The sequence below is a fragment of the Arthrobacter sp. B2I5 genome (assembly GCF_030816735.1).
In the GTDB taxonomy this organism is placed as follows: Bacteria; Actinomycetota; Actinomycetes; order Actinomycetales; family Micrococcaceae; genus Arthrobacter.
Genome location: NZ_JAUSYF010000001.1, coordinates 620,635 through 676,683, shown reverse-complemented (window position 1 = coordinate 676,683; position 56,049 = coordinate 620,635). Strand labels below are relative to the sequence as shown.

Annotated in this window: 53 protein-coding genes and 2 pseudogenes (2 of these 55 cut by a window edge); 31 read left to right on the top strand and 24 right to left on the bottom strand. The window is 67.0% G+C overall.

Annotation, left to right across the window (positions count from 1 at the left end; genetic code table 11):
* On the bottom strand, nt 1-273 hold the 5' end (the start) of the coding sequence (locus QFZ60_RS03175) for a carbon-nitrogen hydrolase family protein (protein WP_307088066.1). 567 nt of this gene lie to the left of the window's left edge; only the first 273 of its 840 coding nucleotides appear in the window; its start codon is at nt 271-273; its stop codon lies off the left edge, out of view.
* A gap of 198 nt (nt 274-471) precedes the next feature.
* Here QFZ60_RS03175 and QFZ60_RS03170 point away from each other — a divergent pair.
* A pseudogene (locus QFZ60_RS03170) lies at nt 472-1,330 on the top strand (cytochrome c oxidase subunit II).
* A 14-nt stretch (nt 1,331-1,344) separates the two neighbouring features.
* Nucleotides 1,345-3,099, top strand: a complete 1,755-nt coding sequence (ctaD, locus tag QFZ60_RS03165) for a cytochrome c oxidase subunit I (protein WP_235008721.1) — start codon at nt 1,345-1,347, stop codon at nt 3,097-3,099.
* A 97-nt stretch (nt 3,100-3,196) separates the two neighbouring features.
* Here the strand turns inward: ctaD and QFZ60_RS03160 are convergent, their stop codons facing one another.
* Together QFZ60_RS03160 and QFZ60_RS03155 are read right to left on the bottom strand one after the other, a co-directional pair.
* Nucleotides 3,197-4,081 carry a manganese catalase family protein gene (locus QFZ60_RS03160; RefSeq protein ID WP_307088062.1) on the bottom strand — a complete coding sequence of 295 codons (885 nt, stop codon included), beginning with the start codon at nt 4,079-4,081 and terminating at the stop codon, nt 3,197-3,199.
* A gap of 118 nt (nt 4,082-4,199) precedes the next feature.
* Nucleotides 4,200-4,718 (bottom strand): DUF2243 domain-containing protein, encoded by a 519-nt coding sequence (locus tag QFZ60_RS03155; protein ID WP_307088059.1) that lies wholly within the window; start codon nt 4,716-4,718, stop codon nt 4,200-4,202.
* Between the two features lie 195 nt (nt 4,719-4,913).
* Between QFZ60_RS03155 and QFZ60_RS03150 the strand changes: the two genes are divergently transcribed.
* The 7 genes from QFZ60_RS03150 to QFZ60_RS03120 all read left to right on the top strand — a co-directional run bounded on the left by QFZ60_RS03150 (nt 4,914) and on the right by QFZ60_RS03120 (nt 11,378).
* Entirely contained in the window at nt 4,914-6,062 is a 1,149-nt protein-coding gene (locus tag QFZ60_RS03150; protein WP_307088058.1) for a zinc-dependent alcohol dehydrogenase, read from the top strand.
* Nucleotides 6,063-6,075: 13 nt separating this feature from the next.
* Nucleotides 6,076-6,654, top strand: coding sequence for a hypothetical protein (locus tag QFZ60_RS03145; protein ID WP_307088056.1), 579 nt, complete (start codon nt 6,076-6,078; stop codon nt 6,652-6,654).
* Nucleotides 6,655-6,835: 181 nt separating this feature from the next.
* Nucleotides 6,836-7,894, top strand: coding sequence for an iron ABC transporter substrate-binding protein (locus tag QFZ60_RS03140; RefSeq protein ID WP_307088055.1), 1,059 nt, complete (start codon nt 6,836-6,838; stop codon nt 7,892-7,894).
* A gap of 4 nt (nt 7,895-7,898) precedes the next feature.
* Nucleotides 7,899-9,488 carry an iron ABC transporter permease gene (locus tag QFZ60_RS03135; RefSeq protein WP_307088053.1) on the top strand — a complete coding sequence of 530 codons (1,590 nt, stop codon included), beginning with the start codon at nt 7,899-7,901 and terminating at the stop codon, nt 9,486-9,488.
* Nucleotides 9,485-10,642 (top strand): ABC transporter ATP-binding protein, encoded by a 1,158-nt coding sequence (locus QFZ60_RS03130; RefSeq protein ID WP_307088050.1) that lies wholly within the window; start codon nt 9,485-9,487, stop codon nt 10,640-10,642. The genes QFZ60_RS03135 and QFZ60_RS03130 overlap by 4 nt, the downstream gene beginning before the upstream one ends.
* A 117-nt stretch (nt 10,643-10,759) precedes the next feature.
* A complete protein-coding gene (locus tag QFZ60_RS03125; protein ID WP_307088048.1) occupies nt 10,760-10,990 on the top strand; it encodes a hypothetical protein in 231 nt (76 codons plus the stop codon).
* 127 nt (nt 10,991-11,117) lie between these two features.
* Nucleotides 11,118-11,378 carry a GlsB/YeaQ/YmgE family stress response membrane protein gene (locus QFZ60_RS03120; RefSeq protein WP_056328938.1) on the top strand — a complete coding sequence of 87 codons (261 nt, stop codon included), beginning with the start codon at nt 11,118-11,120 and terminating at the stop codon, nt 11,376-11,378.
* A 6-nt stretch (nt 11,379-11,384) separates the two neighbouring features.
* Here the strand turns inward: QFZ60_RS03120 and nhaA are convergent, their stop codons facing one another.
* Nucleotides 11,385-12,752 carry a Na+/H+ antiporter NhaA gene (gene nhaA / locus QFZ60_RS03115; protein ID WP_307088046.1) on the bottom strand — a complete coding sequence of 456 codons (1,368 nt, stop codon included), beginning with the start codon at nt 12,750-12,752 and terminating at the stop codon, nt 11,385-11,387.
* A 93-nt stretch (nt 12,753-12,845) separates the two neighbouring features.
* The gene (locus QFZ60_RS03110) at nt 12,846-13,526 is read right to left on the bottom strand and encodes a PAS and ANTAR domain-containing protein (RefSeq protein WP_307088045.1); all 681 of its coding nucleotides are present in this window, start codon (nt 13,524-13,526) and stop codon (nt 12,846-12,848) included.
* A 268-nt stretch (nt 13,527-13,794) separates the two neighbouring features.
* On the opposite strand from QFZ60_RS03110, the gene QFZ60_RS03105 reads away from it, so the two are divergent.
* The 9 genes from QFZ60_RS03105 (at nt 13,795) to QFZ60_RS03065 (ending at nt 22,695) form a co-directional block, all read left to right on the top strand.
* Nucleotides 13,795-14,151: a heavy-metal-associated domain-containing protein gene (locus tag QFZ60_RS03105; protein ID WP_307088041.1), complete on the top strand. Its 357-nt coding sequence runs from the start codon at nt 13,795-13,797 to the stop codon at nt 14,149-14,151.
* An 80-nt stretch (nt 14,152-14,231) separates the two neighbouring features.
* A complete protein-coding gene (locus QFZ60_RS03100) occupies nt 14,232-16,397 on the top strand; it encodes a copper-translocating P-type ATPase (RefSeq protein ID WP_307088039.1) in 2,166 nt (721 codons plus the stop codon).
* Between the two features lie 32 nt (nt 16,398-16,429).
* On the top strand, nt 16,430-16,879 hold the full coding sequence (locus tag QFZ60_RS03095; protein ID WP_307088036.1) for a hypothetical protein: 450 nt from the start codon (nt 16,430-16,432) through the stop codon (nt 16,877-16,879).
* A gap of 54 nt (nt 16,880-16,933) precedes the next feature.
* Entirely contained in the window at nt 16,934-17,584 is a 651-nt protein-coding gene (locus QFZ60_RS03090; protein ID WP_307088034.1) for a DUF305 domain-containing protein, read from the top strand.
* A gap of 141 nt (nt 17,585-17,725) precedes the next feature.
* The gene (locus QFZ60_RS03085) at nt 17,726-18,421 is read left to right on the top strand and encodes a low molecular weight phosphatase family protein (protein ID WP_307088032.1); all 696 of its coding nucleotides are present in this window, start codon (nt 17,726-17,728) and stop codon (nt 18,419-18,421) included.
* 117 nt (nt 18,422-18,538) lie between these two features.
* On the top strand, nt 18,539-19,690 hold the full coding sequence (locus QFZ60_RS03080; protein ID WP_307088030.1) for an LCP family protein: 1,152 nt from the start codon (nt 18,539-18,541) through the stop codon (nt 19,688-19,690).
* A 34-nt stretch (nt 19,691-19,724) separates the two neighbouring features.
* A complete protein-coding gene (locus QFZ60_RS03075) occupies nt 19,725-20,858 on the top strand; it encodes an LCP family protein (RefSeq protein ID WP_307088028.1) in 1,134 nt (377 codons plus the stop codon).
* A 144-nt stretch (nt 20,859-21,002) separates the two neighbouring features.
* On the top strand, nt 21,003-21,794 hold the full coding sequence (locus tag QFZ60_RS03070; RefSeq protein WP_307088026.1) for a histidine phosphatase family protein: 792 nt from the start codon (nt 21,003-21,005) through the stop codon (nt 21,792-21,794).
* Nucleotides 21,763-22,695, top strand: a complete 933-nt coding sequence (locus tag QFZ60_RS03065; RefSeq protein ID WP_307088024.1) for an NAD(P)H-hydrate dehydratase — start codon at nt 21,763-21,765, stop codon at nt 22,693-22,695. Before QFZ60_RS03070 ends, QFZ60_RS03065 begins: the two co-directional genes overlap by 32 nt.
* A gap of 193 nt (nt 22,696-22,888) precedes the next feature.
* On the opposite strand, the gene QFZ60_RS03060 is transcribed toward QFZ60_RS03065, so the two are convergent.
* The 4 genes from QFZ60_RS03060 to QFZ60_RS03045 all read right to left on the bottom strand — a co-directional run bounded on the left by QFZ60_RS03060 (nt 22,889) and on the right by QFZ60_RS03045 (nt 26,112).
* Nucleotides 22,889-23,311 carry an Hsp20/alpha crystallin family protein gene (locus QFZ60_RS03060; protein WP_307088023.1) on the bottom strand — a complete coding sequence of 141 codons (423 nt, stop codon included), beginning with the start codon at nt 23,309-23,311 and terminating at the stop codon, nt 22,889-22,891.
* 237 nt (nt 23,312-23,548) lie between these two features.
* Nucleotides 23,549-23,746: a hypothetical protein gene (locus tag QFZ60_RS03055; RefSeq protein ID WP_134164085.1), complete on the bottom strand. Its 198-nt coding sequence runs from the start codon at nt 23,744-23,746 to the stop codon at nt 23,549-23,551.
* A 146-nt stretch (nt 23,747-23,892) separates the two neighbouring features.
* A complete protein-coding gene (locus QFZ60_RS03050; protein WP_307088019.1) occupies nt 23,893-25,536 on the bottom strand; it encodes an FAD-dependent monooxygenase in 1,644 nt (547 codons plus the stop codon).
* A gap of 12 nt (nt 25,537-25,548) precedes the next feature.
* Nucleotides 25,549-26,112, bottom strand: a complete 564-nt coding sequence (locus QFZ60_RS03045; RefSeq protein ID WP_307088017.1) for a hypothetical protein — start codon at nt 26,110-26,112, stop codon at nt 25,549-25,551.
* A gap of 147 nt (nt 26,113-26,259) precedes the next feature.
* On the opposite strand from QFZ60_RS03045, the gene QFZ60_RS03040 reads away from it, so the two are divergent.
* From QFZ60_RS03040 to QFZ60_RS03030, 3 genes are all read left to right on the top strand, one after another.
* Entirely contained in the window at nt 26,260-28,491 is a 2,232-nt protein-coding gene (locus QFZ60_RS03040) for a S9 family peptidase (protein WP_307088015.1), read from the top strand.
* Between the two features lie 146 nt (nt 28,492-28,637).
* A complete protein-coding gene (locus QFZ60_RS03035) occupies nt 28,638-28,844 on the top strand; it encodes a DUF2945 domain-containing protein (RefSeq protein WP_056328894.1) in 207 nt (68 codons plus the stop codon).
* A gap of 4 nt (nt 28,845-28,848) precedes the next feature.
* Complete coding sequence (locus QFZ60_RS03030; RefSeq protein WP_307088014.1) at nt 28,849-30,045, top strand: NAD(P)/FAD-dependent oxidoreductase; 1,197 nt, start codon at nt 28,849-28,851, stop codon at nt 30,043-30,045.
* Between the two features lie 2 nt (nt 30,046-30,047).
* Here the strand turns inward: QFZ60_RS03030 and QFZ60_RS03025 are convergent, their stop codons facing one another.
* The gene (locus QFZ60_RS03025; protein ID WP_307088012.1) at nt 30,048-30,608 is read right to left on the bottom strand and encodes a GNAT family N-acetyltransferase; all 561 of its coding nucleotides are present in this window, start codon (nt 30,606-30,608) and stop codon (nt 30,048-30,050) included.
* A gap of 67 nt (nt 30,609-30,675) precedes the next feature.
* Nucleotides 30,676-31,842 carry an acetate kinase gene (locus QFZ60_RS03020; protein ID WP_307088010.1) on the bottom strand — a complete coding sequence of 389 codons (1,167 nt, stop codon included), beginning with the start codon at nt 31,840-31,842 and terminating at the stop codon, nt 30,676-30,678.
* Between the two features lie 138 nt (nt 31,843-31,980).
* Here QFZ60_RS03020 and QFZ60_RS03015 point away from each other — a divergent pair, with 138 nt between their 5' ends.
* On the top strand, nt 31,981-32,271 hold the full coding sequence (locus QFZ60_RS03015; protein ID WP_307088008.1) for a hypothetical protein: 291 nt from the start codon (nt 31,981-31,983) through the stop codon (nt 32,269-32,271).
* Between the two features lie 70 nt (nt 32,272-32,341).
* Here QFZ60_RS03015 and QFZ60_RS03010 read toward each other — a convergent pair.
* The 4 genes and pseudogenes from QFZ60_RS03010 to QFZ60_RS02995 form a co-directional block, all read right to left on the bottom strand.
* Nucleotides 32,342-33,533 (bottom strand): annotated as a pseudogene (locus QFZ60_RS03010) (fumarylacetoacetate hydrolase family protein).
* Between the two features lie 5 nt (nt 33,534-33,538).
* Complete coding sequence (locus tag QFZ60_RS03005) at nt 33,539-35,068, bottom strand: aldehyde dehydrogenase (NADP(+)) (protein ID WP_307088006.1); 1,530 nt, start codon at nt 35,066-35,068, stop codon at nt 33,539-33,541.
* Nucleotides 35,065-36,414: an L-fuconate dehydratase gene (locus QFZ60_RS03000; protein WP_307088004.1), complete on the bottom strand. Its 1,350-nt coding sequence runs from the start codon at nt 36,412-36,414 to the stop codon at nt 35,065-35,067. Before QFZ60_RS03000 ends, QFZ60_RS03005 begins: the two co-directional genes overlap by 4 nt.
* Nucleotides 36,415-36,587: 173 nt before the next feature.
* A complete protein-coding gene (locus tag QFZ60_RS02995; RefSeq protein ID WP_307088002.1) occupies nt 36,588-37,313 on the bottom strand; it encodes a GntR family transcriptional regulator in 726 nt (241 codons plus the stop codon).
* Between the two features lie 289 nt (nt 37,314-37,602).
* On the opposite strand from QFZ60_RS02995, the gene QFZ60_RS02990 reads away from it, so the two are divergent.
* Nucleotides 37,603-38,934: an MFS transporter gene (locus QFZ60_RS02990; protein WP_307087999.1), complete on the top strand. Its 1,332-nt coding sequence runs from the start codon at nt 37,603-37,605 to the stop codon at nt 38,932-38,934.
* Nucleotides 38,935-39,009: 75 nt separating this feature from the next.
* Here the strand turns inward: QFZ60_RS02990 and pta are convergent, their stop codons facing one another.
* A complete protein-coding gene (gene pta / locus QFZ60_RS02985; protein ID WP_307087997.1) occupies nt 39,010-41,145 on the bottom strand; it encodes a phosphate acetyltransferase in 2,136 nt (711 codons plus the stop codon).
* Between the two features lie 196 nt (nt 41,146-41,341).
* Between pta and QFZ60_RS02980 the strand changes: the two genes are divergently transcribed.
* Both QFZ60_RS02980 and paaK read left to right on the top strand, forming a co-directional pair.
* Nucleotides 41,342-41,812 (top strand): hotdog fold thioesterase, encoded by a 471-nt coding sequence (locus QFZ60_RS02980; RefSeq protein ID WP_056328864.1) that lies wholly within the window; start codon nt 41,342-41,344, stop codon nt 41,810-41,812.
* Nucleotides 41,813-41,819: 7 nt separating this feature from the next.
* The gene (paaK, locus tag QFZ60_RS02975) at nt 41,820-43,169 is read left to right on the top strand and encodes a phenylacetate--CoA ligase PaaK (RefSeq protein ID WP_307087996.1); all 1,350 of its coding nucleotides are present in this window, start codon (nt 41,820-41,822) and stop codon (nt 43,167-43,169) included.
* A 60-nt stretch (nt 43,170-43,229) separates the two neighbouring features.
* On the opposite strand, the gene QFZ60_RS02970 is transcribed toward paaK, so the two are convergent.
* On the bottom strand, nt 43,230-43,979 hold the full coding sequence (locus tag QFZ60_RS02970) for a hypothetical protein (RefSeq protein ID WP_307087995.1): 750 nt from the start codon (nt 43,977-43,979) through the stop codon (nt 43,230-43,232).
* 159 nt (nt 43,980-44,138) lie between these two features.
* Between QFZ60_RS02970 and QFZ60_RS02965 the strand changes: the two genes are divergently transcribed.
* The 3 genes from QFZ60_RS02965 (at nt 44,139) to QFZ60_RS02955 (ending at nt 46,306) form a co-directional block, all read left to right on the top strand.
* Nucleotides 44,139-44,744: a TetR/AcrR family transcriptional regulator gene (locus QFZ60_RS02965; RefSeq protein WP_307087993.1), complete on the top strand. Its 606-nt coding sequence runs from the start codon at nt 44,139-44,141 to the stop codon at nt 44,742-44,744.
* Between the two features lie 103 nt (nt 44,745-44,847).
* Complete coding sequence (locus QFZ60_RS02960) at nt 44,848-45,987, top strand: S1C family serine protease (protein WP_307087991.1); 1,140 nt, start codon at nt 44,848-44,850, stop codon at nt 45,985-45,987.
* A gap of 13 nt (nt 45,988-46,000) precedes the next feature.
* The gene (locus QFZ60_RS02955) at nt 46,001-46,306 is read left to right on the top strand and encodes a hypothetical protein (RefSeq protein WP_056328852.1); all 306 of its coding nucleotides are present in this window, start codon (nt 46,001-46,003) and stop codon (nt 46,304-46,306) included.
* Nucleotides 46,307-46,393: 87 nt separating this feature from the next.
* Here QFZ60_RS02955 and QFZ60_RS02950 read toward each other — a convergent pair whose 3' ends face one another.
* A complete protein-coding gene (locus tag QFZ60_RS02950; protein ID WP_142117577.1) occupies nt 46,394-46,801 on the bottom strand; it encodes a VOC family protein in 408 nt (135 codons plus the stop codon).
* A 145-nt stretch (nt 46,802-46,946) separates the two neighbouring features.
* The gene (gene paaZ, locus QFZ60_RS02945) at nt 46,947-49,058 is read right to left on the bottom strand and encodes a phenylacetic acid degradation bifunctional protein PaaZ (RefSeq protein WP_307087988.1); all 2,112 of its coding nucleotides are present in this window, start codon (nt 49,056-49,058) and stop codon (nt 46,947-46,949) included.
* 143 nt (nt 49,059-49,201) lie between these two features.
* On the opposite strand from paaZ, the gene QFZ60_RS02940 reads away from it, so the two are divergent.
* The gene (locus QFZ60_RS02940; protein ID WP_307087986.1) at nt 49,202-49,645 is read left to right on the top strand and encodes a PaaI family thioesterase; all 444 of its coding nucleotides are present in this window, start codon (nt 49,202-49,204) and stop codon (nt 49,643-49,645) included.
* 3 nt (nt 49,646-49,648) lie between these two features.
* On the opposite strand, the gene QFZ60_RS02935 is transcribed toward QFZ60_RS02940, so the two are convergent.
* Nucleotides 49,649-52,240, bottom strand: coding sequence for a S1 family peptidase (locus tag QFZ60_RS02935; RefSeq protein ID WP_307087984.1), 2,592 nt, complete (start codon nt 52,238-52,240; stop codon nt 49,649-49,651).
* Nucleotides 52,237-52,944, bottom strand: coding sequence for a tyrosine-protein phosphatase (locus tag QFZ60_RS02930; protein ID WP_307087981.1), 708 nt, complete (start codon nt 52,942-52,944; stop codon nt 52,237-52,239). Before QFZ60_RS02930 ends, QFZ60_RS02935 begins: the two co-directional genes overlap by 4 nt.
* A 169-nt stretch (nt 52,945-53,113) precedes the next feature.
* On the opposite strand from QFZ60_RS02930, the gene QFZ60_RS02925 reads away from it, so the two are divergent.
* On the top strand, nt 53,114-54,019 hold the full coding sequence (locus tag QFZ60_RS02925; protein ID WP_307087979.1) for an SGNH/GDSL hydrolase family protein: 906 nt from the start codon (nt 53,114-53,116) through the stop codon (nt 54,017-54,019).
* A gap of 32 nt (nt 54,020-54,051) precedes the next feature.
* On the opposite strand, the gene QFZ60_RS02920 is transcribed toward QFZ60_RS02925, so the two are convergent.
* Nucleotides 54,052-54,660 (bottom strand): GNAT family N-acetyltransferase, encoded by a 609-nt coding sequence (locus tag QFZ60_RS02920; protein ID WP_307087977.1) that lies wholly within the window; start codon nt 54,658-54,660, stop codon nt 54,052-54,054.
* Between the two features lie 73 nt (nt 54,661-54,733).
* Between QFZ60_RS02920 and QFZ60_RS02915 the strand changes: the two genes are divergently transcribed.
* The gene (locus QFZ60_RS02915; protein ID WP_307087975.1) at nt 54,734-54,964 is read left to right on the top strand and encodes a DUF6480 family protein; all 231 of its coding nucleotides are present in this window, start codon (nt 54,734-54,736) and stop codon (nt 54,962-54,964) included.
* A 9-nt stretch (nt 54,965-54,973) separates the two neighbouring features.
* On the opposite strand, the gene QFZ60_RS02910 is transcribed toward QFZ60_RS02915, so the two are convergent.
* Both QFZ60_RS02910 and QFZ60_RS02905 read right to left on the bottom strand, forming a co-directional pair.
* Complete coding sequence (locus QFZ60_RS02910) at nt 54,974-55,846, bottom strand: 3-hydroxyacyl-CoA dehydrogenase family protein (protein ID WP_307087974.1); 873 nt, start codon at nt 55,844-55,846, stop codon at nt 54,974-54,976.
* Nucleotides 55,843-56,049, bottom strand: partial view of an enoyl-CoA hydratase/isomerase family protein gene (locus tag QFZ60_RS02905; protein WP_307087972.1) — the 3' end only. 609 nt of this gene lie beyond the right edge of the window; only the last 207 of its 816 coding nucleotides appear in the window; its start codon lies off the right edge, out of view; it ends in the stop codon at nt 55,843-55,845. Before QFZ60_RS02905 ends, QFZ60_RS02910 begins: the two co-directional genes overlap by 4 nt.

Sequence of the window (56,049 nt, the reverse complement as noted above, 5' to 3'; positions counted from 1 at the left end):
CCGTTCATAGGTCCCCACCACCACCGCTATCGACTGCTCCTTCGCGAACGCAGCGATGCTCCGGATGAAGGGACCGTCCAGGTCCTCCGCGACGGCCGCGATGGCAGTGGCCGCCTCGCTGGTGCCATACAGGCTGGACTCGGGGAGGACCACCAGGTCCGCCCCCGCAGCCGCGGCCTCCGCAATCAGCCGCCCGGCCGCCGTCGTATTTTTTGCCTTATCCGTGCCGGCACTGAACTGCCCTGCCGCGATGGTCATGCTCTCTGAATCCATGGCTGTCCTTCCACCCGGAGGGGTGCCCGGCGGCAATTTGCCGGCCGCTGCACAACCCCTTCCCATCAGCATCCTCCGCGCGTAGGGTAAGGCACACAACCCGCTGGTCCCCGGGCCAGTGGCGGGCTCATGCAGTTGGGCTTCTGGAGCATGCCGGAGGGACCATACGTGGGTAACAAGCCATCCAAAAACCACAGCATGCGGCGCCTGGCAGGGCTGGGCGCAGGCCTCATGGTGCTGCCGGCACTGACTTCCTGCTCGGATCTGGTTTCCCGGGGCTTCCTGCCCGGGGCCCGCGACACCACCAACAACACCGCGCTGATCACCGACCTGTGGGTCAACTCCTGGATCGCCGCGCTGGTGGTGGGCATCATCACCTGGGGGCTGATGATCTGGGTCATCGTGGCGTACCGGCGCCCGGAAGAACACCGTAGGGTTCCCCGCCCAACTGAGCTACAACCTTCCGCTGGAAGTGTTCTATCTGGCCATTCCGCTGATCGTCATCGGCGTCCTGTTCGTCTTTACGGACCGGGAACAGCGGGCCATCGATGCACGCTATCCCAACCCAGACGTCGTGATCGACGTCTTCGGCAAGCAGTGGTCCTGGGATTTCAACTACGTCAAGGAGCAGGTGCACGAGGACGCCGGACAGCAGGCGCACCTGACCGGCGACTATGGCGCCCCGGACCGGCTGCCCACCCTCTACCTTCCGGTGGGAAAGAAAGTGGAGCTGCACCTGCAGTCACGCGACGTGCAGCATTCCTTCTGGGTGGTGGATTTCCTCCAGAAACGCGACCTGTACCCGGGCCACGAACAGTACAACCCCTACATCAACATCACCCCCAACCGCATCGGCGAATACATGGGCAAGTGTGCCGAACTCTGCGGCGAATACCACTCCGAGATGCTCTTCAAGGTCCGGGTGGTAAGCCAGCAGGATTATGACAGCCACATCGCCGACCTGAAGGCCAAGGGCAACACCGGCAGCCTGGGCGAAGAGTATGTCAGGCAGCCGCTCTCAGCCCCGTCACCGCAGCCCGCGGAAGCAGCAGAGTAAAGGAGGGCACCGACATGACCACCACAGGCCAGAGAATGGGCGGAACCGCGGCCACAGCGGCACCGGCAGTGGTCCGGCGCTCCAAAGGCACCATCGTCGTCAACTGGATCACCTCAACCGACCACAAGACCATCGGGTATATGTACCTGATCTCGTCCTTCGTGTTCTTCTGCGCCGGCGGCGTGATGGCCCTGCTGATCCGCGCCGAGCTGTTCGAACCAGGCATGCAGATCCTGCAGACCAAGGAACAGTACAACCAGCTGTTCACCATGCACGGCACCATCATGCTGCTGATGTTCGCCACCCCGCTGTTCGCCGGGTTCGCCAACGTCATCATGCCGCTGCAGATCGGCGCCCCTGACGTGGCGTTTCCCCGCCTGAACGCGCTGGCGTTCTGGTTCTTCCTGTTCGGTTCCACCATTGCGGTGTCCGGGTTCATCACCCCGCAGGGCGCTGCCTCGTTCGGCTGGTTCGCCTACGCACCGCTGTCCAACACCACCTTCACCCCCGGCATCGGCGGTGACCTGTGGGTCTTCGGCCTGGCGTTGTCCGGTTTCGGCACCATCCTGGGCTCCGTCAACTTCATCACCACCATCATCTGCATGCGCGCCCCGGGGCTCACCATGTGGCGGATGCCGATCTTCACCTGGAACACGCTGGTCACCGGCATCCTGGTACTGATGGCGTTCCCGCCGCTGGCCGCCGCCCTGTTCGCTCTCGGCGCGGACCGGAAGTTCGGTGCCCACATCTTCGATCCGGACAACGGCGGCGCCATTCTCTGGCAGCATCTGTTCTGGTTCTTCGGCCACCCGGAGGTGTACATCATTGCGCTGCCGTTCTTCGGCATCGTGTCCGAGATCTTCCCGGTCTTCAGCCGCAAACCCCTGTTCGGCTACAAGGGCATCGTGTACGCCACCATTGCCATTGCGGCCCTCTCGGTGACGGTATGGGCGCACCACATGTACGTCACGGGTGCGGTGTTCCTCCCGTTCTTCGCCTTCATGACCATGCTCATCGCGGTGCCCACCGGCGTGAAGTTCTTCAACTGGATCGGCACCATGTGGGGTGGTTCGCTGACCTTCGAGACACCCATGCTGTGGAGCATGGGGTTCCTGGCCACGTTCCTCTTCGGCGGCCTCACCGGCATCATCCTGGCCTCCCCGCCCATGGACTTCCACGTCTCGGACACCTACTTCGTGGTGGCCCACTTCCACTACGTGGTGTTCGGCACCGTGGTGTTCGCCATGTTCGCCGGGTTCTACTTCTGGTGGCCCAAGTTCACCGGCACCATGCTCAATGAACGCCTGGGCAAGATCCACTTCTGGATGCTCTTCCTGGGCTTCCACGCCACGTTCCTGATCCAGCACTGGCTGGGTGTCCTGGGCATGCCCCGCCGGTACGCGGACTATATGCCGGAGGACAACTTCACCTTCATGAACCAGTTCTCCACCGTGGGCTCCTATCTCCTGGGAGCATCCCTGATCCCGTTCTTCTGGAACGTCTACATCACCTGGCGGGCCGGCAAGAAAGTCACCGTAGACGATCCCTGGGGCTTCGGCGCATCGCTGGAATGGGCCACGTCCTGCCCGCCGCCCCGGCACAATTTCACCTCGCTGCCCCGGATCCGTTCGGAGCGCCCCGCCCTGGACCTGCACCACCCGGAGTTGAGTGTCCGGCTGCACCCGCCGGCGCACGGCCCGGCGGCTGATGTCCTGGGTGCCGCGGACATCGGTGAAGACGACGTCCGCGACCCCAACCCGAACAAGTAACGGGCGCGCGGCTTCGACCAACAAGAAAATGCCGGCGCTGCCCGAATCCGGGCAGCGCCGGCATTTTTGCGCGGCAACGGCTTATTGATGCCGGGCCCTACTCCTTGTGGAGCTTGTCCTGGATGGTTCCTGCGGCCTTTTCCATCATGTTTGGCAGCTCGGTGGTGCCGTAGAAGCGGGCATCGGGGTGCGTGGGCGGGGGCATGGGGACAGTGGAGGCCGGCTGCGCGACGTAGCTGAACTGGCCCAGGCCGTCGGGTGAGGGTCCCTTGGCCCAGGAGCCTTCTGCCGCGGCCTGGCCATCGGAGAAGTTCCGGTATTCGTAGGCCACGTCCCGCATCTCCTTGTTGATGGGGAAGTTGCTGGGGACCGGGAAGTTCTCCGTGCCTTCCTCCTGCAGTTCCTTTGCGGCCGCGATCCACTGGTTCTGGTGCATGGTGTCGCGGGCCAGCAGGAAGGACAACATGTCCCGGATGCCGTGGTCATCGGTCATGTGGTAAAGCCGGGCCACCTGGAGCCGGCCCTGCATCTCGGCATTGGCGTTGGCCCAGAAGTCGGCCAGGAGGTTGCCGCTGGCGGTGATGTAGCTGCCCTGCCAGGGATTGCCCATGCTGTCCACAGGGCGCACACCTGCGCCGGCCACGATGGCGGACTGGACATCGGTTCCACCCACTACGGCGGCGATGGTGGGGTCGGACTGGACGGCGTCGTCGGTGATGCCCAGCGGCGCCTTTTCCAGCAGCTGCGCGATCATGGTGGCCAGCATTTCCACGTGGCCGAACTCTTCCGCCCCGATGCCGAACAGCATGTCCCTGTACTTGCCGGGAATGTGGGCGTTCCAGGCCTGGAATGAATACTGCATGGCCACCGTGATTTCGCCGTACTGGCCGCCGAGCACTTCCTGCAGCTTGCGGGCGTAGACGGCGTCCGGCTTGTCCGGGGTGGCCTTGTACTGAAGTTCCTGCTTGTGGAAGAAAACCATGATGTCCTCTCGGGTTCAGGTGCCGGTGGCTGGGACGGAGGTGTCCCGGAATGCCGAACTAATCAGCATACTTACTATCCTGCTGGAGTCCCGATGGTTTTTCCAGCGATTGGGCTACCTAATTGGCGGCCGGCTGTCTGCGGGCAGCACGCCGGTACAGCAGCCAGCCCGCAGCGGCCAGCACAGCACTCAGGGCCAGGAAGCCAAGGTCCCAGGCAATTGGTCCACCCAGATCGTCCCGGACGTGGTGGATGCCCAGGAGCTGGTGGTTCACCAGGCCTTCGAGCACGTTGAAGACGCCCCATCCCAGCAGCACCAGGCCACTGTGGAAGGCCCAGTCCGGGGACAGCGTGCCGCTCAGGCGGGCGCGGACGGTGCGAATTGCCGAGGCAGCCGCCAGCACCCACATGGCCGCATGGAACACACCGTCTGCGAGGGTGTTCAACTCCAGGCCGGGGACCGTCTTTGGGTTGCCGGCCGCTGTGTGGGTGAGCATGTGGTGCCACTGGAGGAGCTGGTGAAGCACGATTCCGTCCACGAAACCGCCCAGCCCCATCCCCATCAGGAACGCGGGCGCGACGGCGGCACGCGCCCCGGCAATGCCCGTGCCGGCCGCGCCGGTACTGTCGCTGGACATCCTGATCCCCCTTCACCCGGTACGCCTTTCCTTTAAGCCCCTACCCGCCGTCGTCCGCCCCAAGCGCAGCAGGCACCCTTGACCTCATCGGCTCCGGATGGAAGCCTGTGAGGATCGCGGTGGGGCCTCAAGCAACGGGGTTCGGTTCCGGCCAGCGGACGTTCCCACTGCCCGCCAACCACAGAGGCGGCAAGCATGCGAGCAATGGTGTACCGCGGCCCGTACAAGATCCGGGTCGAAGAAAAAGACATTCCCAAAATTGAGCATCCAAACGACGCCATCATCAGGGTGACCACCGGCGCGATCTGCGGCTCGGACCTGCACCTTTACCACGGCATGATGCCGGACACCCGGGTGGGCACCACTTTTGGCCACGAGTTTGCGGGGGTGGTGCACCAGGTGGGCTCCTCGGTGCAGAACCTGATCCCCGGCGACCGCGTGATGGTTCCCTTCAACGTCTACTGCGGATCCTGCTGGTTCTGCGCCCGCGGCCTCTACTCCAACTGCCACAACGTCAATCCGAACGCGACGGCGGTGGGCGGCATCTACGGCTACTCCCACACCTGCGGAGGGTACGACGGCGGCCAGGCCGAGTTCGTGCGGGTCCCGTTCGCCGACGTGGGGCCCAGCAGGATCCCGGACTGGATGGATGAAGAGGACGCAGTGCTGCTCACCGATGCCCTGCCCACCGGCTACTTCGGCGCCCAGCTGGGCGACATCGTGGAAGGCGACACGGTGGTGGTGTTCGGCGCCGGCCCCGTGGGCCTGTTCGCGGCCAAGTCAGCCTGGCTGATGGGCGCGGGCCGGGTCATCGTGGTGGACCACCTGGACTACCGGCTGGAGAAGGCCCGCAGCTTCGCGCACGCCGAAACGTTCAACTTTGCCGAGTACGACGACATCGTGGTGCACCTGAAGAAGGAGACCGACTACCTAGGTGCCGACGTCGTCATTGACGCGGTGGGGGCCGAGGCGGACGGGAACTTCCTGCAGCATGTGACCGCCAGCAAGTTCAAGCTGCAGGGCGGCTCTCCGGTGGCGCTTAACTGGGCCATCGACTCGGTCCGCAAGGGCGGAACCGTGTCCGTGGTGGGTGCCTACGGGCCCATCTTCAGTGCCGTGAAGTTCGGCGACGCGCTGAACAAGGGCCTGACGCTGCGCATGAACCAGTGCCCGGTGAAACGGCAGTGGCCGCGGCTGTTCGAGCACATCCGGAACGGCTACCTCAAACCCAACGAGCTGGTCACGCACCGGATCCCGCTGGAGCACATCGCCGAGGGCTACCACATGTTCTCGGCCAAGCTGGACAACATCATCAAGCCCCTCATCATCTCCACCACGGCCTGAAAGGGAGTGCACCATGACTGAACCGGCAACCCCTTACCGGGCACGCAAGAACACACCGCCGGAAAGCCGGGATGCCCTGCGCGCCCGCATTCCCGGTTGGGGCGTGGACCTGGACCCGAAGGACCGGCCGTCGTTCCCGCGCGAGCAGCCCGGCATAGAAACCGGTGCCCACTGGGAATTCCCTGACCGGCAGTCCGAAGCGCAGCCCCGGGAGCGGTCCATCGAGCACGCCATGCTGACACCCGTCTTCGGCACCTCGGCCCCGCTCAAGGGCGCCTCCGGTGCCATCCGCAGGTACGCCTACCGCCGATACAGCGAAGGACGGGCGGCGCACTGGCTGCTGTTGATCGCAGCGGACCGGGTGGATGCGTGGGAAAGCCACCTGAAGTCCCTGGCCACGCTGCGGCCGGACAACCCCGTCACCGAAACCGGCATCGGCAGCGAATTCTCCGGCAACGGATTCAAATCCAGGTCCGGGAAGCGGGTGGATGTGAACCACTCCTGGATGGATCCGGTAATTGTTGCGGGCCCTTGGGTACTGGCTGGACTCGGCGCTGTGGCGGTGGTGCGGGCCCTGCGCGGAAGTCGTTGAGGAGCGGGAGTAATTACGTCACACCACGTTTTCGTAATTGATGTGAACCTCGTCACTTAAAGCGCTTTCCGGCTTGGAGCTTAGGTTTGCCTACCCTACAGTTTCCTGACATAGGCACTCTTTTCCGGTGCCTCAGGACTTAGGTTCAAGCAGACTTTTTTCCCCACCGAAAGCAGCCTCAATGAAGATCCGCAACAGCGCGCTGGCCGGCATCGCACTCGCCGCCACCGCAGCTCTTGGCCTGACCGCCTGCGGCGGCGGCACCCCTGCCGGCGACAGCTCCTCCTCCGCCGCCTCCAACGGCGGCGGCTCGGGCGGGATCACGGTCTACAACGCCCAGCACGAGAGCCTCACCAAGGAATGGGTGGATGCCTTCACGGCGGAAACCGGCATCAAGGTGACCATGCGCCAGGGCTCGGACACGGAGCTGTCCAACCAGATCATCCAGGAAGGCCAGGCATCCCCCGCGGACGTCTTCCTCACCGAGAACTCCCCCGCCATGACCCAGGTGGAGAACGCTGGCCTGTTCGCCGACGTCGACAAGGACACCCTGGCCCAGGTTCCGGCCGAGTTCGCGCCGTCCACCGGAAAGTGGACGGGCATCGCCGCCCGTTCCACCGTCCTGGTGTACAACAAGACCAAGCTCACCGAGGACCAGCTCCCCAAGTCCATGCTTGACCTGGCCAACCCCGAATGGAAGGGCAAGTGGGCTGCCTCCCCCACCGGCGCTGACTTCCAGGCCATCGTCTCCGCGCTGCTGGAACTGAAGGGCGAGGCCGCCACCGAGGAGTGGCTGAAGGGCATGAAGGAGAACTCCAAGGCCTACAAGGGCAACAGCACGGCCATGAAGGCCGTCAACGCCGGTGAAGTGGATGCGGCACTGATCTACCACTACTACTACTACGGCGACCAGGCCAAGACCGGCGAGAACTCCAGCAACGTCACCCCGTACTACTTCAAGAACCAGGACCCGGGCGCCTTCCTGTCCGTCTCCGGCGGCGGCGTGCTGAAGTCCTCCAAGAACGCGGCCGCAGCACAGCAGTTCCTGAAGTTCATCACGGGCAAGAAGGGCCAGGAAGTCCTCAAGAACGGAACGTCCTTCGAGTACGCCATCGGCTCCGAGATTCCCGCCAATGACAAACTGGTTCCCATCAAGGACCTGCAGGCCCCCAAGGTTGACGCCGCCAAGCTCAACTCCGAAAAGGTCACCGATCTGATGACCCAGGCCGGACTCCTCTAATTCCGTGACCACCGATCTATCGGCTCCCGCCAGGCGGAGTACGACGACGGCGGGCAGGGGCAACAGCCCCCGCCCGCCTTTCGGCGTTTCCGCGGTGTCCGTCCTGGCGGTGCTGATCGCCCTCTTCTCCCTTGTCCCGCTGGGGTACGTGGGCTACATGACGGTGGCAACCGGGTGGGACACCGCCGTCGGCCTCATCCTGCGGCCCCGCGTGGGCGAACTGCTGCTGAACACCCTGCTCCTGATGGCCGCCACCATCCCGCTGTGCCTGCTGCTTGGCGTGGCGGGGGCGTGGCTGGTGGAACGGACCAAACTCCGCGGCCACCGGGTCTGGGCCGTGCTGCTGGCCGCTCCGCTGGCCGTCCCGGCTTTCGTGAACAGCTACGCCTGGGTTACCGCCATCCCGTCACTTGGCGGCCTGGGTTCGGGCATCCTGATCTCTACCCTGTCCTATTTCCCGCTGGTGTACATCCCCGCGGCCGCCACCCTGAGCCGGCTGGACCCGGCCATTGAACAGTCCGCAGCAGCCCTGGGGCTCGGCGCCTGGCGTACGTTCTTCCGCGTAGTCCTCCCCCAGCTCCGGATCGCCATGACCGGCGGGGCGCTGCTGGTGGGCCTGCACCTGCTGGCCGAATACGGTGCGTTCGCCATGATCCGGTTCGATACCTTCACCACCGCGATCATGACCCAGTACCAATCCACGTTCAACGGCGCAGCCGGAAACATGCTGGCCAGCGTCCTGGTGCTCTTCTGCCTGCTCCTGCTGCTGGCAGAGGTCCGCAGCCGCGGCACCGCCCGCTACGCCCGCATCGGCTCCGGGGTGCAGGGCAAGGCCCTGCGGCTCCCGCTCCACGCCTACCAGTGGCCCGCGCAGCTTTTCCTGCTGGCGCTGACCGCCCTGGCGTTCGGCCTCCCGCTGGTCTACGTCATCCGTTGGATCCTGGCCGGCGGGGCGGACATCTGGACTGCGTCCGAGTTCCTGCCGGCCCTCCTCACCACCTTCAGCTACGGGCTTGCCGGCGCCGCAGCCACCACGGTAGTGGCCTTTCCCATGGCCTACCTCGCCGTCCGGCACCCCGGCTGGTTCAGCAAGTCCCTGGAGCTGTCCAACTATGTCACCAGCTCCATGCCGGGCATCGTGGTGGCCCTGGCGTTCGTCACCGTCAGCATCCGCCTGGTGCCCGGGGTGTACCAGACCGCGGGGCTGCTGGTGGCGGCGTATGTGCTCCTGTTCATCCCGCGGGCCCTGGTCAACCTCCGGGCGGGACTGGCACAGGCCCCCAAGGAACTCGACGAGGCCGCCCAGGCGCTGGGCAAGCCGCCGCTGCTGGCCTTCATCCGCGTTACCCTGCGGCTCACCGCGCCCGCCGCTGCGGGCGGGGCAGCCCTGGTGTTCCTTGCCATCGCCAACGAACTCACCGCCACCTTGCTGCTGTCCCCCAACGGCACCAGGACCCTGGCCACCGAGTTCTGGAGCAAGAGCAGCGAAATCGACTATGCGGGTGCCGCGCCCTACGCCCTGCTGATGATCCTGCTCTCGGCCCCCATGACCTACCTCCTCTTCCAACAGTCCAAGAAAGTAGCCGGACAGTGACAGCACCATCAACCCGCAGGCTGCCCGGGCCGCGGGTGGCACCCTCCGTGGCCGCAACCACCAACAGCCACCTGCAGATCGCGGACGTCACCAAGAATTTCGGGCAGCAGGCGGTCCTGAAGGGCGTCAACCTGTCCGTGGCCAAGGGCGGAACCACCGCCATCGTGGGCCCGTCCGGCTCCGGCAAGACCACCCTCCTGCGGCTGATCGCCGGGTTTGAACATCCTGATACCGGGAGTATCTCCCTGAACGGAACGCTCGTGGCAGGTGAGGGTGCGTGGCTTCCGGCACACAAACGGCAGATCGGCTACGTGGCGCAGGACGGTGCCCTGTTTCCGCACCTCACGGTGGGCCAGAACGTTGCCTTCGGGCTGGATGCCGCCAAGCTCCAGGGCGGGCGCCGCGCCGTGGAGCCCCGCGTGGCCGAGCTCCTGGAGATGGTGTCCCTGGATGCCTCCATGGCCAAGCGCCGGCCCCACCAGCTCTCCGGCGGCCAGCAGCAGCGGGTGGCCCTGGCCCGGGCGCTGGCGCGCGAACCGGAGCTGATGCTCCTGGACGAGCCCTTCTCCGCCCTGGACGCCGGGCTCCGCGTCGCAACCCGCCGTGCCGTGGCAAAGGTCCTGGCCGAGGCCGGCGTCACCACCATCCTGGTCACGCACGACCAGGCCGAGGCCCTCTCCTTCGCCGACCAGGTGGCCGTCATGCGCGGCGGCAAGCTGGCCCAGATCGGCAACCCCTTCGTGGTGTACACCCGCCCCGCGGACCGGGCCACCGCCGAGTTCCTGGGCGACGCCGTCATCCTGGACGCCTGGCTGGAAGGGTCCCTGGCCACCTGTTCCCTGGGCGGAATCCCCGTGCGCAGGCCGCCGGCGCAGGGACGCGTGCAGTTGATGCTGCGGCCGGAACAGATCCGCATCGCCGAGGACGGCCCCATCCGCGGCGTCGTGGTGGACACCGACTACTTCGGCCCCGAAACCACGGTGCGGCTGAAGCTGAACGTCCCCCAGGAAGTGGCGGAACACACCGACCACCGGTACCCCGGCGGCGGCGAAGTGATCACCATCCGGCACTGGAACGCCTCGATCGCCCGGCCCGGCATGGAATTGTGCCTGCGGGTTGTGGGCGAAGCCGTCGCGTTCCCCATGGAGGACTGAGCTCCGGCCCCGCACCCGCAAGTGCCGACACAGAAAAAACACCGGGCGGAAACACTCCGGCAACCTCGTCACGGCAAGCTGTGCTTACGGGGATACAACAGCAGGAGGCAGCCCATTATGGAGGCACAAGGAGTACGCACCGCCCAACTCCGCATCGGCGATCAGATCGAGGCGTGGCACAGGGGAAGGCTCTTCCACCGGGGCCGGGTGACCGACGTCGTCCCCCACCTCGAACTCTTCTGGATCCTGGACGCCCGGACCGGCACGCGCAAGCTGCTGGACCCCGAGGCCCTGGAGATCCGCCACGTCGAACCGGCACCCGGGGTCAGCCCGGCCGCCATGGCCTGAGCGCCATCGCCCGGCGGGGTGTGCGCCGCCTGGGTTCTGCGGGGTGGGCTGGGAGGGCCGGTGGCCCACCGGTAGTAAGCATGCTTACAATAGTGCGACTTCCAGCCACCACTTAGGAGCACAGACCATGATTGGATTCATCATTGCGGGCCTGGTTATCGGCGCGCTGGCCCGCCTCATCAAGCCGGGCAGGCAGAACCTGGGCCTGCTGGCCACTCTGCTGCTGGGCCTTGTTGGCTCCGTTATCGGCGGCGTGGTTGCCTCGCTGCTGGGAACGGGCAATATCTTCGAACTGAATTTCCTGGGCTTCATCGTGGCCGTCATCGCCTCGGTGCTCCTGGTCGGAACCGCGGAGGCGGTTGCCGGCCGCAGGTCCGTTCGCCGCTAGTTCGGCTCAGGCGCGTTCCTGGTAGACGTCCGGAACGCCGTCGTGGTCCGAGTCCACCTGCTCCAGCTCTTCGGCTGCCCGGTACTGCCGGTTCCGGGTGCGGAGCACGGCCGTGGCCAGCAGCGCGGCGATCAGTGAGGCGGCCAGGATGCCCACCTTGGCGTGGTCGTCATGCAGGCTGCCGTGGCCGAAGCTGAGCTCTGCCACCAGCAGGGAGACGGTGAACCCGATCCCTGCCAGCAGGGCGACGCCAAACACGTCGATCCATTTGAAGGAGCTGTCCAGGCTGGCCCTGGTGGCTTTGGTCAGGATCCACGTGGTGCCCAGGATGCCGATCGGCTTGCCCAGGACCAGGCCAAGGATGATGCCCAGCGCCACCGGGTCCGACAGGGCCGAGCCCAGGCCTTCCCATCCGCCAACGGCCACGCCGGCGGAGAAGAACGCGAAGATGGGAACGGCCACGCCGGCGGAAATCGGGCGGAACCGGTGCTCGAAGATCTCGGCCAACCCGGGACCGGCTTCGGGGCCGCCGGACGCCTGCGAGCGGATCACGGGAATGGCGAACCCAAGCAGCACGCCGGCCACGGTGGCGTGGATGCCGGACGCATGCACCAGCGCCCATGTCAGGGCGCCAAGCGGCAGCAGGATCAGCCATGCGGCGGCTGCATGGCGGCCGAAGAAGCGCCGGTATTTCTGCGCCAGGAAGGTGTAGATGGCCAACGGGATGAGTGCCAGGAGCAGCGGTGCGGCCTGGAGGTCAGTGGAGTAGAAGAACGCGATGATGGTGATGGCAATCAGGTCATCCACCACGGCCAGCGTCAACAGGAAGATCCGCAGGGCGCTGGGCAGGTGGGAGCCGATGATGGCGAGCACCGCCACGGCAAAGGCAATGTCGGTTGCGGTGGGAATGGCCCAGCCGCGCAGCGTTTCCGGGCTGGCCAGGTTGACGACGGCGTAGATCACCGCCGGGACCACCACGCCGCCCACGGCGGCGGCTACGGGCACGATGGACTTGCTGATCTGCCGCAGGTCACCGGCCACGAATTCGCGTTTGAGTTCCAGGCCCACCAGGAAGAAGAAGATGGCCAGCAGGCCGTCCGCGGCCCAGGCCCCCAGGCTCAGTTCCAGATGCCACGGCTCATAGCCCACCTTGAAATCACGGAGGGCAAAGTAGCTGTCCGACGCCGGGGAGTTGGCCCAGATGAGGGCGATCACGGCAGCCGCGACCAGGAGGGCGCCACCCACGGTCTCCTTGCGGAGGATCTCCGTAATGCGCAGTGCCTCGGCGTAGCTGCCGCGTGAAAAAACGGTGGAGCCGAAAAACTTGTTCCGGCTGGGCTTGGGCGGTGTTGGCGAAGGCGTGGTGGAGTTCATGGGGCGTCCTTAATCCGGGTTCGGCAAATCCATGCCGACCAGACTTCCCGGCGCACCTGCGCTTATCTTACCGGGAACCGGCCTTACCCCGCCTTACCCGGCGCGCCGGCCTCCGGTGCGGTCCGCCCGCCCGGTCAGCTGGATGGCCCGCACGGCCCGGTCCAGGTAAATCCGCGCCTCCGGGGAATTGGCCAGCTGCACCAGCTCCGCCGCGACCACCACGAGCTTGACGTTGCGATGGCTGCTGGTGCTCACCAGCATCTGGAAGGCGTCGTCAGAGCCGAGCTTCAGCTGGCCCATCAGGATGCCCCTGGCCTGGTCGATCACAGTGCGGGTTGCGGTGGCGCCCTCCACTGCTTCCCGCGCCGTCTGCTCCGTTTCGCGCTGCAACGTCCGGCTGAGGTCCACGGTGACGCCTTCGAACGCCGCCACCGATCCGTCCGGGCCAAGGATCGCCTCGCCGGACGTCAGCACGCGCCGGGTCCTGCCGCGGGCATCAACAATCCGGTGGTACATGCAGAAGAACCCGCCCGTCATGGAAACCTGCGCCAGGATCTCTTCGCACCGCTCCCTGTCATCGGGATGCTTGTGGGCGAAGATCAGTTCCATACTGGGGACAACCTCGCCGCGCTGGTAGCCATGCAGGCGGAACATTCCGTCCGACCAATGGAACGTTGGGCCTGCAGCCCCCATCTCCACCCTGAAGATGCCGGCATCGCTTTCGCTGTCCCCGAGTGCACTCGAATAGGTATAAAGGTCGCTGAGCTCCGTCACAGGTTAACCTCCCGCGCAACGGCCAGCCCCCAGCGGGCGGGCTCTCCTCACTAATCCAAGTATGGTCTTCCCGGGCAACGGAAGGTAGTGCGGTAGGTCCTATGGCAGTCTGGGGCGAAGTAGGCTAGGGCCTCTTGACCGACATACCCCTAGGGGGTATATTGGCGGTGTTGTCAGTGACGTGGTATGTCCCGGCCGGTGCCTGCACCGGCCTTCACAGCCGTTCAACCCCAGCGCTCCTTGATTCCCTCAACGGATTGGAACTGACATGCACATCGGGAACCGCCCCCAGCTCCCCCTCGCTTCCTCCGGCTGCAGCTGCTGCACCCCTCCCGGTGCCGCGGACCAGGCCGGCACCCAGCCTGCGGGTGCCGCACACCAGCTCTCTTCCGCCGTCGGACCTTCCAACGCCGGCGCCTCCTTCCAGCGTGACTTCGGGGTGGAGGGCATGACGTGCGGGCACTGCGTCCGGTCAGTGGAAACGGCTGTGTCCGCGGTTGCGGGCGTGACCTCGGCGTCCATTGACCTGGTCCCCGGTGGCCGGTCGCGGCTCACCGTGAAGGGTTCGGCTTCGGATGCCCACGTCCGCGAGGCTGTGGCCGCCGCAGGCTACGCCCTGGCATAAGGCAGCCGCGCCCCGGCGCGGCCCCACAATTTCCGCCGGCCCGGGCATCACCGGGCAGCGATTGCCTCCAAGGAGGAACAATGCAAGACCATCACGACATGCACCACCACGGCGGCCCGCAGGACCAAGACCAGCCAACCAGCGGGACCCTGACCGAGCCCCCTGCACACGGGGCGGCACAAGCACCTGGCGCCGGACACATGGAGCACGCCGGACACGGCCAGCACGACGACGACCATACCGTCCACACCCACGGCCAGCACGCAGGGCACAGCACGGCCATGTTCAAGAACCGGTTCTGGCTGACGCTGGCCCTCGCCGTCCCGGTGGTCTATTTCAGCCCCATGATGGCCCATCTCCTGGGTTACATGCCGCCGGAATTGGAATTCCCCGGCTCCGCATGGATCCCTCCGGTCCTGGGCACGGTGATCTTCTTCTACGGCGGCCAGCCGTTCCTCAAGGGCGGCCTGCAGGAGCTGAAGGACCGCACCCCGGGCATGATGCTGCTGATCGGCATGGCCATTTCGGTGGCATTCGCCGCATCCTGGATCACCAGCCTGGGCATCGGCGGCTTCGACCTGGACTTCTGGTGGGAGCTGGCGCTGCTGGTGGCCATCATGCTGCTGGGCCACTGGATCGAAATGCGCGCCCTCGGTTCGGCGCAGGGCGCCCTTGACGCCCTCGCCGCGCTGCTGCCGGACGAAGCCGAACTCATTACGGACAGCGGTACCGAAACGGTGCCCGTGTCCCAGCTCAACCCCGGCGACCTGGTCCTGGTCCGTCCCGGCGCCCGCATGCCGGCGGACGGAACCGTGGTGGACGGGCACGCCGAGTTCGACGAGTCCATGATCACCGGGGAGTCCAAGACCGTGGCACGCGGGTCTGGCGATCCCGTCGTGGCCGGAACGGTGGCCACGGACAGCAGTGTCCGGGTACGCGTCACGGCCGTGGGCGACCAGACCGCCCTGGCCGGAATCCAGCGGCTGGTGGAAGAGGCGCAGGCGTCGTCCTCACGCGCCCAGGCTCTTGCGGACCGCGCCGCCGCTTTCCTGTTCTACTTTGCCGCCGGCGCCGGTGTCCTGACCTTCATCGCCTGGACACTGCTGGGAAGTGTTCCCGATGCCGTTACCCGCACGGTCACCGTACTGGTCATCGCCTGCCCGCACGCCCTGGGGCTGGCCATCCCCCTGGTCATCGCCATTTCCACGGAGCAGGCGGCCCGGGCCGGGGTGCTGATCAAGAACCGGATGGCGCTGGAGCGGATGCGCACCATCGACGTGGTCCTGTTCGACAAGACCGGCACCCTGACCACCGGCGAGCCGGAGCTGAAGGACGTTGCCGTGGCTGAGGGCGCCGGGCCTGACGCCGTGCTGGCCCTTGCCGCCGCCGTCGAGTCGGACAGCGAACACCCCGTGGCGCGGGCCATCGTCCGCGCCGCCAAGGCCCGGAACCTGGCCCTGCCCCCAGCCGCCGGCTTCACCTCCCTGACGGGCCGGGGCGTCCGCGCCACCGTGGACGGCCGTACGGTGCACGTGGGCGGACCCGCGCTCCTGCGCGAGCTCGGCGTCGTCGAACCCGGCACGCTGGCCGCGAGCACCCGGGCCTGGATGGACCGCGGAGCCGCCGTGCTCCACGTTGTGGACGACGGCAAGGTCCTGGGTGCCGTGAGCATGGAGGACGCAGTGCGGCCTGAGTCGCGGCAGGCGGTGTCAGCGCTGCAGCGGCGCGGCGTCAAGGTGGCCATGGTCACCGGCGACGCGCACCAGGTGGCGCAGGCCGTGGCCGCGGACCTGGACATCGACGAGGTGTTCGCCGAGGTCCTCCCCGCGGACAAGGACAAGAAGGTGGCCGAGCTGCAGGCCCGTGGCCTGAAGGTGGCCATGGTGGGCGACGGCGTCAACGACTCTCCCGCGCTGGCCCGCGCCGAGGTGGGCATCGCCATTGGCGCCGGAACCGATGTGGCGGTGGAATCCGCCGGCGTGGTGCTGGCCGGGAACGATCCGCGGGCGGTGCTGTCCATGGTGGACCTGTCCCGGGCCAGCTACCGGAAGATGTGGCAGAACCTGGTGTGGGCCACCGGCTACAACGTCCTGTCCGTGCCGCTGGCCGCAGGCGTCCTGGCCTTCGCCGGGGTGGTGCTGTCGCCCGCGGCCGGAGCGGTGCTGATGTCCGTGTCCACGATCGTGGTGGCCCTGAACGCCCAGCTGCTGCGGCGCCTGAAACTGAACCCGTCCGAGGTACGTTGAAGAATGCAGACCGGCTGGAAGGAGGCAACGTCATGACCACCCGCACCATGGCGTCCCTCCTGCGCCGGGCGTGGCTGCTGGCGGCTACCCTGGCCGTCATCGCCGGACTGCTGGGCATGCACGTGCTCACCGCCGGCCACGCCTCGCACGGCGCTGCCTCCCACGCGGCACCCGCCGGAACCACCGCCGTCGTCCATTCCACTGCTGGCGGCCATCCCTCCCATGCCGGCCACCCCGCCGCCGCCGCTTCCACCGACGCGCCCGCCCTTGTACCGGCCACCTGCGGCGACTCCTGCCCGGGGGCCAGGGAGTCCGCGGCGCCCTGCGTCCCAACGGCCCCGGGCAGCCCTGTGACCGTTGTGCCGCCGCAGGCAACCCTTGCCGTCCTGCCGCTGCTGCCCGCGGCCGGCAACCCGGGCCCTGCCTACGCTTACCTTCCGCCCAGCCCTACACCCTGCGACCTGTCCATCAGCCGAACGTAAACGGACTGCGCCAAACAACCCGGCCCAGTTCCATTACTTCCCTGAAGGACAACCATGAACACCACCATCAAGACCCTGTCCATTGCCGCTGCCCTGGCCGCCTCCCTGGGCCTCGCCGGATGCGCCGCAGATTCCGGCTCCGGCAACAGCATGCCAATGGACCACGGCAGCTCCAACCCAATGGCCAGCACCAACCCCATGGCCGGCACCATGCCAAGCGCCGGGATGATGCCCAGCGCGAATGCTGACCATAACCAGGCGGACATCATGTTTGCGCAGATGATGATCCCCCACCACGCCCAGGCGGTGGAGATGAGCGGCATCATCCTGGCCAAACCCGGCATGCCCGCAGAGGTGACCGAACTGGCCACCAGGATCAAGGCGGCCCAGGCACCGGAGATCGAGCAGATGACCGGCTGGCTCAAGGGCTGGAACGTGCCCACCATGATGAGTGACCACTCAGGACACGGCATGACCGGCATGGTGGACGGCGCCGGCATCGACAAGCTGAAGTCCGCCACCGGCACCGAGGCCGCCCGGCTGTTCCTCGAGCAGATGATCGGCCACCATGAGGGCGCCATCGACATGGCACAGCAGGAAATCAGCGCCGGCAAATTCCCCGACGCCGTGAAGCTGGGCCACGACATCGTGGACGCTCAGCAGGCGGAAATCACGCAGATGAAGCAGCTGCTGACCACGCTCTAACCGGCACGCCCGCCGGCCGGAGCATCCACACGGCGCGGCGGCGGCACCCAACTCTGGAAGCCGCCGCCGCGCCGCCGCGTGTTAAGTTGAAAGGCACGGGTCCGAACGGATCCGTGACCAGCTGGGAAAAGAGAAATCTCCTTGGACACTTCCGCACCAGTACGAATCCTCACCGTCTGCACCGGCAACATCTGCCGCTCCCCCGTGGCCGAACGGCTGCTGCAGGCAGGACTCGACCAGGCGGTGCCGGGCGGTTTCCACGTGTCCAGTGCGGGCACCCGGGCCCTGGTGGGCGAACCAATGCAGCCCATTTCCGCGGACATCGTGCGGACCTTCGGCGGCGACCCCGAAGGGTTTGCGGCCCGGCAGCTCACGTCCAGGATCCTGCGCGGGGTGGATCTGGTGCTCACCATGACCTCCGGGCACCGCGGCGAGGTCCTGCAGCTGGACGCCTCCCTGCTCAAGCGGACGTTCACCATCCGGGAATTTGCCCGGATGCTGGATGTCCTGGCCCAGCGGACCGCCGCTGCCGACGGCGGCCAGCCCGCCGCCGTCGCACCTTCCCCGGCCGCCCTGCCCGCCGGCAGCGGGTCCGACGACGACACCCGGCTGGCTGCCAACGCGGCCTTGTGGCGTGCCTTGCCGGCCCGGGCCGCCGGGGTGCGGCACCTTTCGCTCCCCGCCGACTCCGCGGACAACGACATCGTGGACCCTTACCGCCGCGCTCCCGAGGTGTACCGCGAGATGGAGGACCAGCTGGCCCCCGCGATTGTGTCCATCCTGCGCCACGCCCGCCTCAACGCCCCGGTTCCCGGGACCGTGCCACAGTCCCGGTAGCGGAACGGCGTTACCGCAGCTCGCCGGCGGGACCGGGCGGGTAGCTGCGGAACAGACTGTGGTTTTTCTGTGGATTCCCCCGATGTACGGGAAATTTCCCGATGCTAATTTTCCGAAATGGGCATCCAGGCGAAGCTTCCCAGCACCAGCCCCGGCCGAACCGCACAGCGGTCCACCCGCCGTCGGCGTCCTTTGCGGACGATACTGCTCGTGCTCCTGACGGCAGCAATCCTGGTACCCGCCGCGGCCGGTGCCTACCTCTTCAGCCTGGGCCGGGCGTACGAGTCGCAGGCAAAAATCATCAACAATCCGTTCCCGCCTGAGTCCAACCGTCCGCAGGCGCGTTCCCAAACGCCCCCCGGAGAAGCAGCCGCCGCCGCGGGAGGCAGCGAAAACGGTCCTGCAGCCGGGCCGGCCGCAGCCGCAGCACCGGAAGCAATGGACGGGAAGGCCCTGAACATCCTGGTCCTGGGCAGCGACAGCCGCGGGGCCACTGTGGATGAGGCAGTCTCGGGGAGCAACTCCGACCAGCGGGCAGACACCCTCATGCTGGTCCACATCCCGGCGGACCGTTCGAAAATCTTCTCCATCTCGTTGATGCGCGACCTTTGGGTGGACATTCCGGATCGCGGCAAAGCCAAGATCAACGCTGCCCTCGCCTACGGAGGTGTGCCCCTCATGGTGCAGACCGTGGAGGGTTTGTTTGACCAGCGAATCGACCACGTAGCGATGATCGACTTCGAGGGCTTTGTTGGCCTTACTGATGCACTTGGGGGCGTGGAGGTGAACATTGCACAGCCCTTCGTCTCAGCCCATGACAAGTTCCGGTATTCGCGGGGACCGATGCTGCTGGACGGCAAGCATGCCCTTGAATTCGTCCGGGAACGTTATGCGTTCGCCGACGGCGACTACCAGCGGGTGCGCAACCAGCAGGCCTTTGTCCGGGCACTCCTGGCAAAGAATCTAAGCCCCGAGACACTGCTTAACCCGGTAAAGGTGCACAACGTAGTCAGCTCCATGGCTCCCTTCATCAGTGTCGACAGCGGACTTAATGCTGCTGCCTTGGCGCAACTGGCCGTTGAACTGCGCGATGTGCGGGCGGACGACATGGTCATGTTTACCCTGCCCACGCTGGGGATCGGAACCTCCCTGGACGGGCAGTCCATCGTCCTGCCCGATTACAAGGCAATCAACGGCATTGGCCAGGCCCTGGCAGATGACAGTTTGGACAAGTTCATGGCGGCCAAGGTGCCAACGGGCGGACACTGATCCCACCTGACACACAACGAGGTGGAGGAGCACTATGAGTACCCCTGCGGATTCTGATCCATCCGGGCCCGGCAGCTCCGGGAACCCCGGTTCTCACCGACCCGCTTGGCTTGCGGCGTTGGGCCGCCGCCGCTGGATCGCCGCGCTGGTGGTGCTGGCACTCGTGGTGGCCGCCGGAGTGGCGGTCTTCAGCCTGAGCCGCGGGAGCAAGGAGGCGCAGCCCGCGGCCACCCAAACCCAGTCGCCCAGCGAAACCCCCACGCCCACGCCGACGCCGACTCCCTCTGAAACACCCCCGCCGGCTCCCGCTCCCCCACCGCCGCCTGCCCCGATCCCTGATCTGCCTGCCGCTCCTATGAACATCCTGGTCATCGGCAGCGACATCCGCGGCGGCACTCCCGCGCGGGACGCCGCCGCCCACACGGCCGCCACCGGCGAACCCCAGGACCAGCGGGCGGACACCCTGATGGTGGTCCACGTCCCAGCCGACCGCCGGAACCTTTACCTCATCTCCATCAACCGGGACACCTGGGTGGACATCCCTAGCGTCGGCGGCGCCAAGATCAACTCCGCACTGCAGTATGGCGGGATCGACCTGCAGACCGCCACGGTGCAGCAGCTGCTGGGAATTACCATCGACCACACCCTGATGCTCGACTTCGGCGGGTTCAAGATCCTGGTGGATGGCCTGGGCGGCATCGACGTCAACGTGCCAATACCCTTCCAGGCCAGCGTCGAGACCCAGCATGTCTTCCCCCAGGGCATGAACCACCTGGACGGACAAGCCGCCCTGGAATTTTCCCGCGAGCGCTATGCGTTCTCCGACGGCGACTTCCAGCGGGTCCGCGACCAGCAGATCATGCTCCGCGCCATCCTTGCCCGCCTCACAGCCGGCGGCGCCCTGAACGACGTCAACGCGGTGCGGTCGCTGGTCGACTTCGCCTCCTGCTGCCTCACCGTGGACAGGGGATTTGATCCCGTCCAGGCAGCGATCCTGGCCTACAGCCTGCGCAACCTGGATGTGAACGCGATTGGCGGCATGACGCTTCCGACGGCGGGCTCCGGCTTCATCGCCGGGCAGTCCGTGCTGTTTCCCGATTACGGCGGCATTGCGGCTGTGGGCGCGGCACTTCGGGAAGGCCGGATCGGGGACTTCGCCAGGCCATAGGGGCTGACACCGGAACGATAGTTTCGGGTCGTCGGGTCGTCGCCGGGGCGCCGGCCGTTATCTTCCGCCGCACCATGGGTACGCCGTTGGTAGTGTTCCTGCATTCGGCACGGCAGCTCAGCATGGTGAGGACGGGGTGATTTTTTGAAGGACAGTACTTCGAACGACGACGGCCTGACGGAGGCGGTCCAGCAGGCGGGAGCGGTGGAGCTGCTGCTGATCCGGCATGGCGAGAGCGAAGGCAACGTGGCGGCCACCGAGGCGCGTGCGGCCGGCGTGGAGGTCATCGAGGTTCCCGCCCGTGATGCGGACGTGGACCTGTCCGCTACCGGAAGGGACCAGGCCAAGGCCCTGGGTGTTGCCTTGGGCCGGATCGCTGAGGAGTTCCGCCCTGACGCCGTGGTCTCCTCCCCCTACGCGCGTGCCCGCCAGACCGCTGAGATTGCGGTGGAGACAGCCGGCTGGCCGCTGCAGGTCCGCACGGACGAGAGGCTCCGCGACCGGGAACTCGGCATCCTTGACCGGCTGACGCGGCTGGGCGTGGAGAACCGGTATCCCGAGGAATCCGAGCGCCGGGACTGGCTGGGCAAGCTGTACTACCGGCCGCCCGGCGGGGAATCCTGGGCGGATGTTGCGCTGCGCCTCCGGTCCGTCCTGGCCGAACTGAACGGCGCGGGCACGGGCCAGCGGGTGATGCTGGTGTGCCATGACGCCGTGATCATGCTGTTCCGGTATGTGCTCGAGGGGCTGAACGAGAAGGAACTGCTGGACCTTGCAGCTACCGAGGCCATCCTGAACGCCTCGGTGACCCGGTTTGTCCGCCCCTCCGGCGCTGGGCCGTGGACGCTGGAGAGCTTCAACGTGGCCGACCACTTGGCCGAGCAGGGCGTCACCGTCACCGAGCATGCGGGAGACACCAGTGTCCGGCCGCGGTGATTCTTCCGGCGCCACCCTGGTGACGCCGTCGCTCCTGCGGGAGTGGCCGCTGCCGGCACCGGGTGCGGACAAGTATTCGCGCGGCGCGGTACTGGTGGTGGGCGGTGCCCGGGCCACCCCCGGGGCCGCCCTGCTGGCCGGGACCGCTGCCCTGCGCGCGGGTGCCGGAAAGCTGACCCTGGCCGTTGCCGAATCGGTGGCCGCCCAGATGGGGGTGGCAATACCCGAATGCGGTGCAATCGGCCTCCCGGAGACTGGGCAAGGATCGGTCAAGGCTGAGCTGGAGGGCATCTCCTCCTACCTGGACCGGGCCGACGCCCTGCTGGTGGGGCCCGGTCTCGATGACCAGGACCTTGCCGGTGAGCTGCTGGAGGCGCTCCTCAAGCGCGAGCGTAAGGGTGACGCGGGCAGCAAGGAGGGCGCCGCCGTCGTCCTCGATGCCTACGCGCTGGGCGCGCTGGTGTCCCTGGAGGACCAGCTGGACCCGTGGCGCGGCCGGCTCATCCTCACGCCCAATCCCACCGAAGCCGGGATCCTGCTGGGCCGGGACGCGGACCGCCTTGAGAAGGACCTGGCCGAAATCTCGGAGAGGTTCGACGCGGTGGTCAGCTGCCAGGGGCTGATCACCCAGCCGCCCGGGCTGGCCCCGGACGAAGCGGCACTGTACAAAATCACGACGGGGTACGGCGGGCTTGGCACCTCCGGCAGCGGGGACGTACTGGCGGGAGCCATCGCCGGGCTGCGGGCCCGGGGAACCAGCAGTGCCCAGGCAGCCTGCTGGGGTACGCACCTGCATGCAGCCGCGGCCGACCGGCTGGCCAGCCGGCTGGGGCCGCTGGGGTTCCTGGCCCGCGAACTTGCCGACGAACTCCCGCCGCTGATGCTGGAACTGGGCACCTGACCACTGACCTGCACGGCCCGCGAACACGGGCGCCGGACACGCGGGTGGCCCCCGGCCGAAGCCGGGGGCCACCGTGTCGGGAGGTCAGGGCCTAAGCTGCCGGTGCGCTGTTTGGCGCTGTGGCGTGCACAGAATGGCGATTCGCCCCAAAAAAGGCAGTCAACAGAAATGGCCACCTCCCGGTCTGTCAGGCCTAGGCAGCGATCTCCTGCTTTGCCCCCTTCGTTTCAATCTCGATCTTGCGTGGCTTGGCCTTTTCGGCCACCGGGATCCGCAGCGTCAGGACGCCGGCGTCGTAGCTGGCCTTAACGTTCTCGGTATCCAGGGTGTCTCCAAGGATCAGCTGGCGGCTGAAGACGCCGCGCGGCCGCTCAGCGGCAATCAGCTCGGTGTCCTTGCCCACGGGATCGGGACGCTCCGCCCGCACCGTCAGGACGTTCCGTTCAACATCCAGGTCCACCGAGTCCGCCGAGACACCTGGCAAATCGAAGGCCACGACGAATTCCTGGTCCTCGCGCCATGCATCCATTGGCATCGCCGCCGGGCGTGCAGTGGTTCCGAGGACTTGCTGGGTAAGCCTGTCCAGCTCGCGGAACGGATCAGTTCGCATCAACATGGCTGCCCTCCTCGTAAGAGACGGTCCAACATCCACGTCAGCCGATCTATATTGGCTGACATAGATTTTTTAGCACTGGGGAAGTAGGTCTGCAAGGGGTTCAAACGGGAATTTTTGAATTTTTTTTGAGCCCTCCGGTGCCCGAATCTCCGTGTTGGCCGGGACATGCAGAAGGGGCCATCCCGCGCCTGATGCTGCGCGGGAGGCCCCTTCCGGGTGCTTCCTGGTTTGCCCGGTTCAGTCCCTGGTGGGGTCCGGGCGAAGCGGTGCGGGCCCCGGATCCGGGACCGGCAGCGGGCCCGGGGGCGCCGGCGCGGGGAACGGGTTGGGGGACGGCGGTCCGGGCGGACGCGGCTGGGTGGGATCCGGCGATGTGGGCTCCGGACCGGGTTCGGGCGGAAACGGCTCGGGTTCGTGCACTGGCGGGATGGTCATGGAACTTCCCTTCTCACGCTGGGCGGATGTGCCTTGAACTGAACAGAATACGCCTGCGGCCCTCCGGCAACTACCCTCCCCGTCCCTGTTGCTCCATCGCCTATGGTCCCTAAACGCCGGTTTTGGGAGCAATAAGTGATGGAGCATCACGACGGCGGGAGGGCGCCCACCAGCCGCAGCCATGCGCCCAGCTGGGCCGGGTCCGCCTCCCCGCAGCGGAAGCCGACGTAGCCGTCGGGGCGGACCGCGACAACGCCGCGGCCGGGGTGGCTGTCGAGGCGGTGGACGTGCAGCAGGGCACCCCTTCCGGCCACCGGCTGCAGGCCGGGCACTTCATCCAAGGCGCCGGGGCCGGCGTCGCGCTCCAGCAACAGATGGATGCCGGGCACCGCGGTCAGCTCGTGAAGGCGGGCCGCCCGCCCGTTCACTGTAACGGCGGCGTCCGGCAGCCGCTCACCGGGCCTCGGCCACCCGTCCGTGCGGGGCGTTCCGTCCCTGGAAATGGCACTGGTCCGGTAGCGCACAAAGGGCTGGGCCAACAGCCGGATTCCCCGGGAGGTGAGCCACTGCCGGCGGAGCAGCAGCGGCAGGACCGGAGCGAACGCGGGCAGGAGGCTGCGGGCCAGCCGGGCCACCGGATGCGGCGAGGCTTCGCCGAAGAAGATGACATGCGCCAGCGCCAGCACCTGCCGGGCCGCGCGCCGCCGCTCCTGCCCGTAGGTTTCCAGCAGCTCCGGCAGCGGCCTTCCTGCCGTTGAGGCGAAGCCGAGCTTCCAGCCCAGGTTGAGGCCGTCCAGGATGCCGTTGTTCATGCCCTGCCCGCCGGCCGGGGAGTGGGCATGGGCGGCGTCGCCGGCAAGGAAGAGCGGATTGCTTCCGAACGTACTGGCCAGGCGGTGTTGCAGCGGCACCTGGGCCGACCAGCGCACGTCCCGCACAGCAGCGCCCAGCCCCGACTCCCGGAGCAGGCGGGCGACTTCCTCCGGTGGAACGGGCGGACCCGGCTGGCCGTAGCTGGCCGTGGGTTGCGGCAGCGCCGGCCGGGTGGCGAGCATGCGCCAGGTGGCCCCCTCGCCCAGCGCGAAGAGGAAGGCCAGCCCGGCTCTCCCGACCGCGACATGCAGCAGCCCGGGATCCAGGCGGCCGTCCAGTTCCACATCCGCGAGGACCGCTTCCACCCGGTACGGGCCGCCGCGCCACTGGGCTCCAGTGAAACTGCGGACCGTGCTGGACTGCCCGTCACAGCCGGCCAGGAACCGGGAGCTGTGGTGCCCGGAATGGTCTTGTGCATCATTGCCGCCAGCCCCGCGCAACTGCGCATGGACCATTCCAGTACCGGACGCCAAGCCTTCCGCCAGGCTGCGCTCACGTCCCAGGCCGCGGAACTCCACGCCCCAGTCCACCGGGACGCCCCGGGCTTGCAGCGCCTGCCAGAGCACGTCCTCGACGTCGGCCTGCCGGACCAGCGTCAGGTGCGGAAAGGCGGTGTCCGGGAGGTCCGCATGGCCCATCCGGGCTTCAATGACGCGGCGGCCCAGGTGGATGCGTGCTTCGGGAGTGGTGTCGGCACGGTTAAGTAACTCGTCGGTCACGCCCAAAGGGCGGAGGCCCTCCAGGGCCCGGGCATGCAGCATCATGGCCCGGGAAGGCCGGGCCCGGTGTTCGCGCCGGTCCACCACCCTGACCGTGGCCCCATGTGCGTGGGCCTGGAGTGCTGTGGTGAGCCCGGCGGGACCGGCGCCCACCACCAAAACATCAGTGTCCGTCGTTGTGCCTGCCCTGCCCGGCATTCCCGCCCGGCCTCATCCCTGGCCCAGCAGCCGCCACCAAGCGTGATCGGGGTGGGCGGGCGACTCGATCAGGGCGGGGTTGGCGAGCAGCTCATCGCGGCGCAGCCCGGGCAGGACCTTGTAGCTGATGGACCCGGGAACGCTGACCAGTTCCAGGACCCGCCAGAGTGCCGCGGCGTATTTGCGGGCGGGCGCGGCGCCGTCCCACTCGTACAGGCCGCGGTAGGCGCCGAAGGTGTCGTGGGCGCACCAGAGCTTGGAGACAAACCCCGGGAACCCGACGAAGAGCGGGGTGTTCAGCAGGCTTTCCGCCTCGAAAAAGCGGTGCGCCCGGCCACGGACCAGGCGGAGCGTGAAGGCCACCACCAGGACGCAGGGCTCCCCGGGTTCTCGGTCGACGGCGGTCTCCCGGTACACCCGCGAGGTGCTTCCGTCTGCGAAACGCAGCACCCGGCCCACATTGCCCTTGGGCAGATGCACCTGCCTGCGGGCCAGCATGAGGCAGGACGTACCCAAGCTGCGGGCCACGGCCGGCCAGGCTTTGGCCCGGGGCGCCGGTCCGGATTCGAGGTCCATAGCTTCTCCTTTTCCTTGCACCGCCCTCCCAGCGTGGCGGGAACCACGGGCAGGGTCCCAGAGTCTTTCGCCCCTTTCCGGCCGCCCCTTCTCCCCCGGTAGCGAACGGCCTGCCGACTTGTCCGGGGTGGTCTATATATTGAATCCATGACCTCCACCTCCCTGCAGGATTCCACCGGCACCGCTATCCCGGCGCCCCCGGTTGCCAAGAAGATCCCCACCGAGCGCACCCATCACGGGGAGACTTTCGTGGACAACTACGAGTGGCTGCGGGACAAGGAGTCGGCCGAGGTCGTGGGGCACCTTCAGGCCGAAAACGCGTACCAGGAAGCCGTTACCGCGCACCAGGAGCCGCTCCGCGAGGCCATCTTCCAGGAGATCAAGGGCCGCACCCAGGAAACCGACCTTTCCGTTCCGCACCGCAAGGACGGCTGGTGGTACTTCAGCCGGTCCGCGGAGGGCAAGGAGTACGGCATCCACTGCCGGGTCAGGGTGCAGGACACCGGGGATCCCGTGGCCGACTGGACCCCGCCGGCCGTGGAAGCCGGGGTGGGGATCCGCGGTGAGGAAATCCTGCTGGACGGCAACGTGGAAGCCGAAGGCAAACCGTTCTTCTCCGTGGGCGGCACAGCCGTCACGGTTGACGGCACCCTCTACGCCTACGCCGTGGACAACTCCGGCGATGAACGCTTCACGCTTCGGATCAAGGACCTCCGCACCGGCGAACTCCTGCCTGACGTCATCGAGAACATCTTCTACGGCGTGGCGTTCTCCCCGGACGGCACGCGCCTCTTCTACACGGTGGTGGACGAGGCCTGGCGCCCGTACCAGGTGAAGGCGCACGTCCTGGGCACTCCCGTGGCCGACGACGTGGTGGTGTACCAGGAGGACGACGCCGCCATGTGGCTGGGCTTCGAGCTCTCCGCGGACCGGCGCTACCTGGTGCTGGGCATCGGGTGCTCGGAATACAGCGAAACCAGGCTGCTGCGCTTCGACGACCCCGAACAGGGCGTCACCACCGTGATTTCCCGCAACGAGCGCGTCCTATATGAGGCCGAGCCTTTCCTCCTGGAGGGCCCCAACGGCGAAAAGGCCGAGAAGATCCTGCTCACGCACAACCACGGCGCCATCAACTCCATGGTCTCGCTGGCAGACCCGGCCGAGCTGGGCAAGCCGCTGGCGGAACAGGCCTGGCAGACCGTCGTCGAACATTCCGCCGATGTCCGCGTCAACGGCGCCGGCGTCACCGCCACGCACCTCATCGTCTCCATCCGCAAGGACACCATCGAGCGCGTCCAGGTGATGGGGCTGGCCGGGCTGGGCACGCCCGCACAGCAGGCGCCCGTTGAGCCGGCGTTCGACGAGGAGCTCTACACCGCGGGGGTGGGCGGCTCGGATTATGAGGCGCCCGTGATCCGCCTGGGCTACACCTCATACTTCACGCCGTCGCGCATCTACGACTTCGTCCTCCCCACCCCGGAGCAGCCGGCCGGAGAATTGCTGCTCCGCAAGGAAAGCCCTGTGCTGGGCGGGTATGACGGCAGCGACTACGTGGCCACGCGGGAATGGGCCACGGCCGGTGACGGCACGCGCATCCCGCTGTCGGTCCTGCGGCATAAGACCGTGAAACAGGATTCGACGGCGGCCGGCCTGGTCTACGGATACGGCTCCTACGAGATGAGCATGGACCCCGGCTTTGGCATCGCACGCCTGTCCCTGCTGGACCGCGGCGTGGTGTTCGTGATCGCCCACATCCGCGGCGGCGGCGAGCTGGGCCGGCACTGGTATGAGGACGGCAAGAAGCTCACCAAGAAAAACACGTTCACCGACTTCGTGGACGCCACTGACTGGCTGGCCAGCTCGGGATGGGTGGATCCCTCCCGGATCGCTGCGCTGGGCGGTTCGGCGGGCGGGCTCCTGATGGGCGCCGTGGCGAACATGGCACCGGAAAAGTACACGGCCATCGTGGCGCAGGTGCCGTTCGTGGACCCGCTCACCAGCATTCTGGACCCGGATCTGCCGTTGTCCGCCCTGGAGTGGGAGGAGTGGGGCAACCCCATCACGGACCCCCAGGCCTACGCCTACATGAAGTCCTACTCCCCCTACGAGAACGTGCGCGAGGTGGCCTACCCCAAGATTGCTGCCGTGACGTCCTTCAACGACACCCGCGTCCTTTATGTGGAGCCGGCCAAGTGGGTGCAGGAACTGCGGAACAAGACCACCGGCACCGAGCCCATCGTCATGAAGATCGAGATGGACGGCGGCCACGGGGGCGCGTCCGGCCGGTACGTGCAGTGGCGGGAACGGGCCTGGGACTACGCGTTCATCGCCGATGCCCTGGGCGCCACCGAACTGCTGCCGGGCGCCGGCCTGAAGTAAACCCATCGATTGCTCCGTAACTGTCGTTCTCGGCCCGCCAAACGGCAGGTACGGAGCAATGGATCGGCGAACCGCGTACCCCAAAAAAGCTAACCATGCTTACTATTGTGGGGCACTTGTTTTCCGCAGGGACCAGAGGAGCGGGCATGTCATTGAGCAAGGGAACGCACGTGGAGTGGAACACTTCGCAGGGCAAGACCCACGGCCGGATCGTGGAAAAGAAGACCAGCGACTTCGACCTCGACGGCAATACGCACCGCGCCTCTGAGGATGAGCCGCAGTACGTGGTGGAATCGGAGAAGACCGGCGCCCGTGCGGCCCACAAGGCATCCGCGCTGACTGAGAAGAAGTAGCGCCGTGCCTGTCCAGCATGAGGTGGTCATCATCGGCGGCGGCAATGCCGGCATTTCGCTGGCCGCCAGGTTGCAGCGCTATGGCGTCAAGGACGTGGCCGTGATCGAACCACGGGACCACCACCTCTACCAGCCACTGTTTTCGCACATCGCAGGCGGCCGGGCCCAGGCCAAGGAAGCCGTCCGGCCCCAGCAATCGGTTGTCCCCCAGGGCGTCGCCTGGATCCGGGACGCGGCGGCGGGCGTGGACGCCGATGCCAACACGGTCGCCTTGGAGTCCGGGGCCTCGGTGGCTTACGGCCAGCTGGTGGTGTGCCCCGGGCTGCAGTATGACTGGGACGCGGTGCCGGGCCTGGCCGAGGCCGTCCACTCGCCCCATGGAGCCTCCCACTATGAGTTCGATCTTGCCCCCAAGGCCTGGACGCTGCTCAGCGGAATGACCTCCGGCACCGCGGTTTTCACGATGCCCGCCGGACCCATCAAGTGCGGCGGCGCGGCCCAGAAACCCATGTACCTTGCCTGCGACTACTGGCGTGAACAAGGGGTCCTGGACAAGATCCGGGTGGTGATGGTGCAGCCCTACCCCACGGTGTTCGGGGTTCCGGAAGTGGACCGTGAGCTGGATCGGAAGATCGCCGAGTACGGGATCGAGCTGCGGACCAACAGCGAACTGGTGTCGGTGAGCGCAGCCGGCCGCAGGGCAACCATCCGGGACAACGCCGCGAATACCACGGAGGACCTAGAATACGACGTCCTCAATGCCGTCCCGCCGCAGTCGGCCCCGGACTGGCTCAAGGCCACGGACCTGCCGGCCGGCGGCGACGCGGGCGGGTTCGTGGAGGTGGACCGGCAGACGCTCCGGCACCTCCGGTACCCCAATGTGTGGTCCCTGGGCGACGCCGCGGGCACCACCAACTCCAAGTCCGGCGGGGCGCTGCGCAAGCAGACCAAGGTGGTGGCCAAGAACCTGGTGGCAGCCCGGAAAGGCAAAGCGCTGCCGGCGAAGTACAACGGTTACTCGGTGTGCCCGTTCACGGTGTCAAGGGACACCGTGGTTTTCGCCGAATTCGACGACCGGTACCGTCCCATGCCCACCATTCCCCGGGTTCCCACCTGGAATGAAAGCAAACTGTCATGGCTCGTGGACCGGGACCTGTTTCCGAAGATCTACTGGAACCTGATCCTCAAGGGCCGGGCGTAAAACTATCGGGCGGAACTGGTCCGCCACTCATCGGCGAGGATGGCGTAGGTGAGCTCGGTGGCCCACTGTCCTTTGTAGTGCCACTTGTCGATGTGCCGCGCCTCCAGCCGCATGCCCAGCCGGACGCACAGTGACGCCGACGCCACGTTGAGCTCGTCCAGCCGGGCTTCAATCCGGTGCATGCCCAGCTCCTTGAAACCCAGGTTGAGGACGGCCCCCGCGGCCTCAGTGCCGTAGCCCTTGCCGCGGGCTCCAGGCGCCAGGGTCCACCCCACTTCGCCCTGCCCACGCCCGGGCAGCCATTTGAGCACCACTTCACCCTGCAACCCGGGCTCATCCGCCGCCTCGATGGCAAGGGCTACCCAGTCGCCTTCCTTTTCGAAGACAAAGTTGGCGTACCGGCCCACCCGTTCCATCGACTGCGTGTAGCTTTTGGCCGGGCCCGGCAGGAACCGGGCGGTCTCCGGCAACGAGTGGTAGGCGTGGAACGCGTCCAGGTCACCGCCGTCAAACCGGCGAAGGACCAGCCGTTCGGTGCGGATCGGCAGGCTGATGTGCGGCATGGACCGAGGCTAACCCATGGTTCATCGGTTGCTCCAAAAACGTCGTTTTGGGCGCCCATAAGGACCGCTACGGAGCAGTCGATGATCCGACGACGGCGGCAGTCGCCTCTGCGATGGCACGTTCCTCATCGGTGGGCACCACCAGGACGGGAATGGCGGAGGACGGCGTGGATATGACGCGAGGCTCCTTTGACCGCTCGGCGTTCAGGCCGGCGTCGAGCTCGATGCCCAGGGCGCCCAGCCGCTCCGCCACCTGTGCCCGGAACTGGTGAGAGTTCTCGCCGATGCCGGCCGTGAACACCAGCGCCTTGGCCCCGCCGACAGCCACGTGGTAGCCGCCGATGTATTTGGCCAGCCGGTACGACGCCACCGCCAGGGCCGTGGCGGCCTTCCCGTCACCTGACTCGGAGGCTTCCACCACCGAGCGCATGTCATTGTTGCCGGCCAGGCCCTTCAGCCCCGATTCCCGGTTGAGCATGGTGTCGATGTCCTCGGGTGTCCAGCCGGCGCGGCCCAGGAACACCAGGATGGAGGGGTCCAGATCGCCGGAGCGCGTGCCCATGACCAGCCCCTCGAGGGGCGTGAAGCCCATGGAAGTGTCCACTGACCGCCCGCCGCGGATGGCGGTGACGGATGCCCCGTTACCCAGGTGGGCGATGACGCCGTCGAACTCCTCGACGGGGAGGTCCAGCAGGGCGGCCGACCGGCGTGCCACGTACTCGTGCGAGGTCCCGTGGAAGCCGTAGCGGCGGATGCCGTGGTTGGTGTACAGCTCGTCCGGGACGGCGTAGCGCCAGGCGTGCTCCGGCAGCGTCCGGTGGAATGCGGTGTCGAAAACGGCCACCTGCGGCATTGTGGGCCACTTCTTGGTGATGGCCCGGATGCCCAGGACGTTGGCGGGGTTGTGCAGCGGCGCCAGCGGGTTGAGGCGTTCGATGGCCCGGGTGATTTCGTTGTCCACCAGCACGGGTTCGGCGAACCGCTCGCCGCCGTGGACCACCCGGTGCCCCACCGCGGCCAGCTCGAGGTCGCCCAGCTCCTGGTGGATGGCCGCGTCCACCTGCTCCAGCGCCTCCGCGTGGTCCCGCGGGCCCTCGATCTCGCCGTCTCCGCCGCCGCCGTTGCCCATGCCGATCTTCTCGATCAGCCCCTCGGTGAGGACCGTTCCGGCGGCCACGTCACGGACCTGGTACTTCAGGGACGACGAACCGGAGTTGATGACGAGCACGAGCATGCGGGGCCTCCTCAGCCTGGCGTCTGCAGTTCAACCCCCACTATATGTGCCGCGCCGCGCGGCTGATTCCTTGCGGATCGGGCGCGGCTGTGCCTATGGTCGGCGGACAAGGCTGGACCACGCCGAGAGGACAATTCCATGACGAACGAGCCCAATTCGATCGACGAGAACGACCCCACCAACACGGGATCCAGCAGCACCGCCCCGCTCAACGCCCAGCCGGACTCCGGCAGCAAGAATGATCCCACGGGCGTGGAGGGCGCCAACCCGGCCCTGGACGACACCGGCCACGTCAAGGCCTCGGAGACCGGGGAAGCCCCGGAGGCACCGGAGAACCGGGAGGACCTGGACCTCACGCCGCAGGGCCTCTCGGACGAAGCTGCCAAGCAGGAAGACCCGGAGAGCCTGGCCAAGCCGGACAACAGCTAAGAACACCAGCGAAAAAAGTACGACGCCGGCACTTACCAAAGTGCCGGCGTCGTACTTCGCTGCGTGGCAACTACGCCCGGGCCCCCTGCCGCTGCGCAGCCAGGTAAGCGAAAAGCCGGCGGAGACCGAACGACCATTCCGGAAGCTCCTCGCACGGGCCCACCCGGTTCACCAGGGCACCGAGGTGCCGGCTGCGGATGGTCACCAGGTCGCCGTGTTTGTGCGTGAAACCCTCCCCCGGCACGTCACGGTCCTGCGTTGGGGCGAACAGCGTCCCCGTGAAGAGCGCAAACCCGTCCGGATACTGGTGGTGCTTTCCGTAGGTTGCGGCCACAAGCTCCTCGAAGGGCCTGCTGATCCGGGCAACGCTGTTCCGGCCCTCCAGCAGGTAGCCGTCCCGGCCCTCAACGCGCAGCAGGATTTCCTCATCGCGCAGCGTTTCGAGGGTGAAAGTGCCGTCGAAGAGCCGGATCAACGGGCCCAGCGCGCTGGAGGCGTTGTTGTCCTTGGCCTTGCCCAGCAGCAGCGCACTCCTGCCTTCCACATCGCGCAGGTTCACGTCGTTGCCCAGCGTCGCGCCCACCACCTTGCCGGCTGAGGTGGCGATCAGGACCAGCTCCGGCTCGGGGTTGTTCCAGGACGAAAAGGCGGGAATCCCGATGCCCGCGCCCAGGCCCACCGAAGACAGGACGGGGGCTTTGGTGAAAACCTCCGGGTCCGGGCCGATCCCCACCTCCAGGTACTGCGACCACAGGCCTTCGGAGATCAGGACGCGTTTGGCCTCGGCGGCTTCCGGCGATCCCGGCCGCAGGGCAGAAATGCTTCCGCCCAGGGCTCGGCCCACCAGTTCCCGGACCTCGGCTGCACGTCCAGCGTCACCGGCACAGCGCTCCTCGATGACCCGCTCGATCATGCTGTCTCACGAACGTGACGCCGCAGGCCTTGATGACCTGGAGGTCCACGGGCGCCAGCAGCCTGGTCCGGGTGCTGTCACCGGCCAGGGAAGCGTTGACGACGGCGGCCGTCTCCCACCGCGCTTCCGCCAGGCTGGGATCCGCAAGGGCGGAGCGGACGGCAGCTGCCGGGTCCGGCAGCTCCAGGAGCTCCGCGACCGTTCCGGCCATCCGGTGCAGGTCATAGATGCTGCCCCCGCTGACGGCAACGACGCGCGGGCCGCCGCTCTCCACATCCCAGACCCGCCCGATCAGCAGGGCCTGGTCCGCGTCCTCGGGCAGGACTGTCTGGACTTCTTCAGTGGTTATGGCGTTCACTGCTTGTCCTCCTGGGTTGCCACGGACCCGGCGGCGGGGCCGGACGGGCGCTGCCAGACGCCGTCGACCCTTTGCGGAACCTGCCAGGGATTGTTGTCCCGCAGCGGTTCGGGCAGCCGCTGCGCCGGGAATGACTGGTACGCCACGGGCCGCAGGAAGCGGCGGATCGCCGCCGTCCCCACCGAGGTGGTGTTTGAGGTGGTGGCCGGGTAGGGCCCGCCGTGGTGCTGGGCATAGCTGACGGTGACGCCGGTGGGCCAGCCGTTCCACAGGACCCTGCCGCTGATGTCCGCCAAGCGGGCTGCGAGCGCGTCCACGTCGTCGTCAGCTTCAGCCTGCAGCGTGGTGGTCAGCTGCCCTTCCAGCAGCCCTGCCAGGTCCGGCAATTCGGATTCGTCACCGTATTCAACCACCAGGCTGGCCGGGCCGAACATCTCCTGGCGGAGCAGCTCCGGGTTCTTCCGGACGTCCGTTGCCGTGGTGAGCAGGACCGTGGGGGCCGGTTCCTCGGCAAAGTTGCCTTCCACCAGGACGTCCACGCCGCCGCTGTCCCGGAGCCGGGTGACGGCATCGGCGTAGCCGTCGTGCAGGCGGGGGCTGAGCAGCCGGGCGGGCGTGAAACCTGCCAGGGCCTGCTCCAGCTCGCGGCGGATGCCGTCAGCCTGCCCAGCGGGGACGAACAGGAGTCCGGGCTTGGTGCAGAACTGGCCCATTCCCAGGGTGAAGGAGGCAGCGTAGCCGGCAAGGATTTCCGCCCGCCGCGTTGCCCAGGCCCCGCCCGTGACGAAGACCGCGTTGATGCCGCCCAGCTCACCGAAGAACGGGATGGGTTCCGGGCGGGCAGCGATGCGGTTGAGCAGGGCCCGGCCGCCGGCGGTGGAGCCGGTGAAGCCGATGGCCTTGACCAGGGGGTGGTCAACGAGTGCCTCGCCAGCTTGCCGTCCGGTCACCATGGTGAACAGGCCCGACGGCGCCCCCGCACCTTCCAGCGCGTCGATCACCGTGCGGGCGGTCCGGGCAGCAAGCCGTGCGTGCGCGTCGTGCGCCTTGTGGACCACGGCGCAGCCCGAGGCCAGGGCCGACGCGCTGTCCCCGCCCATCACACTGAACGCAAAGGGGAAGTTGGAGGCGCCGAAAACGCCAACGACGCCGAGTGGAACGTTGCAGCGCCGAAGGTCAGGGCGCGCGCCCATGGGCCAGGCGGGGTCGCCGTGGTCGATGGTGGCGTCGAAGTGCTCACCCTGGCGGATTTCCGCTGCGAAGAGCCGCAGCTGGAACACGGTGCGCTTCAGTTCCCCTTCCAGACGAGGAGCCCCGAGGTGCGTTTCCGCTACGGCGGTCTCCACCAGCGCCGCAGCATCCTGCTCCAGGCCGGCGGCAATGGCCTCAAGCCACCCCGCGCGCCGGTCCGGATCCGCCAGGCGGGCCTGCTCGAAGGCACGGTGGGCGGCCACCACCGCGGTGTCCAGCTGCCCCACGGTGGTGGGTGCCGCGAGGACGGCCGTTGCCTCCGGGGCCGTGTTCATCGGCCGGCTCCTGCTGCCGCGGCAACGGAGCCGCCGGTGACGGCGGCCCGGTTGCCTACCTCCTGCCACCCTGCGCCGTTGGGGAATTCCCAGCGGGAACGGGAGGCGGCAAACATCTCGGCGCCGGTGCCGGGCAGTGCCGGGGCGGCATAGCGGCCGTCGATGATCCGGACGGGTTCGGCGAAGTGCTCGTGCAGGTGGTCCACGAATTCGATCATGCGGCTTTCCTGGCTGCGGGCCACCACGGCGTAGTCGAAGAAGGAGAAGTGCTGGACCAGTTCGCACAGGCCCACTCCCCCGGCGTGCGGGCAGACGGGAACGCCGAATTTGGCCGCCAGCAGCAGGATGGCGATGTTCTCGTTGACGCCGGCCACGCGGGTGGAGTCAAGCTGGAGGACGTCGATGGCGCCGGCCTGGAGGAGCTGCTTGAAGACGATGCGGCTTGCCACGGCCTCTCCGGTGGCGACCCGAACCGGGCTGACACCCCTGCGGATCTCGGCGTGGCCCAGGATGTCGTCCGTGCTGGTGGGCTCTTCAATCCAGTAGGGGTTGAATTCGGCCAGCTGGTTGACCCACTCAATGGCCTCGGACACTTCCCAGCGCTGGTTGGCGTCGATCGCGATGGGCAGGGCGCCCACGGCCTCACGGGCCAGGGCCATGCGCCGGCGGTCATCGTTGATGTCACCGCCCACTTTGAGCTTGATCATGGAAAAGCCCTCTGCCGCCGCTTCCTTGCTCAGCCGGACCAGCTTCTCGTCGCTGTAGCCGAGCCAGCCCGGGGAGGTGGTGTAGGCAGGGAAGCCGTCGGCCTTGAGGGCGGCGATCCGTTCGGTCTTGCCTTCCTGGCCGGCGCGGAGGATCTCCAGTGCTTCCTCGGGGCTGAGGGCGTCCCGGATGTGGGTGAAGTCCACCACGCTCACCAGTTCCTCGGGCGTCATCTCAGCAAGGAGGAGCCAGAGCGGCTTGTTTTCGCGGCGGGCGCGGATGTCCCACAGGGCGCTAACCAGGGCGCCGCACGCCATCTGGGTGACGCCCTTTTCGGGACCCAGCCAACGGAGCTGGGAGTCGTGGACCAGGAGCCTTGAGGCGGCGCCCAGGTCAGAGATCAGCTCGTCGATGTCGCGGCCCACCAGGAGTCGTGCGTAGGCGTCAATGGCGGACGTCAGGATCTCGTTGCCGCGGCCGCAGCTGAAGACGAAGCCATGGCCCTCGTCGCCCGCATCAGTGCGGATGACAACGTACGCGGCGGAGTAATCGGGGTCGACGTTGACCGCATCGGAACCGTCAAGTTCAAGGGATGTGGGAAAACGGACGTCCTGGGTCTTGATGGACGTAATGGAAGGCATGGATCTCAACTTTCGGATGGCAGCTGTGAGGGAAGGGAAAGATTCGATTCCTATACGAATTTCTAAAATCATATAGGACATGTGATCCAGGTCAAGCCCTTCCCGTCACTTACCTTCACCGCGAAGCGCAAAAAGCCCCGGCCTTCTACAGGCCGGGGCTGCGCCGTCGTGTGCTAGCCGGTGACAATCCGCCGCCGCGGCGGGCCGCTGTCCTCCAGCGGAGCAAGTTCACCCTCGAACGCCTGGGCAAACCTGTCGAAGGAGTTGCGGATGTGGGTGGTCATGGCCGCCTCGGCCCGCTCGGGATCGCAGGCCTCGATCGCCTCGCGCACGGCGGTGTGCTCAGCGACGGTGATGGCGCCGTCCACGTCCGCAGGGTAGAGCCTGAAGGTGTGCAGGTGGCAGTGCGTCTGGGCAAAGGCGTGCCGGACCACCGGGTTTCCGGAGGCCGCGAGGATGGTGTCGTGGAAGCGGGTGTCGTGGGCCACCAGATCCTGCCGCAGGTCCTTGCTGCGCTTCATGGCATCCCGGAAGCCCGCCAGCTCCCTTTCCAGCGTCCCTGCCGGATTGGCCAGACGGTCCACCGCCGCCGCACGCGCTGCCCAGGGTTCCACCAGGAGCCTGAACTCGAACAGCGAGCGCAGTTCCGGCAGGTCCAGGAGCGGGGTGGTGCTGTAGCCCCGGCCGGGGTTGTAGACCACCAGGTTGTCGCCCTCGAGCCGCTGGAGGACTTCACGGACGGGAGTCTGCGAGACTCCGAGGCTCCGGGCCACGGCATCAATGTTGATGCGGGTACCCGGAGCGATCCCGCCATCCAGGATGGAGGCGCGCATGGCCGTGTATACGTCGGGAACGGCCGCCTTGCCGCGCGGAACTTCGGATGGTTGACGTGGGGGCACGCTGTTACCTCTTGCACTGGGTTGGTTTTGTACTGGCTTGGACGGGCCCCGGCTGACCTTACGCCGGGTTTGGACTGCCAGTGATCGTTGGTGAGCTGCTGGGGGAATCATAAGCCACACACCGCGGCGGCTCCGATAAGGGGCTTTTCAAAGCAACACTTGATCTGGATCACAATCTCTATATGATTAACCAGATTCCTATATGATTTTGGCGCTGACATCTTCCGCGTCTCCCCCTCCCGCCCGTGCGCACCGCACCCGAAGCCATGTATATGTCGAAGGAGACCGCATGACTACGCTCGGAAGTAAGACATCCATAGCCAACCAGGCCCGGCAGCCCCGCATCATGACCCGCAAACGCTGGGTCATCATCTGGCTCGCCTTCATAGGCCTCAGCATCAACTACCTGGACCGTTCCAGCCTCAGCGTTGCCCTGCCGTTCATGGGCAAGGATTTTGAACTCACGGCCACCCAGCAGGGGCTGATCTTTGCAGCCTTCTTCTGGGCCTACGACTTCTTCCAGCTCGCCGCCGGCTGGTACGTGGACAAGGTGGGCCCCCGCCGCTCGTTCTCGCTGGCCGCCGTGTGGTGGTCCGTCTTCACCATGGTCACTGCCGCGGCCTCCAGCTTCTGGTCCCTTTTCGCGGCCCGTTTCCTCCTGGGTGTCGGCGAGAGCCCGGCGCCCAGCACGGCGGCCAAGGTGGTGGCCACCTGGTTCCCGGTCCGCGAACGCGCCTTTGCCACCAGCATCTGGGACTCCGGCTCGCGCGTCGGGGCGGTCATTGCCCTGCCGATCGTCACCCTGATCGTCGCCTTCACCTCCTGGCATGCGGTGTTCATCATCATCGGCGTCCTGGGCATTATCTGGGCCGCCGTCTGGTGGAAGTACTACCGCAGCCCGGAGGAGCACACCGGCGCCAATGCCGCCGAAGTCAGCTACATCCAGGAGGGTGGCGCCCGCGGCGTGGCCAGCGATGACGAGGGCGCGGCCAAACTCCCCTGGCGTTCGCTCTTCAAGTACCGCACCATCCTGAGCATGATGTTCGGCTTCTTCTGCCTGAACAGCGCCATCTACTTCTTCATCACGTTCTTCCCCAGCTACCTGGTCAAGGAACGCGGCTTCGACCTGCTCAAGCTGGGCTTCTTCGGCGCCATCCCCGGCATCTGCGCCGTCCTGTTCGGCTGGCTGGGCGGCTACCTTGCCGACCGTGCCGTCCGCGCCGGCTCTCCGGTCAGCAAGGTCCGTAAAACCGCCATCGCCGGTGGCCTGGCGGGCGGTTCCGTGATCATGTTTGCCGCACTGGTTCCGGAAGCCTGGATGGCGCTGGCGCTGCTGTCCGTCGCCTACTCCAGCCTCACCGTGGCGGCAACCGGCATCTGGTCACTGCCGGCGGACGTGGCCCCCAGCTCCCGCCACGTCGGCTCCATCGGCGGCCTGCAGAACTTCGCATCCAACCTGGCCGGCATCTTCACGCCCATCCTGATCGGCGTGCTGGTTGACCAGACCGGCTCCTTCGTGGCGCCGCTGGCCGTCATCGGCGCAATCTCCCTGATCGGCGCGGCCAACTACCTGTTCGTCATCGGCAAGATCGAGCCGCTGAAGGTCCCGGCAGCCGCCTAAGTATTCCCAGCCCTAAGCAAAGGGACGACGCCGGCACTCGCCAAAGTGCCGGCGTCGACCTTTGTGCGTGGTGTCCTAGGAGGCCGGCTGCGCCTGGGCCGAAACTTCGGCCTGAACGGACCCCTCGGCCGGCCCTTGGGTCTGGGCCTGCGCCTGGATGGCCGTGATGGCCACCGTGTTCACGATGTCCTCCACGGTGCAGCCGCGGGAGAGGTCGTTGACCGGCTTCCGCAGCCCCTGCAGGACGGGCCCCACGGCCACGGCCCCCGAGCTCTGCTGCACCGCCTTGTAGGTGTTGTTGCCCGTGTTCAGGTCCGGGAAAATGAATACCGTTGCCTGCCCGGCCACCGAGGAGCCCGGCATCTTGGATGCGGCGATCGAGGCGTCCACGGCGGCGTCGTACTGGATGGGGCCCTCAACCGCGAGGTCCGGGCGGCGCGTGCGCACCAGCTCGGTGGCCTGCCGCACCTCGTCCACGGCCTCCCCGGAGCCCGAGCCGCCGGTGGAATAGGAGAGCATGGCAACCCGCGGCTCCACGCCGAACTGGGCGGCGGTCTCGGCCGAGGCCAGGGCAATGTCCGCCAGCTGCTCCACATTGGGATCCGGGTTCACTGCGCAGTCGCCGTAGACCAGCACCCGGTCCGGCATGAGCATCAGGAACACCGAGGACACGATCTTTACGCCCTCGCGGGTCTTCACGAACTCCAGGGCCGGCCGGATGGTGTGTGCGGTGGTGTGGGCCGCGCCGGAGACCATGCCGTCCACCACGCCCAGCTGGACCATCATGGTGCCGAAGTAGCTCACGTCCTGCATGATTTCCAGGGCCTTGGGCAGGTCCACGCCCTTGTGCGCCCGCAGTTCGGCGTACTTTTCGGCGAATTCCAGGCGCAGCTCGGAGGTGGCCGGGTCGATGACGTTGATGCCGGACAAATCGATGCCGTTGGCGGCAGCCAGTTCCCGGATGTCGGATTCGGGGCCCAGCAGCGTCAGGTCGCAGACATCCCGGCGGTGCAGGATTTCGGCAGCACGCAGGATCCGGACGTCGGTTCCCTCCGGCAGGACCACGTGGCGGCGCTGCGCCCGGGCACGCTCGATGAGGTCGTGCAGGAACCGCAGCGGGGTCATCCGCTCTGCCCGCGGCAGGTGCAGGCGCTCCACCAGCTCGGTTTCATCAACACGGCGGGACCAGAGCCCCAGGGCGGAGGCCACCTTGCGCCGGTGGCCGGACCAGATCTCGCTGCGGACCTCGGAGACCCGGCGGGCAGTCTGGTAGGTGTCATCTTCCGTGGCGAACACCGGGAAGGGCGCCTGTGCCAGGAGCGGGTAGATGTTCGCGTCCGGGGCCAGGCCGCCGGTAAGGATGAGCGCCGAGGCCACCGGGAACTCAGGCGAGAAGGAGGATGCCAGGCAGGCCACCATCACGTCCGCCCGGTCCCCCGGCACAATCACCAGGGCGCCTTCATCGAGCACATTCAGGAAGTTGCCCACGTTCATGGCGGCCACCTTGATGTCCCTGACGTCGCGTTCCATGTCCGGAGTTCCCGCGATCTGCCGCACGCCCAGCGCCAGGGCCACCTCGCCGGTGGTGGGCCGGGCGATCTCCTCCAGTTCCGGCAGGATGTAAACAGGCCGGCCGGAGGCACCCGGCTTCAGGGCGGCCGCAATGGCGTCCAGGTCATCGGCGTCCGCCCGGTTGACCATGATGGCCAGCAGCGCGCATTTTTCGGCGGCAAGTTCCTTCCGCGCAACCTCGACGGCGGCCGCGGTCTCGGGAACGGTCCGCCCCTTGGCGCCCACCACGGCCACCACGGGTGTGGCGAGGTTGTTGGCAAGCCGGGCGTTGAGGTCGAATTCGACGGCGGAATCCTGGCCCACCAGGTCGGTGCCTTCGACGATCACCACGTCGCAGTGGCGGGCGATGTCCGCAAAGATCTCCACGCACCTGGCGTCGATCTCCGCCCGGTTTCCCTCCGCGAGCAGCGTGCGGACCTCGTCGTACGTCAGGCCGCCGCGGCACCGGTCATCCTCCAGGGCGAACCGGGACTTCATCAGCGCCACCATGGGGTCGTTCGCTGCCGAGGGCCCGTGGACCACCGGTTTAAAGAAGCCGATCCTGTCCGCGTGCCGGTGCAGCGTATCGGCCAGGCCCAGGGCTATCAGGGACTTGCCCGATCCCGGGGTGGTTGCGCTGACGTAGATGCCTTTTGCCATGGTCCGCCCTTTGCTGTGCTGGTGCCGGTCCTCCCATCCTTGCACTACCACTCCGCGAGATGGCACTTCACGGCAATGTTCGCGCCTGGGACTGCCGCCAAGTGCCATCTCGCGGGAGGGACCAGCCCTTGACACCGGACCCCCTCATGGGATTACCTAATGAACATTCGGTAAATAAAGCTGGAGGCAATGACGCATGGCTGAAGCAACACTTTCCGGGGCCACCCACCCCATCCTGGAAAACGACTACGCCTCCGAATGGATGGGAATCGAGGTCCTCGCCCTCAGCGACGGCCACGCCACCATCCGGATGACCCTCCGGCAGGAAATGCTCAACGGATTCGGCATGGCCCACGGCGGAATGATCTTCGCGTTCGGGGACACCGCCTTCGCCCTCGCGTGCAACCCCATCCACCCCGCACCCGGCGAGGAAGGCACCATCACCGTGGCCTCCGGCGTCGACATCAACTTCCTTAAGCCCGCCTTCCGCGGCCAGGTGTTGACCGCCGTCGCCGACCGCCGCTCCAGCGCCGGGCGCAGCGGCCTGTACGACATCCAGATCTTCGCCGCCGACGCCGCCGCGCCGGCCGCCGAGACCCAACCCAGTTCCCCGGGCGAGCTCATCGCCGAGTTCCGCGGACGCAGCCGCACCATCCCCAAGAAGTAGGAAAACCATGACCCTGCATGCCCCCGAAACCGCACCCGCCGGCACCGACGCCGTCCTGGACCGCGAGGAAGCCATCTCCCGGGATGAGCTCGAAGCCCTCCAGCTCAGCCGCCTGCAGCACACCGTGGCCTATGCGTATGACCGCGTGCCGCTGTACAAGCGCAAGTTCGACGACGCCGGGATCCACCCCAACGACCTGCGCGAACTCAGCGACCTGGGCAACTTCCCCTTCACCACCAAGGATGACCTGCGCGAGGAATACCCGTTCGGCATGTTCGCCGTGCCGCAGCACGAAGTAGCCCGCGTCCACGCCAGCTCGGGCACCACGGGCCGGCCCACCGTCGTCGGCTACACCAAGCAGGACCTGGCCGACTGGGCCAAGCTGGTGGCCCGCAGCTTCCGCGCTTCCGGCATCCGTCCCGGCATGAAGGTCCACAACGCCTACGGCTACGGCCTGTTCACTGGGGGCCTGGGCGCCCATGCCGGAGCCGAGGCCCTGGGCTGCACCGTCATCCCCATCTCCGGCGGCCAGACCGAGCGCCAGATCCAGCTGATCCAGGACTTCAAGCCGGACGCCATCCTGGCCACCCCCACGTACCTGCTGACCATCGCCGACGCCATGGCCCACATGGGGATCGACCCCGCCTCCACCTCCCTGAAGTATGCCGTCCTGGGCGCCGAACCATGGACCGAGGAGATGCGGCACGAGCTCGAAGTCACCATGAACATCAAGGCGTGCGACATCTACGGCCTCTCCGAAGTGATGGGCCCGGGCGTCGCCGGCGAAGCGGTGGAGACCCAGGACGGCAGCCACATCTGGGAGGACCACTTCCGCCCCGAAATTATTGACGCCTTCAACCCGGTGGTGGGCAAGGAAAACGTCCTGCGGGACGGCGAGCATGGCGAACTCGTGTTCACGTCGCTCACCAAGGAAGCCCTCCCCATCATCCGTTACCGCACCAAGGACCTCACCCGCCTGCTGCCCGGCACGGCCCGCCCCGCGCACCGGCGGATGGGACGCATCACCGGCCGCAGCGACGACATGATCATCCTGCGCGGCGTGAACGTGTTTCCGTCCCAGATCGAGGAAATCGCGCTGCGGATCCCCGAGCTCAGCCCGCACTTCCAGCTCGAACTGACCCGCCCGGAGGGCCAGCGGATGGACCAGATGACGGTCAAGATCGAGCGCCGGGACGCGGTGAGCGTTGAGCAGGGCACGACGGCGGCACGCACCTTAAAGGAGCAGATCAAGATCCACGTGGGTTCTTCCTGCACCGTGAACGTGGTGGAGCCGGGCTCGCTCGAGCGGTCCAACGGCAAGCTGCGCCGGATTTACGACCTGCGCCCGAAGGGGTAGGAGTCACTTCTCCGCGGTCGGCGGGGCGGCATCAGCGTTCGGCGCTGCCCCGCCATTCGTTTACTGCCGCTCCGGGCCGCCCGGCTCCCGTTCACTGCGCGACCTCCGGCTGGCCGCCACGGGGGCGGAACTGCGGAGCAGCAGCGCCGCTGCCAGCACGAACCAGACCGCCGGGGGCAGATTGGCGATGATCACCGGACCCCAGCCGGCCGCATTGTAGAACCCTGACGGGTCCAGGGGTCCGCCGTACATGGAGGGGACCGCGGCGGCGCACAGCAGGACCCCGGCGTAGGCGACCCACCGGGTCCAGCTTGGCAGGACTCCCGTGGCCGCGGCGGCCCATCCGGCCGCGCCCAAAAAGAGCCCGGTGATGGCAAAGGCAATGGAGCTGTTGTAGATCAGCATGTATCCCATGGTCAGCGCCCGGTTCACGGACGGATCGGGGTCCGGCGCCATGGCATCCAGTGCCAGCCCGCCCTCCAATCCATTGGCCACGAGGGTCACACCCACCCAGACGGCCATGGCAGCGACCACCAGGGACCCTGCCCAGCCATAACCGAGATCCGCCCGGCGGATGAGGTGGCCCAGCCCGGCAGCGAAGACCATCGCAGCCACGTAAAGGCACAAGTCGATCAGGACCCGGGTGAAGATAATAGTCCGGATTCGGTATGCCTCCGCCGCACCCCCGGCGCCGTCATAGATCCCCACGGCAGGGTCCTGGGCTAGATACAGTGGGAACTGGGCGGCCCAGAACACCACCATCCCGACGGCGGCCCACCCGGTGATCCGGCGAACGGCTTTGTCATCCACGGCTGGCATCCTTCCGGTCTTCGGGCGGGTGGCAGGGCTCCTGCTGCCGGCGGCTTTCCCATCAGAGTGGCCCCTGGCCAGCAGCATCAAAAGGGCCGAAGGTCCCCGCGGCGACCGGGCTGCGGCGCATTACCGAACGTTCATGAGAAAATGGCGGGTATGTCTTCCACAGATGCTCCTGCCAAGCGCGGCCGGCCCGGGTATGACCAGCAGTCGGTGCTGCTTATTGCCGTCGACGTATTTAACCGCCACGGGTACGATGCCACCTCCATGGGCATCCTGGCCGAGAACCTGGGCATCTCAAAGTCGGCCATCTACCACCACGTGCCGTCCAAGGGCGATCTCCTCAAGCTCGCCCTGGACCACGCACTGGGCGGTCTCGAGTCCATCCTGGAGCAGCCCCAGGCAACCTCGGGAGCGGCCGATGCACGGCTGGAGTTCGTGCTGCGCCAGACGGTGGCTGTACTGGTAGACCGGCTGCCCTTTGTCACGCTGCTCCTGCGCCTCCGTGGCAATACCGAGATCGAGCGCGACGCGCTGGAACGGCGGCGTGCCTTCGACCACAAGGTGGCAGCCCTGATTTCCGCCGCCCGCGACGAAGGCTCGCTCCGCCAGGACATCGACCCCCGGACGGTCTCGCGGCTCCTGTTCGGCATGATCAACTCTATTGTCGAGTGGTACAAGCCCGGCGGTTCGCTGTCACCGCAGCGCCTGGCCGACGACGTCATCACTATGGCGTTCGACGGCCTGCACGCGGACGTATAAGAGGCTCGCGGCCGGCTCCCTGGCGGCGATAATAAGGGTGCTTGGTATTTTCCCCGCTCCCCGGCTACGGTGGTAGAAAGCCAGCATCCGCAGGGAGGTACCGATGAGCCAGGCCAGCGATCTGCAGCGTTCACGCCGCCTGCGCACGGTCCTCGGCGCCGGCGCCCTCGTGGCCGCGCTGGCATTCAGCGGCTGCACCGGCACCGTAAGCCCCCCGCCCCCCAGCGGGACCTCCTCAAGCCAAGCGTCGTCGTCGGACTCTGCCAACCCGTTGCCGGCACCCTCCTCGCCCGGTTCCGCTGTACCGGTGGAAGGCGGCGGCTCCGGGACATCGCCCGGCAACCTGCCGCAGCTAGTGGAGAACCTCTCGCCGTCCGTCGTCACCATTTTTACAGAGGGAGGCCTGGGCAGCGGCGTGGTGTACTCGGCGGACGGGCTGATCCTGACCAACGAGCACGTGATCCGCGGCGCCACCAGCGTTGAGGTGGGGTTCGCCGACGGACAGCGCGTGGAAGGAACCGTAAAGGCCAGCGACGCCGTGACGGACCTTGCGCTGGTGCAGGCCAAGCGCACCGGCCTGCCGAAACCCACCTACCAAAGCGACCTGCCCAAAGTGGGCGAAGGCGCCCTGGTCCTGGGCTCCCCCCTTGGCTTTGAAAACACGGCCACCGCCGGCATCATCTCGGGCCTCCACCGCTCCATCCCCGGCTCCGCGTCCAACAGCCTTTCCCTCGTGGACCTCATCCAGACGGACGCTCCCATCAGCCCCGGCAACTCCGGTGGTGCGGTGATCAATATGCGCGGTGAGGTGATCGGCATCAGCGAGGCCTACATCCCGCCGTCGGCCGGGGCTGTATCACTTGGCTTCGCGATTCCGGCCGCCACCGCCGTGGACGTTGCTGAAGAGCTGCTGGCAAACGGCACCGCGAAGCACGCGTACCTGGGCCTCACTCCGGGCGAACTGACGGCGCAGATCGCGGACCAGCTGGGAATCCAGGAAGGGGCCGGCGTCGTGGTGCTCGCAGCGGACAGCGACGGTCCTGCCGGGCGTGCCGGGATCCGTCCGGGTGACGTCCTGCAGTCCATGGAGGGCGTGGAGCTCACCACGCCGGAGAAGCTCCTGGCGGAACTGCGCAAGCGCAACCCCGGCGACACCGTAGGCTTCAAGGTCAAGCGCGGCGATCAGAGTTTGGATATCAAGGTGGACCTTACCGACCGGCCCGCCAGCACAACCACCCGATAGGAAGGAAAAGAACATGAGCCACCCAAAGGAAGAACCCGACGCAGGATTCATCATTCCGGACCCCTCAAAGATCCGCGAGGACGTTCCCGGCGATGCCGGCGACGAGGCCAATGTGATCCGCTTCAGCGAGGAGCAGGCCCTGATCGAGGAACAGTCGCACGGCATCCGCCCTGACACTTACAGCGTCCCCTCCGGCGGCCCCACCATGGACGAGGCCCGCGGCAACATGGACCTTTCCGACCGCAGCGAAGGCGGCCGCGGCACGGGTCCCGAGGATGACAGCAGCGACGACGGCCTCCACGGCGGCGCCGAAAGCTGACGCCTTACGAAGACAAGCAGCAGGGGTGCCCCGGTCAAACCGGGGCACCCCTGCTGCTTTGTTTGGACCCGCCGCCTGCCGGTGCGCCTAGACCTGGTACTCGAGCTTGCCGCCGAGGTTCTGGTGGACGCACAGGATGTTGTGCTCCGTATCCATGAACCAGGCGCACTTCTCCGACTCCGTGGTGCAGATATGGTTCTCCGTCCGCAGCGTGGGCAGGTCGTAGTCCTGGAACATCACTCCCCTGGCTTCCATGTCCCGGACAGTCGCCTCAATGTCCGAAACTTCAAAGCTCAAGGCCGTGTGCTCGGAATGCTTGCCGTCCGCCACCGGCATCAACTGCAGCATGGGGCCGCCGTCGGTACCGAGTAATTCACTGCCGTCCTCCGCCTTGCCGCGGTGCGGGAGTCCGAGCTTTTCAGTGTAGAAAGCGCGGGCGCGGGCTGCGTCATCGACAGGCAGGATGGTTGTGGCTGTGTTCATTTTAAGGGTCATGTGGCCACCTCCTACGGGTTGAATCCTACGCCCGGGCTGCCGGAAAAGACCCTCCCCCGAACGCCCGGTTGCTCCATCACTTTTGGTCCCTAAACCGGCGTTTTAGGGCCAAAAGTGATAGAGCAACTTGGGGTTTGGGAGCGGGCTACTTCTCCACGAGGGTGAGGACGTCGTAGGTGGCCACGATCTCGTCGTCCTGGTTCGTGAGCACTGCGTCCCAGGCCACCTCGCCGTATTCATCGGTTTCCCGGGGAGTGATCTTCTTGACAGTCAGGGTCACCCGGATGGAGTCCCCTGCGGCGACGGGCGTAATGAAGCGCAGGTTCTCCAGCCCGTAGTTGGCCAGGACAGGTCCCGGTGCCGGTTCCACGAACAGTCCGGCGCCCCACGCGAGCAGGAGGTAGCCGTGGGCCACGATGCCCGGGAAGAACGGGTTGGCCTCCGCGGCCTCCTGGTTGGTGTGGGCGTAGAACGTGTCACCGGTGGAGTTGGCGAACGCCGTGATGTCCTCCAGGGTGATCTGGCGCAGGTCGGACCGGACGGCGTCGCCAATCCGCAGCGTTGCCAGCGGCTTCCGGAACGGGTGCGTCCCTTCGGTCTCCACCGTGAAGTTCCGGTCAGCGCCGGTGTGCCATACACCGGTCACGGCCGTGAGCATGTTGGGGGAACCTTGGACGGCGGTGCGCTGCATGTGGTGCATCACGGACCGGATGCCGCCCAGTTCCTCGCCGCCGCCGGCGCGGCCCGGGCCGCCGTGGACCAGGTGCGGCACCGGTGATCCGTGCCCCGTCGACGAACGGGCGTCCTCACGGTTGAGCATCAGGACGCGGCCGTGGTGGGCGGCGATACCGGTGACCAGTTCCCGGGCAACGTCCGGATCGTTGGTGCACACGGAGGCCACCAGGGAGCCGCTGCCCCGGGCGGCGAGGCGGACGGCGTCGGCGATGTCCTTGTACCCGATCACGGACGAAACGGGGCCGAAAGCCTCCAGCGAGTGGACTTCCTCCGCTTCGGGGTCCTGCCAGTTCAACAGGACCGGTGCCATGAATGCGCCGCCTTCCACCACGCCCGTGGTCCCGTCAGCGGAGGTGACCGACGGCGAATCCAGGGTTCCGTACGCAAGCTCGCCGCCGGCGTCGAGCATGGACTGCACGGCCGCGCGAACATCGTTGAGCTGCTCCACGGAGGCGAGCGCACCCATGGTGACGCCGTCGGCGCGGGGGTCGCCGAGGACGATCCGTTCTGTGATGCGCTTGCCGATGGCGGCGGACACTGCCGGGACCAGTTCCTGCGGCACGATGGCACGGCGGATGGCGGTGCACTTCTGCCCTGCCTTGGCCGTCATTTCGGTGACCACGGACTTGACGAATGCGTCGAATTCCGGGGTGCCCTCCACAGCATCCGGGCCCAGGATCGCGGCGTTGAGGGAGTCTGTTTCGGAGGTGAAACGGACGCCGCCCTGGACCACGTTGGGGTGGGACTTCAGGGACAATGCGGTGGAGGCGGATCCGGTGAAGGCCACCAGGTCGCGGTAGTCCAGGACGTCCAGCAGCCCGCGGACCGAACCGGAGACCAACTGCAGCGAGCCCTTGGGCAGGATGTTCGATTCGACAATGGCCTTAACTACGGCGGCAGCCACATAGCCGGTGGGGGAAGCAGGCTTGACGATGGTGGGCACGCCGGCGATGAAGGCGGGCGCGAACTTCTCCAGCATGCCCCACACCGGGAAGTTGAACGCGTTGATCTGCACGGCAACGCCCGGGATGCGCGTGTAGATGTGTTCGCCGGCGAAGGAGCCGTCCTTGGACAGCACTTCCATGGGTCCATCCACCACCACCTGGGAGTTGGGCAGTTCTCGCCGGCCCTTGGAGCCGAACGTGAAGAGGACGCCGATGCCGCCATCGATGTCGATCATGGAGTCCACCTTGGTGGCGCCGGTCTGGGCCGAGAAGGCGTAGAAGTGCTCGCGCCGGGCGTTCAGGTACTGCGCCAGTTCCTTGAGCTTAAGGGCCCGCTGGTGGAAGGTCAGCTTGCCCAGTTCCGCCTGGCCCGTGGTGCGCCCGTAGTTCACGACGGCGCCCAGGTCCAGCCCCTCCGTGCTCACCTTCGCCAGGACTTCCCCGGTGCTCGCATCACGGACAGGGACCGCGGAAGCCGACGAGCCGGCGTCGGGCGTCCACCATGCATCCATGATGAAGCTGGGCACTGTCTCCACGGTGTCGACCGTGGCCTGGGGAGCTGTGGCTGTGGTGGTCATCGTTGACGGTCCTTCCAACAAGGGGGCAGGCAAACAGGACAGGTCATTACTGACCGTCCGTTCGGTAATATATTCACCATACATGAAGTGCCGTGCTGCAGACTAGAAGGCCAGGACTAATTCGGCCACCCGAAGGAGAACGTATGAGCACCCCATCACCCATGGAAGCTGCGGAACATCAGCCTTCCGCGCATGAACTGTGGAAGATCACGCTCGGCGAACTGGACGAGAAAATGGGCGTGAAGATCCTGGAGGAGTCCGTGGACCGCGTGGTGGCCACCATGCCGGTGGAGGGCAACCGGCAATCGTTCGGACTGCTGCACGGCGGCGCCTCCCTTGCCGTGGGTGAGGCCGTCGGGTCCTGGGCCGCCGTCATCCACGCCAGCACCATGGGCAAGACGGCGGTGGGGGTGGACGTTTCCGCCACCCACCACCGCTCCGCCCGGGAGGGACAGCTCACCATCACGGCCACCCCCATCCACCTTGGCGGGACCCTGACCACGCACGAGGTGCTGATCACCAACGAGGCAGGCCAGCGGCTCTGCACCCTGCGCATCACCAACCTGCTGATGAAGCGCCACAAGTAGCGGCTACCGGGGCGAGGAGCGCTTCCGGCGGCGGACAAGCACCATCAGCAGGACCCCGACGGCGAGCGCGGCAACAGCGGCAATCGCCGCGGTGACCAGTCCCCCGGCCCCCGTGGCGGCAAGAGTGCCGTCCGTGATGTTCCCGGCGGGAAGCACGGACGGAGCGGCGTCGATGATGAAACTGAGCTGGGCCGGGGCGGAAGCCACACCGTCCACCGCCTGCGTCACCGCCAGGACATGGGTGCCCGCTGCCGGCCCGGCGGGGAACGGAACCTGCCAGGTTCCCCCGTCTACCAGGACCAGCGGCGCCAGGAGCAGGCCCACGGAACGGGATCCCTGTGCGGCGCCGGCGCCGGCCGGTGCGGAGGAGAGCGGCTTCCCGTCGAGGGACACCGTCACATCAGCGCCGGTCAGCCCGGTACCCGAGATCGCTCCCGGCAGGACGCCATGTTGGAGATGCTGTCCGTCGGAAAGGCTGCTTACGGCCGGCGGCGGTGGCATGACGGCGAAGGCTGCCGTGGCGGCGGGGCTGTCCGGCAGGCCGGGGTAGGACTGCACTGCCGTGACGTTCACCGTGCCGTAAGGAGCCGGGGCCTGCAGCGAAATCGACCAGCGCCCGTCATCCCCCACCAGCGCAGAGCCTGCGACGTCGCCGGAGAGCGTCACGGTGGCGCGGGGTGTCCCCGTGCCTTCCACGGCATCCAGGCTGGTCAGCGGCTGGTTGGCCGGCGTGGTGATAACCGGCGCGGGAAGGAACGATGGCGCGATGAACAGGCTCAGTGTGGCCGGACCGGAACGGCTGAATCCGTTCACGGTTTCGGCCGTAAAGGTGAACGGGCCGGGCGCTTCCGGCGCGGTGAACGACCAGTTGCCCGCGGCGTCCAAGGGGACATCGAAGGGCGGCCGCCCTGCAAAGGTGATGCGGACCTTGGATCCCGCGGCCACGGCGGAGGCGGGATCAGCCGGGACCTGGCCCGTGACGCTGGTACCGGCTTTGACCGTACTGTCCGCAGTGGCCACGAGCCCGGGCTTGTTGAGGAAGAGTTCCAGCTGGTAGCCGGGCAGCACCTTGAGCGAGTCCTCCAGGGTGGCTGCCACGGCAATGTTCAGGACCCCGTCCGAGTCGCCGGCGGAATGGGTACCCACTGCGAAGTTTCCACTGATCCAAGGGCCGCCGGAGTCGCCGCCGTTGGACTGCACGTCGTAGGAGAGGAACCCGTTGAACGCGCGGATGTCGTTAGCGTTGGCGGGGTAGTTGGGGCCGCCAACCAGGAAGATCCCCACTGCACTGATATGGCCGCAGGACCACCCCGTCCTCCATCCGGAACGGCAGACGGGCATGCCGGGCACCGGGGACGCGGTGCCGATGATCTTGGCGTCCGGGCCCGGCTGGGACGGGTCTCCGTGGGTGCTGGTGGCCGGAAGCGGATCCAGGCCCTGCGGGATGGTTCCAATGACGGCGATGTCAGTTCCCACATTGCCCGGATCGGTGACCGCTGTGTAGTCGGAGCCCGTGGGGGTGTTTGGGTCGAGCAACGGGGAGTTTCCAGGGCCGCCGAACTGGCTGAACTGGAAGCTGCCCAGGCGGCCCGCGGGCGCTCCCCCGAGCAGCAGGTCAGCTGTCTTAGCAGTGCCGTCTTCTGCGCAGTGCCCGGCGGTCAGGACAGTGGGCAGTCCCGCCGGGTCAAAGGCAGAGAAGCCCGTCGAACAGGTAAACCCGGTGTCGGACAGGTACCCGACCCCGCCGGGGACGTCCGTTTCCGGCTTGAGGGGGGCAGCGCCGTCGAGCACGACGTTGGCGTACCTCGAGACGAATTCCGCTGGCGAGATCTTGCCAGGCGCTGCGTCAGTGGACGGCGTGCCGGGTTGGTTGGAGGCAGTTCCGGGAGCGCCCTCCTGGGTTGACTGCGCGGATGCGACGCCGCCGGTCCGGATTACGAAGCTGCCGCCGGTGGTGACCACCGCCTGCAGCCCGGCCGTACCCACCTCTCGGACGTAGGCTTGGAAGAGTTGCTCCGTGCTGGCCGCCACCTGCGGGCCGGGTGCCGGAGCGGCGGGCTCTGCGGAGGGTGTCTGTTGGGGAGCGGACGACGGCGGTGGACTGGCTGGCGTGCCGGCAGGTTCAGTTGCCGGCGGCGCAGGAACGGCGGGCTCTTCAAGCGAGATACCCGGGACGGTTGCAGCCAATTTTCCGACCGCCGACTCCAGTTCGGCTCCACCGCCGGTCACAATGATCTTGTTGTCCTGGAGCCTGATGCCGGCATAGCCGGGGATGGTGCGCAGCTGTTCCGCCGCAGCCGCTGCCCGGCTGCCCAGCTCCCCCGCCGCGGCGAACTGCTCCGGCGTGAGGCCCAGGTCCCGGAGTACGGCGGCGTCAAGGTCCGCCTGGGGAAGACTGTTGTTTCCGGAGGGGCCGGCGGCGGTGCTGGCGGGACCTGGCGAAGAAGTGGCGGCGGGTTGGTTTTCGGAGCTCCCGCTCGGGTCCGTGAAGGCCCACCCAGGGGCGGCCCCGAATGCCGAGGCAGCCACTATTCCTACGGCCGCCCCCAATGCCAGGCTGCGCTTTCCGTGCCTGGATGCTGTGGCTGTTGTCATCGTGGTTCCTTCGCGTAGGCAGCTCCGGACAGCACCAGGACAGCGTCCAGTTCCGAAGCGCTGAGTCCATTTGCCAGCAGGTAATTCCGGGTGTCCAGGCCACGGACAAACGCGACCACCGCGAGCCCGCGCTGCTCCAGCAGCGGCGCAAGTTCCGGCTCAGTCAGGTACCGCTCGCGGCTGTGGGGCGGCCCGTGGGTGCGGTAGCGCTCGTTGATGGCGCGGGCTGCCTGCCGGTAGCCCGCGGCGATAGCCTCGTCGGGGTCGCCAGCCAGGTCCTGGACCATGGCGGCGACAAGTCCACTGCGGTCACGGCCGGCGGCACAGTGCAGCAGGACCTTCCCGTTGGGTGCGGCCAGGGCGATGCTCCGGAAGACGCCCACCAGCTTCTCCGGAAAGAGCCGGGCATTTTCGGCGTAGTGGGCGGGATCGTTCAGGTAAGGGCCGGTGACGGCAGTGAAGCGTGGATCATCGGGCTCCTCCGTGGGCGCCTGCACCACGTCGATACCTGCCCAGGCCGCGGCCGGCACCACGGGATCGTTGTCCCGGCGCCGCCCCTCCGCAGCGTTACGAAGGTCCACGACGGTGCGGACGCCGTCGTCGAACACCTGCTTCCAGCCTGCTTCCGTCAGCCACTCACGCCGGCCCATCCGGTAGATGCCCCCCGAAACGTGCCATGCGTTGACAGCTCCATCCCAGTCCATGGGCCTGCCAAGTTTGTTCACCCGGACAGCTAACCACACGCTCCGGAATGCCGCACGTCACAAAAGCAGGGTACCAAAAAGGGTACAAAGACCTCACGGCCGACACCGACTGGGCAATACTGTTGCGACTCCAGCTACTTCATGTGACTCATGTTCAAAGGGGAACCCAATGGGAAATGCTTCATTACGACGCCGGCTCCCGGCTTTCGCGGCCGGTCTCGCCAGCCTGGTCATGGCGTCGGGCATCGCGGCCATTCCAGCCGAAGCGGCCTCACCCAAGGTCGATTACGTCGCCTTGGGTGATTCCTATACCGCTGGCACGGGTGCCGGACCCTTCGACTTCGGCTACCCCTGTGATCGGACTCCCGGCGGTTATGTGGACGTCGTGGGAAAGACGGGGCGGGTTAATCTCGTCATGAACGCCGCGTGCCACGGAGCCGTCTTGTCCGCAACCAACCCGTTCTATGACCACTCCATACCCATCCCCACGGTGGCGGAGCAGATCCAGAACCTTCCCTCGGGAACGCTCTCGGCGGATACGGAGCTGGTAAGCATCACGGCAGGAGCCAACGACTTGGGGTTCTCCTACGTCCTGGGGCAGTGCGCGTACTACGGGTCCGTGGCTTGCTCGGATGCCCTCGCGGGCGTGGCTTCACCTTCCGTGCTTGCGAAACTCAGTTCGAACCTGGCATGGACGTACAAGGAAATCCAACAAGCTGCTCCGAATGCAACGATCGCGGTGATGGGTTATCCCCTGCTTTTTGATCCGACCAGCCAGTACGCGCCCCTTCCTGTGGAAAGCCAAATGTTGATGAATCAGGCCACGCTCCTGGTGAACTCCACCATTGCCGGTGCGGTCAGCACAGCCAACACTGTGTACTCAACCAAAGCAAAGTACGTCGATGTCACAGGCTCATTTGCCGGCCATGCCGTGAATTCGCTTGAACCATGGATCAATTTGGACCCCGTGAATTTCACCGACCCAAGGAACTTCCACCCGAACAAGGAAGGGCACCGGGCATACGCCTCGGCTCTCCTGGAGGCTGTCAAACCTTCCCAGCTGGTCACCCGCTAGTTGACGGCAACCCGTTAGTTGACGGCAACCCGTTAGCCGCGCCGGGCCAGCCGGTACTCAAGCCCGGCGCGGACGGCAGGCCATTCGTGGTCCAGGATGGAGAACACCACGGTATCCCGAAGGTTTCCGTCGCTGGTGCGTGAGTGGCTGCGAAGCACCCCGTCCTGTTTTGCACCCAGCCGGGCAATGGCCTCCCGTGACTGGTGGTTCAGCCAGTGCGTGCGGAACTCCACGGCAGGGCAGCCGATCACCTCGAAGGCGTGCCTGAGCAACAGCAGTTTGGAATCCGGGTTGGTCCCGGTCCCCTGCACCGATGCCGCGTTCCAGGTGGAGCCGATCTCCACCCGCGGCGTGGCGGCGTCGATGTTCATGTAGGTGGTCATGCCGATGATGCGGCCCGGCCCTCCCGTATCGGGGTCGGTCAGCCGGGTGGTGAACGGAAGCATGGATCCCTGCTCCTGCAGGGACAGCCGCCGCCGGATCTCCGCCGCCATGGCGTCCGGAGCCGGGACAGAGGTGTACCAAAGCTTCCAGAGCTCGCCGTCGGTGGCCGCGTCCACCAGTCCGTCGTGATGCTCCTCCGCGAGCGGCTCCAGGATTACATGGCGGCCGGTCAGGGTAAGGGGTTCAAGGAAAGTCACTCCCCCAGCCTAGGCCCGCCTATGGGGCGGGTTACGCTGGGGAAGCACCACGACGTCGAGCGAGGGAGTTATTTTGTCAGGAACCAATCCGGATCCCGAGGACGACAAGGTCACGGGCCTTGAGCCTGGCGGCGGGGTTCCGCCGGGCGAAACCCCGCCGGGAGAGGCATCGACCGCTGGCCCGCAGGGACACGATGAGCATGGCACCAGGAAGGGCACGCAGTTCCTGTGGATCGCCATTATCGGCGTCGTCGTCCTGTGCCTCCTGTACTTCATCGGCTACATTGTGGGTTTCTTCGACTAGGCAGCGCACCTAGCTGGGCCAGTCGAAGAAACCCTTGCCCGTTTTGCGGCCCAGTTCCCCGCGGGCCACCTTGTCCTTGAGGATCTGCGGGGGCGCGAACCGCTCGCCCAGGGTGGAGTGCAGGTACTCGGCGATGCCCAGGCGGACGTCCAGTCCCACGATGTCAGTGGTCTTCAGCGGCCCGGTGGGGTGCTTGTAGCCCAGCACCATAGCGGCATCGATGTCCTCCGCGGACGCCACGCCTTCCTCCACCATCCGCATGGCCTCCAGCGCGATGGCCACGCCAAGGCGTGATGATGCGAACCCGGGGGCATCATTGACGACGACGGCGGTCTTGCCGAGTGCCTCCACCCACCTTTTCGCCGCGGCGGCAAGTCCGGGAGAGGTGCGCTCGCCCAGCACCACCTCGATGAGCGTGGAAGCGGGCACGGGGTTGAAGAAATGCAGCCCCAGGAAGTTCTCCGGCCGCTTCAGCTCACGGGCCAGCCCGTTAACGGACAGCGAGGACGTGTTGGATGCGATGAAGGCGTCTTCCGCCAGCCGTTCCTCGATGCCCCGCAGCGCGGAAACTTTCAGGTCCCAGTCCTCGGGCACGGCTTCCACCACCAGCCGGCGGTCCTTGAAGGCGTCATAATCCACCCCCACGGTCAGCCGGGACACCATCTCGTCCAGGTTTGCGTCGGTCACGCCGCGCTCAATGCTCTTCGCGGCCGCGGACTCCACCCGTTCCCGGGCGGCCTCCGCCGACTGTTCGTCGCGTTCCACCACCAGCACGTCGGCACCTTTGATGAGGAAGGCGTGGGCAATGCCGGCGCCCATGCGGCCGCCGCCCAGCACGCCGACAGAAGTGGGAAGGTTGGCGGGAACTTCAACGTTGCTCATGGTCTACTTTCCGTCGACGGGGTGGCGGAGGCTGCGTTGGCCTTCTTCGCTGCGTTGCGGTCCAGGAATGCCTGCATGCGGTCGAACTTGGCCTGGGATTCGAACAGGATTCCCTGGGCCAGCTGGTCGATGAGCGGGTGGGCTTCCGCGGGGGCGTGGAACACGGACTTGGTGATCCGTACCGCCAGTGGGTCCTGCCGGCC

Bases quoted from the DNA above. Each gene is read 5' to 3' on its own strand.
- ctaD (WP_235008721.1), top strand. From the start codon at position 1,345: ATGACCACCACAGGCCAGAGAATGGGCGGAACCGCGGCCACAGCGGCA.
- QFZ60_RS03160 (WP_307088062.1), bottom strand. From the start codon at position 4,081: ATGGTTTTCTTCCACAAGCAGGAACTTCAGTACAAGGCCACCCCGGAC.
- QFZ60_RS03155 (WP_307088059.1), bottom strand. From the start codon at position 4,718: ATGTCCAGCGACAGTACCGGCGCGGCCGGCACGGGCATTGCCGGGGCG.
- QFZ60_RS03150 (WP_307088058.1), top strand. From the start codon at position 4,914: ATGCGAGCAATGGTGTACCGCGGCCCGTACAAGATCCGGGTCGAAGAA.
- QFZ60_RS03145 (WP_307088056.1), top strand. From the start codon at position 6,076: ATGACTGAACCGGCAACCCCTTACCGGGCACGCAAGAACACACCGCCG.
- QFZ60_RS03140 (WP_307088055.1), top strand. From the start codon at position 6,836: ATGAAGATCCGCAACAGCGCGCTGGCCGGCATCGCACTCGCCGCCACC.
- QFZ60_RS03125 (WP_307088048.1), top strand. From the start codon at position 10,760: ATGGAGGCACAAGGAGTACGCACCGCCCAACTCCGCATCGGCGATCAG.
- QFZ60_RS03120 (WP_056328938.1), top strand. From the start codon at position 11,118: ATGATTGGATTCATCATTGCGGGCCTGGTTATCGGCGCGCTGGCCCGC.
- nhaA (WP_307088046.1), bottom strand. From the start codon at position 12,752: ATGAACTCCACCACGCCTTCGCCAACACCGCCCAAGCCCAGCCGGAAC.
- QFZ60_RS03105 (WP_307088041.1), top strand. From the start codon at position 13,795: ATGCACATCGGGAACCGCCCCCAGCTCCCCCTCGCTTCCTCCGGCTGC.
- QFZ60_RS03100 (WP_307088039.1), top strand. From the start codon at position 14,232: ATGCAAGACCATCACGACATGCACCACCACGGCGGCCCGCAGGACCAA.
- QFZ60_RS03095 (WP_307088036.1), top strand. From the start codon at position 16,430: ATGACCACCCGCACCATGGCGTCCCTCCTGCGCCGGGCGTGGCTGCTG.
- QFZ60_RS03090 (WP_307088034.1), top strand. From the start codon at position 16,934: ATGAACACCACCATCAAGACCCTGTCCATTGCCGCTGCCCTGGCCGCC.
- QFZ60_RS03080 (WP_307088030.1), top strand. From the start codon at position 18,539: ATGGGCATCCAGGCGAAGCTTCCCAGCACCAGCCCCGGCCGAACCGCA.
- QFZ60_RS03075 (WP_307088028.1), top strand. From the start codon at position 19,725: ATGAGTACCCCTGCGGATTCTGATCCATCCGGGCCCGGCAGCTCCGGG.
- QFZ60_RS03065 (WP_307088024.1), top strand. From the start codon at position 21,763: ATGCGGGAGACACCAGTGTCCGGCCGCGGTGATTCTTCCGGCGCCACC.
- QFZ60_RS03060 (WP_307088023.1), bottom strand. From the start codon at position 23,311: ATGTTGATGCGAACTGATCCGTTCCGCGAGCTGGACAGGCTTACCCAG.
- QFZ60_RS03055 (WP_134164085.1), bottom strand. From the start codon at position 23,746: ATGACCATCCCGCCAGTGCACGAACCCGAGCCGTTTCCGCCCGAACCC.
- QFZ60_RS03050 (WP_307088019.1), bottom strand. From the start codon at position 25,536: ATGCCGGGCAGGGCAGGCACAACGACGGACACTGATGTTTTGGTGGTG.
- QFZ60_RS03045 (WP_307088017.1), bottom strand. From the start codon at position 26,112: ATGGACCTCGAATCCGGACCGGCGCCCCGGGCCAAAGCCTGGCCGGCC.
- QFZ60_RS03040 (WP_307088015.1), top strand. From the start codon at position 26,260: ATGACCTCCACCTCCCTGCAGGATTCCACCGGCACCGCTATCCCGGCG.
- QFZ60_RS03035 (WP_056328894.1), top strand. From the start codon at position 28,638: ATGTCATTGAGCAAGGGAACGCACGTGGAGTGGAACACTTCGCAGGGC.
- QFZ60_RS03025 (WP_307088012.1), bottom strand. From the start codon at position 30,608: ATGCCGCACATCAGCCTGCCGATCCGCACCGAACGGCTGGTCCTTCGC.
- QFZ60_RS03020 (WP_307088010.1), bottom strand. From the start codon at position 31,842: ATGCTCGTGCTCGTCATCAACTCCGGTTCGTCGTCCCTGAAGTACCAG.
- QFZ60_RS03015 (WP_307088008.1), top strand. From the start codon at position 31,981: ATGACGAACGAGCCCAATTCGATCGACGAGAACGACCCCACCAACACG.
- QFZ60_RS03005 (WP_307088006.1), bottom strand. From the start codon at position 35,068: ATGAACACGGCCCCGGAGGCAACGGCCGTCCTCGCGGCACCCACCACC.
- QFZ60_RS03000 (WP_307088004.1), bottom strand. From the start codon at position 36,414: ATGCCTTCCATTACGTCCATCAAGACCCAGGACGTCCGTTTTCCCACA.
- QFZ60_RS02990 (WP_307087999.1), top strand. From the start codon at position 37,603: ATGACTACGCTCGGAAGTAAGACATCCATAGCCAACCAGGCCCGGCAG.
- pta (WP_307087997.1), bottom strand. From the start codon at position 41,145: ATGGCAAAAGGCATCTACGTCAGCGCAACCACCCCGGGATCGGGCAAG.
- QFZ60_RS02980 (WP_056328864.1), top strand. From the start codon at position 41,342: ATGGCTGAAGCAACACTTTCCGGGGCCACCCACCCCATCCTGGAAAAC.
- paaK (WP_307087996.1), top strand. From the start codon at position 41,820: ATGACCCTGCATGCCCCCGAAACCGCACCCGCCGGCACCGACGCCGTC.
- QFZ60_RS02965 (WP_307087993.1), top strand. From the start codon at position 44,139: ATGTCTTCCACAGATGCTCCTGCCAAGCGCGGCCGGCCCGGGTATGAC.
- QFZ60_RS02960 (WP_307087991.1), top strand. From the start codon at position 44,848: ATGAGCCAGGCCAGCGATCTGCAGCGTTCACGCCGCCTGCGCACGGTC.
- QFZ60_RS02955 (WP_056328852.1), top strand. From the start codon at position 46,001: ATGAGCCACCCAAAGGAAGAACCCGACGCAGGATTCATCATTCCGGAC.
- QFZ60_RS02950 (WP_142117577.1), bottom strand. From the start codon at position 46,801: ATGACCCTTAAAATGAACACAGCCACAACCATCCTGCCTGTCGATGAC.
- paaZ (WP_307087988.1), bottom strand. From the start codon at position 49,058: ATGACCACCACAGCCACAGCTCCCCAGGCCACGGTCGACACCGTGGAG.
- QFZ60_RS02940 (WP_307087986.1), top strand. From the start codon at position 49,202: ATGAGCACCCCATCACCCATGGAAGCTGCGGAACATCAGCCTTCCGCG.
- QFZ60_RS02935 (WP_307087984.1), bottom strand. From the start codon at position 52,240: ATGACAACAGCCACAGCATCCAGGCACGGAAAGCGCAGCCTGGCATTG.
- QFZ60_RS02930 (WP_307087981.1), bottom strand. From the start codon at position 52,944: ATGGACTGGGATGGAGCTGTCAACGCATGGCACGTTTCGGGGGGCATC.
- QFZ60_RS02925 (WP_307087979.1), top strand. From the start codon at position 53,114: ATGGGAAATGCTTCATTACGACGCCGGCTCCCGGCTTTCGCGGCCGGT.
- QFZ60_RS02910 (WP_307087974.1), bottom strand. From the start codon at position 55,846: ATGAGCAACGTTGAAGTTCCCGCCAACCTTCCCACTTCTGTCGGCGTG.